Origin of the sequence: Selenomonas sp. KH1T6, from assembly GCF_900108415.1 — a bacterium.
GTDB classification, from domain to species: Bacteria; Bacillota; Negativicutes; order Selenomonadales; family Selenomonadaceae; genus Selenomonas_B; species Selenomonas_B ruminantium_A.
Genome location: NZ_FNWN01000005.1, coordinates 112163 through 169833 on the forward strand (window position 1 = coordinate 112163; position 57671 = coordinate 169833).

Consider the following 57671-nt stretch of genomic DNA (forward strand, 5'->3'; position numbering starts at 1 on the left):
GCAAGCAGCGCAGCAGATGCCCCAGCAAGCAGCGCAGCAAATGCCCCAGCAAGCAGCGCAGCAGACGCCCCAGCAAGCAACGCAGCAGATGCCCCAGCAAGCAGCGCAGCCGGTACCTCAGCAAGCAGCCCAGCCAGTACCCCCGCAAGTAATGCAGTCAGAGCTCCAGCAAGCAACGCAGCAGGTGTCTCAGCAGGAGATTCCACAGGTGCAGACGGCATCTTCTGCTGCTGAGAGTGTGGCGCCGAGACAGGAGGGGCAGCATGTGCTTCTGGGCAGTGAGGTGCATGCAGAACAGGCAGAGGCTGAACTTGAGCCTTTGCGGGTAATGCACAATCAGACTGCTCAGGGGGAGAGTTCCTTCCAGCAGAATCAGGATGACAGTGCCAGGTCTTTTGAAAGGGCACAGCAGCTGGCGGCACCGGTGGAAAACGAGGAAGGGGCAGTTCCTCTTCAGGCTGCGCAGCATAATGCAGGGGCTGTGCAGGGAAGCAGTTTCCAGCAACAGCTGCAGGAAGCAGCTGCTCCTGCAGATACACCTCAGGCAGCTTCGGAGTCCCAGACAGACTTTGAGGTGCCCAGGCAGATTGTGGAGCAGGCCCGGCTGATTCGCAGCGGCGACAGCACGGAAATGGTGATCCACTTAAAGCCGGAGCATCTGGGTGACCTCACCTTGAAGATCTCTGTGACTGAAGGCGGAGCTGTGACAGCATCATTTCACAGCGACAATGCCCAGGTGCGCACCATCATCGAAAACAGCCTTGTGCAGCTCCGGCAGGAGTTAAGCGACCAGGGCCTTAAGGTGGACAGCGTGGAGGTCTTTTCCGGACTGCCGGATGGGCAGCTGCCTCAGGGACAGGGACAGCAGGCCTGGCAGCAGGGCTCCCAGGGAAGATTCAGCGGGGAGAGAAAGCCTGAAGACTATGCAGAAGAAGCAGATGATTTGGCCGCAGCAGCGCTGGCCCAGGGACAGGAAAACGTGGCTGATGATGGCGTGGATTACCGCGTGTAGAGAAGAGGGATATTATGTCGGATTCAACAGCGCTCAATACCATTACCGTGGATGGCATAACTTATGACGCCGCCAAATATGCAGCTGAAAAGGCAGCCCAGACCGTTAAGGATAATTCTGCTTTGGGCAAGGATGCTTTCTTGCAGCTTCTGGTGACCCAGATGCAGTATCAGGATCCCCTGGATCCACAGGATAACGGTGAATACCTGGCCCAGCTGGCTCAGTTCTCTGCCCTTGAGCAGATGACCAACGTGTCAGACGGACTGTCTGAAGTTTCCAAGCTGGTGGGCAACATCGATACTTCTGTGCTGGTGGGACAGCTTAGCCACATGATTGGTCAGGACTTGCAGTGGAGCGAGTCCACCAGCTATACAGATGAGGAAGGCAATCTGAGGGTAGATTCCGTGAAGCATGAGGGGAAAGTCACGGGGGTCAGCATTTCCGATGGCAGTCCCACTATCATTGCCGAAGAAGGTGGCAAGACCTATCAGGTTAAGGTAGGCGATATCACCCGCATAGGGGCGGGGGCAGCAGCAAGCGACGGCTGACAATGTTTTTAGATGGTTGCAGGGCAGTTTTAGGCTCGCAAGAGCCGGCTGCCTTTTTTTCATGGGAAAAATGAGAAGAAAAAAAGGGAAATGGCCTGCTTATGACGAAAAGTACAGGACAAGAGCATTTCTGAGGAGCCTCAGGGGGCTTTTAGGAGAGCAGTGGGATTGCGTAAAGTCAGGGGGATGCAAAAAATGATAAAACTCACAAGATTTAATTCCCAGACAAATAAAAAAGGAGAATTTGTACTCAATGCCGAAATAATAGAAACTGTGGAAGAGACGCCGGACACAGTCATCACCCTTCTAAACGGCAAGAAGCTGATTGTGGAGGAGCCCATGGACGAAATCGTCCGCCGGGTGATGAAGTATCGCAAGGCGCTTAAATTCTAATGGATATTCAGGCTGTGCTCAAATGGAGGGATTTATAAATGGCTGACGAAGAAAAAGAACAAGAAGCTGCGCCAGAAGAAAAAAAGAAATCTCCCATCATATTGGTCGTAGTGCTTGTGCTGGTAGGCCTTGTGCTGGCAGGTGGCATTTCCTTCTTCGTGACTACGAAGATGATGTCCAATCCCCAGACTGAGTCAGTCAATGAGCACCATGACCCGGGAGTCTTCATCAAACTGGGAGATGCCAAGGAGGGAATTCTTGTAAATGTAGGCGGCCAGAAGGCTGGCAAGTTCCTCAAGGCCAGCATCGTGCTGGAAATGAATCCTGGCAAGAAGGATAATATCGTGGAGGGAGTCCTCCAGCCCATGGCTGAGACCAAGATTCTTGATACCACTATGCAGATGCTCAGAAGTGCCAAACTTGACGAGTTTGACGCTGCCAAGCAGGATGAACTGAAGAAGAAGCTGAAGGACGAGCTCAATGAGCGTTTAGGGCAAGGTTCTGTGTATGATGTCTATATAACTAGCTTCCTGCTCCAGTGACCTGACTTAAATAAAGCAGGAAGGAGGGCGAAGATTGGCAGAAGATGTACTTTCCCAATCCGAGATAGACAAACTGTTGTCCGCTTTGTCGGACGGTTCAGTATCTGCGGAAGAGGTCAAGGCAGACGAAGAACAGAAAAAAGTCAAGTCTTATGACTTCAAGCGTCCGGATAAATTTTCCAAGGATCAGATTCGCACTCTGTTCATGCTGCATGAGAGTTTCTCAAGGCTTCTTAATACCTATCTCTCCACCCATCTTCGCACCATTGTGAATGTGGAAGTGGCTTCGGTGGAGCAGCTGACTTACCAGGAATTTGTCCAGTCTCTGGCCAATCCTTCGGTGATCAGCATCCTGGCGGTGCCGCCCCTGAAGGGCAACATCATCATGGAGGTGAACACGGAAATAGCCTTTGCTTTCATAGACAGGGTCTTTGGCGGTGAGGGCAAGAGCGGCATCAAAACCCGTGTTCTCACTGAGATAGAGGAAGCTGTCATGAGGCGCTTCGTGGAGAAGGCCACAGCCCACCTGAAGGAAGCCTGGGCCAATGTGGTGGAGTTCTATCCCAGTCTTGAGGCCACTGAGTCCAATCCCCAGTTCACCCAGATTGTGCCCCCCAGCGACATGGTGGTCATCGTCACCATTCAGATGAAGGTGGGGGAGGTAGAGGGCATGATGAATATCTGCATACCATACCTGGTATTGGAACCTGTCATGTCCAAGCTCACAACTACTTTCTGGGTGGCATCCTCGGTTTCCAAGGATGATGACCCGGAGCAGGTGAAAATCCTCCAGCGGAAGATTGAGAGAACCAGGGTGCCCTTCCTGGTGGAAATGGGAGATATAAACATTACCATCAATGAATTCCTTACCCTGGGCTTTGGGGATGTACTCCAGCTTGATACCAAGGTGGATGATGAACTCAAATGCAGGATAGGCCGCAAGGCCAAGTTCTTCTGCCGCCCGGGAACTTCAGGCAAGAAGATGGCGGTACAAATTACCAGGATACTCAATGAAGATGAGATCCTGAACGAAGGAGATGAAGAAGCCAATGAGTGACGATATGATCTCGCAAGAGGAAATAGATGCTCTCTTGAACGGCGGCTTGCCACCGGCAGGGGGCGATGATGCACCAGCGGGAGAGTCGGCAGATGGAGGCGGCGGACCAGCAGAGGCAGGGTCTGATGATTCATCTCAGTTCGCAGATGTGCTGTCAGATATAGAGAAAGACGCTTTGGGGGAGATAGGCAATATCTCCATGGGCAGTGCAGCTACCACCCTTTCGGTGCTGCTGGGCCACAAGGTGAACATCACCACACCTACGGTGTCCGTGTCCACCATGAGCCTCATCAAGGAGCATTATCCCATGCCCTACCTCATTGTGGAGGTGGGCTACACCATAGGCATTGACGGCAACAATGTGCTGGCTATCCAGGCCCAGGACGCTGCCATCATAGCAGATCTCATGATGGGAGGCGATGGCACCAATCCTGACACCAATATCGGTGAGATACAGATGAGTGCCGTGGGCGAGTCCATGAACCAGATGATGGGTACTGTGGCCACGTCGCTGTCCTCCATGTTCAACAAGAAGATTGATATTTCGCCACCTAAGGTGAATCTTATCGATCTGGGGGCGGAGGACAAGGTCACGGAAATCATCGGCAACGATGACCCCATCGTGCGCATTTCCTTCCGCATGGAAGTGGATGGTCTCATAGATAGTGAAATCATGCAGATCCTGCCTGTTCATGTGGCAAAGGAAATGGTAGAGTCTCTGATGAATGGTGAGGCCAACGTGGATCCGGCACCTGCGCCGGCACCTGCTCCACCGCCGCCAGCTGCCCCGGCAGCAGCTCCGCCTCCGGCGGCAGCACCACCGCCTATGGCAGCAGCTCCGCCTGCTATGGCAGCGGCACCACCGCCTATGGCACCCGGTGGGATGCCTCCTGGCGGAGGTTATGGCTACGGTTATGGCGCTCCCATGATGTCCCAGCAGCAGATGGCGGCCAATGTGCCAGTGCAGCCAGCGGCCTTTGTTCCTCTCAATATGGAGCCTGTGCAGGTAAATGATGCCAATATCGGCCTTATCCTGGATGTGCCCCTGAAGGTGACGGTTGAGCTGGGCAGGACCCACAAGTCCATCAAAGAGGTGCTGGAACTTACCAACGGTTCCATTGTGGAGCTGGACAAGCTGGCTGGTGAGCCGGTGGACATCCAGGTCAACGGCAAGTTCCTGGCCAAAGGGGAAGTGGTGGTCATCGATGAGAATTTCGGTGTCCGCATCACAGAGATAGCAAGTCCTGCTGAGAGGGCGGCCAAGCTGCAGTAAGCCCCGTGAGGGCAGTGCGGCTTGGATAGACCCTTGTCTAAAGGCAGAATTTCCTATATAATTAAACTAGCTTTGAAGTACATCCAAGTTTCTTTTAAGGTGAGGAGAGATGAAACATGGCAGTAAGAGTATTGGTCGTTGATGACGCAGCATTCATGAGAATGATGGTCAAGGACATTTTGTCTAAGAATGGCTATGAGGTCGTCGGCGAGGCCGAGAACGGCATGAAGGCCTTGGAGAAATACCAGGAACTGAAGCCGGATCTTGTTACCATGGACATCACGATGCCTGAAATGGACGGCATCAGCGCTGTCAAGGAAATCAAAAAGGTTGACCCCAACGCGAAGATTGTCATGTGCAGTGCAATGGGCCAGCAGGCCATGGTTATCGAGGCTATTCAGGCTGGTGCGCGTGACTTCATCGTCAAGCCGTTCCAGGCTGACCGCGTTTTGGAGGCTGTCCGCAAAGCAGTGGGCTGATGGGCAAGAGATATTATGTGCTGGCGTGTTTGGCGGGGCTGCTGTTCGCAGCTGCGACGGAGCCTGCCCTGGCAGCCGAGGAGGCTGCTCAGGGGGGGTATCTGTCCGGTTACGACACCAGTATCCCGCAGCCGGCAGCGATGTCTTGGTGGTCTACCGCTGCTTATCTGGTCAGCCTCTTTGTTATTTTTGCCTTCGTGGTGGGTATGGCGTATCTGGCAGCCAGATTTCTGGGCGGTCATTTTGGGAAGCCTGTGAAGACTTCCGCAGGGCGCATCGTGACCCATCTGCCTCTGGGGCCGGGCAGGTCAGTCTGCATTGTGGAAGTGGCAGGATATTTCCTGCTCCTGGGGGTTACGGAGCATGAGATAACCCTTCTCAGGGAAATCACAGATTCGGAAGAGATAGAAAAACTTCGCCGGATGGATTCAGACATAAGCCTGTCCGGGGATATGTTCTCCCAGCAACTGGGTTCCCTGTCGGGACTGGCACAGAAGATACCGCCTTTCCTTCGCAAATGATGCACTTATATCTAGTAAAAGCTGGGGGTGGGAGATGTGAGAGGCCTGAAGGCCTTGGGATTGCTTGGGGGACTGGTCCTGATTCTGGGACAGCCCGTTGAAGCATTGGCGGCACCTCTGCCCAGCGTGAATATCGGCCTGGGTACCTCTGACAGTCCTCAGGATGTGGCTGTTACCCTGCAGGTCATGGCAGTGCTGACCATTGTTTCACTGGCACCTGCCATTCTCATGATGACCACTTCCTTTGTGAGGATTGTAGTGGTCATAGGTTTTCTCCGCAATGCCCTGTCCACCCAGAATGTTCCGCCTAATCAGGTGGTCATTGCTTTGTCTCTGTTTTTGACTTTTTATATCATGGCTCCCTATTGGGGAGAGGCTAATGAGCAGGGGCTGCAGCCATATCTGGCGGGGCAGATTACCCAGGAAGAGGCTTTGCAGAATGTAGTGGAGCCCATGCGGGTATTCATGTTCAAGCAGACCAGGGAGGCAGACCTGGCCCTGTTTGTGAACCTGGCTGATGCACCGCGTCCTGATTCACAGGATGATGTATCGACCTTCACCCTGATTCCCGCCTTTATCATCAGCGAGCTGAAAACGGCTTTCCAGATGGGCTTCATGATTTACATTCCCTTCATTGTCATTGACATGATAGTGGCCAGTACCCTCATGTCCATGGGCATGATGATGCTGCCGCCAGTGATGATTTCGCTGCCTTTCAAGATTTTGCTTTTTGTCATGGTGGATGGCTGGCATCTCCTGATCCAGTCCCTTATCATGAGCTTCAAGTAAGGGGGGAGCGATATGTCCGGGGATTTGGTTATCCAGCTTGCACAGCAGGCTTTGATGGTTGTTCTCATCGTGGCAGCTCCCATGCTGGGATTGGGACTTATTGTCGGCCTTATGGTCAGTGTCTTTCAAGCCACTACTTCCATTCAGGAGCAGACTCTGGCCTTTATCCCCAAGATTGTGGCAGTGTTTGTGGCTATTCTTATTTTTGGTCCCTGGATGCTGCGCATCATGGTGGAATTTGTCACCAATATCTTTGTCAACCTGCCTTTTTACATCGGCTGAGGCTGCGGAAGGGGTAAGGTGAGATGGATTTCTTTGAGATTTACCATGAGCATGCAGCAATATTCCTGCTGCTTCTCACGAGGATTACAGGGATTTTCATGATTTCTCCCTTTTTCGGCAGCATGAACGTGCCCATTTACTTCAGGGCCGGCACTTCTTTTGCCTTTGCCCTGGTGCTTTTTCCTGTAGTGGACAAGCTGGGCATTGTGGAACCGCCTGCCACTGTGGCCATGTATGTTTTGGCAGTGCTGGGAGAGATGTTCGTTGGCTGGCTGATAGGCTTTGTGGCCTATATAGGCTTTTCTGCCATTAACATGGGCGGCAAGATCATGGATATGCAGGTGGGGTTTGCTATAGTAAACGTTATGGATCCAACTTCCGGTCAGCAGATTCCGCTTATCGGAAGTTTTCTTTATAATCTGAGCGTAATCATCTTTCTGGTGACTAATGGCCATCACATGGTGATTGCCTCCCTGGTGGAAAGCTTTCATCGGGTGCCGCTCCTGACCATGGATGCCAGCATGTCGCTGCCAATCATAATCTTGGATTTTACCGCAGGAATTTTCCTGACGGGCATGAAGATTGCCATGCCCGTGACTTTTTCCATTCTGCTGACTAATACGGGACTGGGGATATTGGCCCGTACCATGCCCCAGCTCAATATCTTCGTGGTGGGCCTTCCTATGCATATCATGATTGGCCTTTCCATGCTGATGATGCTGATACCTTTCTATGTGCTTTTTTTGGATGTGGTGTTCAATGAAATGTATGGCAATATCGGCATTGCCCTGCGGGCCCTGCAATAGGGAATGGCTAATGTCTCTGGAAGAGAACAGGGAATGGCGCTTTGACCTGCAGCTTTTTGCTGATGGGGACAAGACAGAGGAGCCTACAGCCAAGAAGCGTGAGGATGCCCGCAAGAAAGGCCAGGTGGGCAAGAGCCAGGAGCTAAATACGGCTTTTGTGCTGCTTATGGGCTTCTTCATGCTGAAGATCCTCTGGGATACCATCTACCTGAACATTGCAGATTATACCAAATACATACTGTCCCATCCGGCCCAGACGGTGGATACTGAAACTGTCATACAGCTGTTTCTGGGCATGGTGGAGCTTCTGGCCAAGACGTCTTTTCCCATCATGCTGGCTATCATGTTCATAGGTCTTGGCATTAACTTCTTCCAGGTTGGGCTGCACTTCAATACGGAGGCTATGGAGCCGAAACTTGACAAGCTGAATCCTATCAATGGCTTTGGCAGGATTTTTTCCAAACGGGCTTTGGTGGAAATGGTAAAGTCCATTTTCAAGATCATCGTCATTGGTGCGGCCTTGTATGTGGTGCTCGTTGACCACGTGCTGTCCATGCCGCAATTCATCTTCTTCGGGCTGGAGAACAGCCTGGGACAGATTGCGGATATCATTTTCAACATGGCTTTCAAGGTCTGTGGACTTATCCTGGTGTTGGGCGTGCTTGACCTTGCTTATCAGAAATGGCAGACCACCCAGGACCTCAAGATGACCAAGCAGGAAGTCAAGGATGAGTTCAAGCAGTCCGAAGGTGATCCCCAGATCAAGGGCAAAATCAAGCAGAAACAGCGCCAGATGGCCATGGCCCGCATGATGCAGGAAGTGCCCAAGGCAGATGTGATTGTCACCAACCCTACTCATTTTGCAGTAGCTCTTGAGTATCATAAGGGTATGGTGGCCCCCAGAGTCATTGCCAAAGGCCAGGATCTGGTAGCCCAACGCATTAAGGAGATAGGCCGGGAGTCCGGCGTGCCTCTGGTGGAGAACAAGCCGCTGGCCAGGGCACTCTTTGCCAGCACGGAAATCGGGGACTCGGTGCCCCAGGAGCTTTACCAGGCTGTGGCAGAAGTGCTGGCTTATGTCTACAGGCTCAAGCACCGCAAAAGGGCATGATTTTTTTGAAATTTTACGTGAAAGGCATGGGGAGGTGAGAACATGGCTGCACCAAGTGCTGCGGCGGACCCCCTGAAAGGCGGTTCCCTCATACAGAAATACAGCGATGTCCTCATAGCAGTGGCCATCGTGACCATCGTCATCATGATGATCATTCCATTGCCCACCCTCCTTTTGGATCTCTTGCTGTGCCTTAATATTACCATTGCCCTCCTGGTGGTCATGTCCGCCATTTACAATGTGGAGGCGCTGGACTTATCTATTTTCCCGTCACTCTTGCTCATTACCACGTTGTTCCGCCTGGCACTGAATATATCTTCCACCCGTCTCATTCTGTTGGATGGTTATGCAGGAGAGGTCATCACAGCTTTCGGCAACTTCGTTGTCGGTGGTAATGCAGTAGTAGGTTTCATAGTATTCATCATTTTGGTGGTTATCAACTTCATCGTCATCACCAAGGGCTCCGAGCGCGTGGCAGAGGTTTCCGCCCGCTTCACTTTGGATGCTATGCCCGGCAAGCAGATGTCCATTGATGCAGACCTCAATCAGGGGGCCATCACCGACGCTGAGGCCAAGATCCGCCGCGAGAAGATTCAGCGGGAATCGGATTTCTTTGGCGCCATGGACGGTGCTTCCAAGTTTGTCAAGGGCGATGCCATTGCCGCTATCATCATCATGTTCATCAATATTTCCGGCGGTTTTGTCATCGGCATGCTGCAGCGGGGGCTGGAAGCTTCACAGGCGCTCCAGACTTACACCCTGTTGACAGTAGGTGAGGGGCTGGTGAGCCAGATACCGGCGCTCCTGATTTCCACGGCTACTGGTCTTATCGTCACCCGTTCTGCTGCGGAGGGGAACCTGGGCAGCGATCTGGTGAACCAGATGTTCCGCAATGAGCGTATTTTCTTCATCCTCTGCGGCGTGCTGGTGTTCCTGGCGCTGGTGCCAGGCCTGCCAGGCGTGCCCTTTATGGCTCTTTCTCTTCTCTGTGCGTTCATAGGTTACAATCTGAAGAAGAGCCATGAGGTGAAGGTGGAAACCAAGAAGGTGGAGAAAAAGGCCCAGGCCAAGAAGGAGGCCACCACGCCGGAGAACATCGTTTCTCTGCTGCAGGTGGATCCCATGGAGCTGGAAATCGGCTACAGCCTGATTCCGCTGGTGGATACGGGACAGGGCGGCGACCTGCTGGACCGCATTGTCATGATCCGCCGCCAGTGCGCTTTGGAACTTGGTTTGGTGGTGCCTACTATCCGCATCCGCGACAACATCCAGATCAAGCCCAATGCCTACATCATCAAATTGAAGGGCATTGAGATAGCCAAGGGCGAATTGATGCTTGACCATTACCTGGCTATGAATTCCGGCACTGTCTTTGAGGAAGTGCCGGGTATCGAGACCGTGGAGCCGGCCTTCGGCCTGCCTGCACTTTGGATTCCTGAGAGCGAGCGGGAGCAGGCAGAGCTCAACGGCTACACAGTGGTGGATGCCGTGTCAGTGCTGGCCACTCACCTCACAGAGGTCATCAAGCAGCATGCCGATGAGATCCTGGGTCGTCAGGAAACCCAGAACCTCATCGACAACCTCAAGAAATCCAACCAGTCTTTGGTGGACGAGGTGGTGCCGGACCTTCTCAGTGTGGGCGACGTTCAGAAGGTGCTGGCAAACCTCCTCAGGGAGCGTATCTCCATCAGGGATATGGCTACCATCATGGAGGTGTTGGCAGACTATGGACATGCCACCAAGGATACGGAGATTCTCACGGAGTATGTACGTCACGCCATGGCCCGTTCCCTTACCCAGGCCAATGTGCAGAATGGGATCCTGCCCTGCGTGACTTTGGATCCGGCGTTGGAGAACAGGATAGCCGGCGGCGTGCAGCGCACGGACCATGGCTCCTATGTGAGCCTGGATCCGGATTCCATGCAGAGGCTCCTGCAGTCACTGGATACAGAGCTCCAGAAGCTTACCAATATGGGCTATCAGCCCATCGTCCTCACCAGCCCTGCCGTAAGGCTTTACTTCCGCAAGCTGGTGGAGCGTTCCGTGCCGGGACTTATCGTCCTTTCCCATGCAGAAATAGAGCAAAGTGTTGAGATACAGATTTTAGGGGTGGTGAAGATCTAAGGTGCAGATCAAAGTTGTGAAGGCTCCTTCCATGAAGGAAGCCATGGAAGAAGTAAAAAATGAATTAGGCCGTGACGCAGTCATCCTGCACACCAAGAAATACCGAGAGGGTGGTTTCCTGGGTTATCACAGCAAGGATGTGGTGGAAGTGACGGCAGCCATAGAAGATGCACCTGCCAAGGGACAGGGAAAACGCGCTCCCAAGGCAGTGGAGACGGTGGAGGAAAATGCTCCCCAGACACGGGCTGGGGAGCGTCCCATGCCTGTATTCCCGGCCAATATACTCAATCAGTACAAGACAAATGGCACCCAGGCGGGGGTGGATATAGTGTCTCCTCCTTTGGAAATGCCAAGTTTCGAGCCTCGTCCTGCCAGCCAGGAAGTGGACGCCGGCACCGCTGCTGAGGCAGTGCTGCCCATGGAGCTGCTTCCGGGGGCAGAGGAAGAAGCGCGGGAAAAAGAGCCTGATGAGAAAGCGGCAGAAACACATATGCAACAGTCAAAGCAGGAAGATACAGAAAAGATACAGAAGCTGGAGGCAGAGCTTTCCCAGATGAAGACCCTGCTGGCCCAGGTCATGAGCAAGGATATGCCTCAGGATGAGATTTCCCTGCAGGAGGCCTTGAGGAATCAGGAGGTAGAGGAAGAAATCCTCCGGGATATGGCTGCCAAATCTGCCGCAGGCGATACCCTGGTGAACTGCCTTGACCCCAAGGCCAAGGATATCCTGGCAGATTATCTGGACAAGGTGGTCAATTTCTCAGAGGGAATCCAGCTGAATCGTCACGGGGTGCGCATCGTATCCCTCATCGGTGCCACAGGGGTGGGCAAGACCACTACCCTTGCCAAGATTGCGGCTCGCTTCGTGCTGGAAAAGGGAGTCAAGGCGGCCCTTATTACCGCCGATACTTACCGCATTTCTGCGGTGGAGCAGTTAAAGACCTATTCAGATATCATCGGCCTGCCTTTGGAGATCGTATATTCTCCTGATGAACTGAAGGTAGCCATACACAAGCACAAGGATAAGGACCTGGTGCTTATAGATACCGCAGGCCGTAGCCAGCACAATGATTATCAGATGAAGGAGCTTCAGGACTTCCTGGCTGTGGATGGCCGCATCGAAAAGCATCTGGTCATGAGTGCCACTACCAAGGAGAGGGATGCAGAAGACATTCTGGAAAAGTTTTCTGTGTGCAGGCCTGACCGGGTGATTTTCACCAAGACTGATGAGACCAGCAGCGTGGGGCTTATCTTGAACCTGCTTAGCAAGAGAGAGATTGCGATTTCCTTTTTGACCAATGGGCAGAGCGTGCCGGACGATATCATCCCCGCCACCCCTGCAGAATTGGCCCGGCTATTGTTGAGGGTTTGATATGGCAGATCAAGCGACTAGATTGAGGCAGCTGGTGGGAGGAAGCCCGCTGCCAGAAGACATCAGGGAGGAACAGATGCTTTCTCCCCAAAAAAGAAAAACTGCAAACTCCGACAACGTGCGGGTCATCGCCATCACCAGCGGCAAGGGCGGTGTGGGCAAGACCAACTTGTCTGTTAACCTGGCCATTGCCCTCAAGGAAGCAGGTCTCAGGGTGCTGCTCATTGATGCGGATCTGGGCATGGCCAATGTGGACGTAGTCCTGGGCAGCCTTTCCCGCACGCATCTGCTGAACCTCCTGGAAGAAGGGGTGGAGCTTGAGGATGTGCTGGTGCATGGCCCCTATGGCGTGGATTATATCTCCGGGGGCTCCGGCATTGAGAAGGCGGCTGATTTCACCTTTGAGGAACGCCAGCGGCTCATGCAGAAGCTTACGGGCTGCGGCCAGATAGCGGACATCATCCTGGTGGACACGGGGGCAGGTCTTGGGAAGAACGTCATGGAATTCATCCTGGCAGCAGATGAGGTGCTGCTGGTCACCACTCCAGAGCCCACGGCCCTCACTGATGCTTATGCAGTGATGAAGGCCTACAGCATGTACGCCTCTGCCCCCAGCCTGAAGCTGGTGGTGAACAGGGTCTATGATGAATCCGAAAGCCGTGAGGTGGTGGCCAAGCTGCAGCAGACCTCCGAGCGTTTCCTGCATCTTCCCTTGGAGTGCCTGGGTTATATCTTTGAGGACCCGGGGGTCATGAAGGCAGTGCGCAGTCAGAAACCCTTTTTGGTGACAAATCCCTCAGGTACTGCCTCCAGATGTATCAAGGGACTTGCCTCCAGTGTGCTTTACGGCAGCAAAATGACCGTAAAGAAGGGGTGGAGAGGATTTTTACAGCAAATTTTTAATTTTTCGCACTAACTATGGAGGAACTTTTTTATGGCGGGCGAATTATTAAGAACAGGGGAAGTTTTGAGAGCGGGCCAGAAGGTGGAATTCTATCTGGACGAGGAAGGGGACCGTTACCAGAGCTACCTTATCTCTGTGTCAGAGAAGGAGCTTCAGGTGGCTACCCCTGTGGACCCGTCCGGCATGCCCCTGGCCTTGGTGCCCCAGGTGACTTTCAAGGGACTGGTGCAGGTAAAAAACAGTGAGTATCAATTCGCTGTCACTTTCCTGAAACAGGAAACCAGAGGAAAGGTTTCCCTTTGGCACACTTCTTTGCCTGAAAAGGTGGAACATTCCCAGAATCGTGCTTTTGTACGGGTAAGTGTGGAGCTTCCGCTGGAGGTGCGCCTGATTGGCAGTGATGGCTCCATCGGAGCCAGGAAGCGCGTGCGCATGCTTGACCTCAGCGGCAGCGGCTTGAGCTTTGAGATTGGCGAGGCTGTGGAGCCCGGGCTTCAGGTGGCCCTGGAGATAAACAGCATCCCCGAGGTTGGCACTCTGGCGATTCTGGGCAGAGCCCGCAAGTGCAAGGTGGTCAACCCCAAGGCTGTCTATCCCAGGTACCATGTGGGGGTGAGCTTTGGGCATCTGCCCAGGGCTGACGTCAACAGAATAGTGCGTTATCTTTTCACAGTCCAGCGGGAGCGCATCAATCGGGCCAGCTGGCTGAGAAAATAAGAAATAATCCATGCTGCTATTTGCAGACCGAGAGGTTACTGTGAACTGATAGGTGAGGTGAGCCAGATGATCCGTGTGTTGATCGCCGATGATTCGGCGTTCATGCGAAAAGTCTTAGCGGACATGTTTGCATCACAGCCGGACTTTGAAGTGGCTGGCACAGCCCGCAATGGTCAGGAAACCGTGGAAAAGGTCAGGGAGCTTTCTCCCGACCTGGTGACTTTGGATGTGAATATGCCCGTCATGGACGGATTGGAGGCTCTGGATATAATCATGAAGGAGCATCCCATTCCCGTGGTCATGCTCTCAAGCCTCACCCAGAAGGGGACGGAGCAGACAGTGAAGGCTCTGGCCCTGGGAGCGGTGGATTTCATCAGCAAGGCTGGAGGTTCCATTTCGCGCATTGACGGCATAACCGGTGAAATCCTGGAAAAGTGCCGGGCAGCGGCCAAGGCTCATGCCAGGAAAAACCCCTCTGTACCTGCGAGGTCATCAGCACCTCCCGGGCCGCCGGTTATGAAGCGCATACAGCTCCCCTTGCGGCAGGGGCATAAGCCGCCGGACCGCGGGGCAGTGAAGCCTCCGGAGCCTGCGACTCCGGCAAATACTTATGCCAAGCGCAATAATCCCCTGCTGAAACGCAATGCCAATCCGCCTGTACCCCCCAGCAAGCCATCCGCTGTGCCCATGACCAGTATGGGCAGGGGAGCAGAGAAGCTGGTGGTCATAGGCACCTCTACAGGCGGTCCGCAGGCTCTCCAGAATGTGATTACCAGACTTCCGGGCAATCTGCCCTGCGGGGTGGTGGTAGTGCAGCACATGCCTGCAGGTTTTACAAAAGCCCTGGCTGACCGGCTCAATGCCATTTCCGACATTGCTGTGAAAGAAGCGGAGGATGGCGAGGGCATAAAACCTGGCATGGTTTACATAGCGCCAGGAAATTATCACTTGCGCATCAAGAACGGCACCCAGATAGTCCTGGGACAGGATCCGCCTGTGGGCAACCATCGCCCGGCTGTGAATGTGATGTTTTCTTCCGTAGCCAGCCTGGGGCGCAAGCTGGTGGCAGTCATAATGACTGGCATGGGCTGTGATGGCTGTGATGGCATGAGGGAGATAAAGAAGGCCGGCGGCTACAGCATAGCCCAGGATGAACCAACCTGCGTGGTTTACGGCATGCCCAAAGCCGTAGTGGATGCAGGGCTGGCAGATGAGATAAAGCCGGTGCAGAATATAGCCCAGGCCATTGTAGAGGCTGTGAAGCGATAAGATTAAATAGGGGGAATACAAATGGAAACGAATCAGTACATGGATATGTTCTTGGATGAATCCCATGAACATTTGCAGTCTCTTAATGACGGCCTGCTGGTACTGGAGGAGAACTCCGAAGACATTTCCGTTGTTAATGAGATATTCCGCAACGCTCATACCCTGAAGGGTATGTCTGCCACCATGGGCTTCAATAAGATTGCTGAGCTGACCCATGAGATGGAGGATGTACTGGACCTTATCCGCAAAGAGCAGATCAAGCTCACTGAGGACATCGTTGATACGCTGTTCAAATGCCTGGACTCCTTGGAGCAGATGGTTGACAATGTGGGCAATGGAGACCCGGAAGACCTGATTGACGTATCTGACCTGGTCAGCAAGCTTTCTTCCATTTCCAAAGGCGATGGCGCGCCGGCACCGGCAGCTGCTGAAACACCGGCAGCGGCGGCACCGGCAGCAGCAGCTCCTGCCCCTGCGCCTGCAGCAGCACCTTCTGCAGCTGAGGCAGCTTTGCAGCTCAGTGAGACTGACAAGAATATGATCCGCCAGGCCAAGGAAGGGGGCCTGCAGGGAATCCATATTCAGGTGACCCTCTCTGATACCTGCCTTTTGAAGTCAGCCCGTTCTTACATGGTCATGAATGCCCTGGATGAACTAGGAGATGTGATCAAGACAGTGCCTCCTGCTGAAGAACTGGAGCAGGAAAAATTCGAGCAGAGCTTTGACATTCTCATGGTCAGCGGCTCTGAGCCCAAGGTGGTGGAGGAAGCTCTGACCACCATTTCTGAAATCGATAAGATTGTGGTGGAGCTGGTTGATCCCGATAAGGCAGCTGCGCCTGCAGCAGCACCTGCTCCTGCCGCAGCAGCGGCACCTGCTCCTGCGCCTGCAGCGGCGGCAGCACCGCCTCCTGCAGCAGCTCCTCCTGCACCTGCCGCCAAGAAGGCACCGCCCAAGGCAGCAGCTCCTGCAGCCGCCTCCGCTCAGAAGAAGGCTCATCAGAGCCAGAGCGTCCGCGTGGATATCGAGAAACTCGATACTCTCATGAACCTCATGGGCGAGCTGGTAATCAACAAGGTTCGTCTGGAGCAGATTGGCCAGACTCACAGGCTCACAGAACTCACCGAGACGCTGGAGCAGATGGACCGCGTCACTACGGATCTGCAGAACATAGTCATGAAGGTGCGCATGGTGCCGGTAAGTGCCGTGTTCAACCGCTTCCCCCGCATGGTTCGCGACGTTTCCAAGGAACTCAACAAGGAAATCAACCTTACCATCGAGGGTGAGGAAACAGAACTGGATCGTACCGTTATCGATGAAATCGGCGATCCCATCATGCACCTCCTCAGAAACTCCCTGGATCATGGCGTGGAGCACCCGGATGACCGCGAGGCCAAGGGCAAGCCCCGCACAGGTGAGGTTGGCCTCATCGCCCGCCACGAAGGCAACAACGTGGTCATCATGGTCACCGATGATGGTGCCGGCATCAATGCGGACAAGATCCGCAAGAAGGCCGTGGAAAAGGGCATGATTTCTCAGGAGGAAGCAGACAAACTGGACGATGCAGATGCTGTACGCCTGATTTTCCTGCCTGGTTTCTCTACTGCCGAGCAGATTTCCGATATTTCCGGCCGCGGCGTGGGCATGGATGTGGTGCGCAGCAAGATTGAGTCACTGTCCGGCCATGTGGATGTTGAAACCCATGTGGATGAAGGCTCTGTCTTCAAGATCAAGCTGCCCCTGACCCTGGCTATCATCCAGGCCATGCTGGTGAAGGTACAGGAAGAGATGTACGCTATTCCCCTTGGCTCCATCGACAGCACCATCAACATCCAGGAAACGGATATCCAGACGGTGCAGAACAAGGAAGTCATTGTCCTGCGCGGGGAGATCATCCCCATCATCCGTATGGGCGAACTGCTGCAGGTACCTCATGTGAAGGACTACGACGAAATCTTCGTGGTGGTGGTGCATGCAGGCGAAGCCAAGGCCGGCATTGTGGTGGACAACCTCATTGGCCAACAGGAAATTGTTATCAAGACCCTGGGCAACCTCTTTGCCGGACTGAAGATGTTCTCCGGCGCTACCGTCCTGGGTGATGGCCGTGTGGCACTGATCCTCGATGTGGCTACCATGATGCAGTAAGGAGGGCAACTAAGATGGCAAACGAAGATACGACCAAGAACGAAGTCCAGGAAGGATTGCAGGTTGTGGCATTCAAGCTCCATGACGAGGAGTATGGTGTAAGCATCCTAAATGTACAGGAAATCCGTAATCTGACTGATATTACCAGAGTGCCCTTTGCTGCTGAATTCATCAAAGGGGTCATCAATCTCCGCGGTTCTGTGCTGCCGGTCATTGACCTTAAGCAGCGCCTGGGATTGGCTGAGACTCCTTACACCGACAGCACCCGTATCGTTACCGTGACGGTGGACGATTTGCATGTGGGCATGCTGGTGGACGCAGTGACAGAGGTCATGACCATCGAGGCCAAGCCCGTGGATACCAAGAAGGCTATCAACGCCAAGGATACCAGGTTCCTTTCTGGCATAGGCAATGTAGAAGGCCGGCTTATCATCATGCTGAACCTGGAGGAGATTGTAGGGCTGCCAAAGGATGGCAAGTAACCCGGAAAACTGGAATTTTGAAGCCGCGAAGCAGTTCACACAGCGAGGTGTCAGAATATGAATGATGAACTCGATCTGTCCCCGGCGCAACTTGATGCGCTAAAAGAAATAGGCAATATCGGGGCGGGCAATTCCGCCACCGCCCTGTCCCAGGTCATCAACCGCCGCATTGATATGAATGTGCCCAAGGTGGCTCTGGTGCCTCTGGAAGCTGTACCTGATCTGGTAGGAGGACCTGATGCCATTGTGGTGGGGGTTTTCCTCCGGGTTTATGGCAAGGCTCCGGGCAATATCCTCTTCCTTCTGCCCAAGAACAGTGCTTTTTATCTGGTTGACACTTTGATGGGGCGTCCTCAGGGCACTACCACCAAACTGGACTTCATGGATGAGTCTGCACTCATGGAAATCGGCAATATTCTGGCAGGTGCTTACCTCAATGCCTTCTTCACCTTCACCCAGCTGGCTATGCTTCCCTCCATCCCGGCTCTGGCTATGGACATGGCAGGTGCTATCCTGAATGTGGTGCTGGTGCAGTTGGGCCAGATGGGTGACCAGGCCCTGGTTATTGAGACAGAATTCCTTTCTGAGGATGACGGTATCAACGGGCACTTCTTCCTGGTGCCGGATCCTGGTTCATTGGAGACGATAATATCTGCAGTAGGAGTTGAGTGATATGCCAGAACTGATTCGAGTGGGCATGGCAGACTACAAGGTAGGCAAAGCTCCCGCCACCATTATCAGCTATGGCTTGGGGTCCTGCATAGGAATTTCTCTCTATGACCCCCAGCTCAAGGTGGGCGGCCTCCTGCACATCATGCTGCCTGACAGCACCCAGGCCAGGGGCACCGATAATCCTGCCAAGTTCGCAGATACTGGTCTGCCACTTTTGCTGAAGGATGTACTGGCTTTGGGGGCTTCCAAGTCCCGGCTGGTAGCCAAGATCGCCGGTGGTGCCCAGATGTTTGCCTTTGCCAATGCTACGGATGTCATGCGGGTGGGAGCCAGGAATGCTGAGGCTTCCAAGAAAATGCTGAAGGACCTGGGGATAAGGCTGATTGCCGAAGATACTGGCGGCACCTATGGCCGTACGGTTTCCATCAATCTTGAGGATGGCAGCTATATAGTCAAGACGGTCAACAAGGGTGAAGCAGTGATTTAAGAGGCGGGTGGTGAGGCTCATTGTTCAAGTTATGCTTGGCCCTGGCCTTTGGGCTGGTGGCAGCTTTTGCCATCGGCCTGGCGGGCCTCTTGGCAGATGTGACCCTCGCTACCGCCTTTTTGCGGAGCCTGTTGGGCTTTCTGCTGGCAGGGCTTTTGAGTTATTTGGTGGCATTTGTCCTTGAAGCCAAGGAATGGGCGGATTTTGACAAAAATCTCGTGCTGGCCTCCCTTGATGGGAAGCCGGAAGAAGGCTCTCCTGAAGATGAGGAGGGCGGTCAGGAGGAGGAGACAGGTGCACCTGCTGAGGAGGTCACGGAGGAAGGAGGCTTTACGCCTTTTTCCCCGGAGAACCTTAATCGTGTTGAGCCCCCTTGATAATATGCTGGTCAGCTTAGGGAGGCAGTGGGGAGGTGGCGCCTATGGCCTTGAATGAGACCTTGACTGAAGTGCAGCTGGAGTCTCTTTGGAGGCGTTATAAAAAAAGCAAGGACAGCGCCCTGCGCAATGAACTGGCAGAGTATTACCTGCCGCTGGTTAAGGTCGTTGCCGGGCGGCTTGCCATCAGCCTGCCCAGCCATGTGGATAGGGACGATCTCTTAAGCAGTGGCTTTTTTGGCCTGATAGATGCCATTGACAGGTTTGAGCCGGATCGCAAGAACAAGTTCGAGACTTATGCAGGTGTCAGGGTCCGTGGAGCCATGCTGGACTATCTGCGCTCCAAGGACTGGGTGCCCGTGACTATGCGGCAGAAAATCCGCCGCTATGAGCAGGCGGTGCTGGAAGTGGAAAGCCGTCTGGGCCGTTCTGCCACAGATGAGGATCTGGCGGGAGAGATGGGGCTGACCGTCAAGGAGCTCCAGAATCTGGAGAGCCAGATCAGTGCCGCTACGGTGATTCCACTGGACGATTACCTGCGGGCAGATATGCCTGGCGGGGCAGACCCTGAGCCCGTGGAGAAGCTGGAAAAGCAGGAACTCAGGGAAACTCTGGCTCAGGCCATACAGAGACTTCCGGAAAAGGAAAAGAAGGTAGTAGCTCTTTATTATTATGAAGAAATGACTTTGAAAGAAATAAGCCTGGTCATGGAGCTTTCCGAGGCGCGCATTTCGCAGTTGCACACCAAGGCAGTATTCAGGATGCGGGGGTATCTTTCCCGCATGAAGGCCAGCTTGGTATAGATAGGCACAGGGGTGCTTCAGATTGAGATTATGCCCTTTCATGTCAGCATGAAAGGGCGTCTTAGGATAGAGGGGGCTGGGAATCATGGCTGAGAAGGAGCTGCGCTCCCCCGTTGGCGGGGCAGGAGCCGGTTATTTGCTGGAATTCAGGGAAACAGGTGTTTACATCACTATTTTCCCGGATTCCAACGGAATCCTCTTTGAGCTGTCAGATATCCGGCAGATACTCCAGGAGTGCGGCGTAGTGGACTATGATGTGGTGAGCCTTGCCCGCATAGTCAGGGAGTCCTCAGGTGAAGCCCACAAGCTTTCAGATTCCTTTTTGTCCCCCGAGGAAATGAAGGCTTTGCTGGAAGGTGAGAAAAAGCCTGAAGGTGAGGCTGCAGAGGAGGCCCCGCTCTCTGAGGAGGAGGCGGCCCTAGCGGCTATACCGGCAGATATCATTGTGGAGATCAGCCGTGACCGCATGCAGGCAACTGTGCGCTTTGACACCCGCAAGGGCAAGGGGCTGCGTTCTGTCAGTGATATACAGGAGGCGCTGGAGGCCAAGAAGGTAGTTTTTGGCATCAACCTGAATGCCATCAAGAAGGGGGCGCAGGCCCTCAATCCATTTGTGGCAGCCCAAGGGGTGCCGCCCCAGCATGGAGAGAATGCTGTCATTGAGAGAAAATTTGACCTGGGTGTCAAGGGGCGTCCTGTCATAGACAAGTATGACCGGGTGGATTACAAGAACCTGAATCTTTTCGTGCTGGTGAAAAAGGGTGATGTGCTGGCAGTGCGCATTCCCCAGACCCAGGGTGTGCCGGGCAGGAATGTGCTGGGAGCTGAAGTCATGGCCAGGAATGGCCGTCCTCTGCCCCTGCCCTTAGGCAAGGGGACTGCCCAGCAGGGGGAGAATACGGTGATAGCTGCCATTGACGGGCAGATTGTGGACAGCAAGAACAAGATTGCCATAGACCCGCATTTGGTCATAAAGAGCAGTGTAGGTGTGGGGACTGGCAATATTGACTTTGACGGCAGTGTGGAAATCAAGGGCAATGTGGAAGCCGGCTTCATGGTCAAGGCAACCGGCGACATCGAGATTGGCGGCGTGGTCAGCGGCGGCGACGTGCATGGCCGCAACGTCTTTGTCAGCGGCGGGGTCAACGGCATGGGACGTGGACAGGTGACTGCTGATGCGGATGTGCGGGTGTCTTTTGCAGAAAACGCCAGGATTGAGGCGGGGCAGGACATATACATTTCTGATGTGTCCCTGCACTCAAACATCAGGGCAGGCAGGCATATCTATGTGGAGGACCGCCGGGGACAGATTACCGGTGGGCTGGCAGCTGCCGGAGAGGAGATCAGGGCCAATGTCATAGGCAATCAGGCCTGCGTGGTCACCAATATTTCCGTGGGCATAGACCCTACGCTGCAGAACAAGTATAATCATGCCTGCAATGAGTACAAGGAAACCAAGAAGCGTCTTACGGAAATAACCCAGATGCTCAACACCCTTTCCAAGATTGATGTGAGCAAGCTGCCGCCTCAGCGGGTGGAGCAGATAAATTCCCTGACCCGCTCCCAGTTCCCTTTGGTGGGCAAGCTCAAGCGGCAGGAGGCGGAGATTGCTGCCATGGCGGAGGAGCTTTCCCATATGAAGAACGGTAAGGTATCGGCTTCTTCTATCATTTACCCGGGGGTGCGGATCACCATAAATTCCTTGAAGAAGAACATACAGTCAGAGCTTCAGCGCTGTACCCTGACGGTGCAGGAAGATGAAGTTACGGTAGGGCTTTATGACGGCTGAGTTTCTTAAGAAAGAGAGGGGGGAGCAGCTATGAATGTGACACCCATCAGCATGCAGATGGTGGTGCCCCAATCTACCGAGGCGGGACAGGTACAGCACAATCTCAATCAGGCAGGTGCCTTGCAGCAGGCCTTCGAGGATGTGCGGCAGAAAGAGGATGCCCGGCTCAAGCAGCAGCAGGTGCGGAATAAGGATAACCCCGAGGATGGGAAAATCAAGGATGACCCGGAGCACAGGAACAAGGGCAGCTACGCAGGAAGCAGGCGTGGAAGACAGGCTGAGGCAGAGGAGGAAGAGCCTCAGTTGGAGCTTTTTGCCCGTGACCCGTCAAGGGGGCAGTTCCTGGACATAAGGTATTGAGGATAATCTATGGCAGCAGGAGGCTCTTTTTTTAGTTATGGTCACAGAAGTATTAGGTTTGATGATTGCAGTCGGAGCAGTCCTGGTTTTGGGAGTCAGATATTTAACCAGCAGGCAGGCGAAAGCCCAGGAAATGCAGGAAGATATGCAGCAGTCCACCAAGCGCCTGAAAGCAGAGCTTGAACGTTCCGGGGACGCTGTGGTGAAGCGCTTGGGCAGCCATGTGGCTCATTTGGAGAACCTGATCCGCGAGGCAGATGAGAAGAATGCCCAGTTGTCGGAACGGCTCTCTGAATCACGCCGCATGGAGGAGGATTTCAGGCGGCAGCTCAAGGATTTGGAGAGAAATCTTGAGGATGCCAGAGCAGAGAACCGGCGTCTCAGCGAGGCCCGGGAAAGCCAGCTGAGGCAGCAGGAGGAACTGAGCCGTCAACGGCGTGAGATTCAGCAGCGCCAGGAGGAAGAACGGCAGATGCCCCAGCGGGTGGATGCCCTGGATTTTGCCCAGGTGCTGCAGAATTCCATCCAGAGGGGGGCGGCAGAGGAGGAGAATGATCCTGCCCAGGAAGCATCAACTTCCAGGCACTCGCTGATAGGAGAGCCGCCTCAGGAGCCTCCGCAGGAAGGTCAGCCCCTGGTGAATGCCCAACAGGCCGCAGGCCTGGCTGAGGCCATGACCAATTGGGAACCTGCGCCTGAGGAGCTTTTCAAGGAGCCTGACAGGGGAGGCGGTAATGTGCCAGCAGGCAAGAGTCATCCTGGTCCTACACCGGACACGGCAGCGGCTAAGGCAAGAGCAATGCTCCTGAGCGGTTACTCGATAGAGGAGGTTTCCCGGGACACAGGTCTGGGGAAAAGAGCTGTGGAGCTGGTCAGGGAAATGAGCCGCCATGAGTTGGAAAAAGTTTAAAGTTAAAAGGACGCTGGAGTGAGCGTCTTTTTTCTTTGCTATATTTCGACTGTTCATTTTCTTTGGCGCAAAGAAAACGAACCAAAAGAAACAGCGGCCCCGGTTTGATCCTCAAACACGAAGGGCCGCTTTTGGCGTCCATCCATGGACGCCGTTACATCAGTCTTTTATAAGTTTGAAAGTCGTTTAAACTCATCGAGTTGTTTAAGTGCTGCCCCGCTGGCGATGAGCTGGCGGGCTTTTTCTATGCCCTCGGCAATAGAGTCTGCCTTGCCGCCGATGTAGATGGCGGCTCCGGCATTGAGCAGCACGATATCTGTCTTGGGACCCTGAGCCCCCTTGAGAATTGCCAGGGTATCGGCAGCATTTTCCTCAGGCGTGCCGCCCTGGATGTCTTTCTTCTCACAGCGGGTAAAGCCGAAGTCCTCTGGTTTTATGGTATAACGGCGGAACCAACCCTCCTTGAACTCGCAGACACTGGTGGGGGCACTCATGGAGAGCTCATCCAGGCAGTCCTGGCCATAGACCACCAGACCGCGCTCTACACCGAGAGAGAGCAGGACCTTGGCCAGCGGCTCCAGCAGATACTCATCGTAAACACCCAGCAGCATGCGCTTGGGGTGGGCGGGATTGGTGAGAGGACCAAGGATATTGAAAACCGTGCGGATGCCCAGTTCCTTGCGTACTGCTCCTACATACTTCATGGAGCTGTGGTATTTCTGGGCAAAGAGGAAGCAGAGCCCTATTTCCTTCAGTTCCTGCACGGCCTTCTCAGGCGGCTGGTCCAAATTCACTCCCAAAGATTCCAGGCAATCCGCTGCCCCGGATTTTGAGGAGGCTGCCCTGTTGCCGTGCTTGGCAACCTTGACACCTGCTGCAGAGATGATGAAAGCGGCGGTGGTAGAGATATTGATGCTGTGGGCGTGGTCACCGCCGGTGCCTACGATTTCCAGCACATCCATATCATGCTCCACTTTCAGGGCATGGTCCCGCATGGCAGCGGCAGAGCCGGAAATCTCCGCAATGGTCTCTGCCTTGGTGCTCTTGGTGGAGAGGGCGGCCAGATAAGCCGCGTTCTGCACCTGGCTGGTTTCTCCGTTCATGATTTCGTTCATGACAGTATAGGCTTCATCGTAGGTGAGGTCCTGCTTGCTGACAACTTTCTCTATGGCTTCTTTGATCATGTGCATCCGCTCCTTTGGGAGGCAATAAGTTCATCTAAAGTAATAAACAATAGAAAAAGAATAGCACCTATATGTAAAGTTGTCAACTTTGAACAAAATTCTTGACACGGGTGATTATGGTGTATATAATATTAAGGTACGTGACGGGATGTAGCGCAGTTTGGTAGCGCGCCTGCTTTGGGAGCAGGATGTCGCAGGTTCAAATCCTGTCATCCCGACCATTCGCACCTGTAGCTCAGCTGGATAGAGCAACGGCCTTCTAAGCCGTGGGTCGGGGGTTCGAATCCCTCCAGGCGCACCAGGAGATACAAGGCTCCGAGGATATCCTCGGGGCTTTTTTGACGTTGCTGGAGCAAAATAATAGGGCAACGCTGGCTGTTTTGAAAAAAATATGAAATTTTTCTGAAATCCTTTATTTTGTGCTTAAGAAAAGCATAGGTTTATCCGATATACCATATAGAGAGAAAGCAGCTGGCCTTTGGACGGCTGATGGCATAGGGGGCCGGGGATGGCTCCCGGCGGATTCACCTTGCAGACACCGTAGAGGAGGCGGCCCTGATGGCACTCATAGTCAAGAACAACATGGATAGTGTAAATGCCCTGAAGGAACTCAGCAAGAACGAAAAATCAAGGAACAAAGAGTTGCAGAAGGCGGCCACTGGCGAGAAAATCAATGGGGCAGGCGATGGGGCGTCGGAGTATGCGATTTCGGAAAAGATGCGGGTGCAGGTGAAGTCGCTGGATCAGGATGACAGGAATGCCCAGAATGGCATCAGCATCTTCAATGTGGCTGCTGGGGCTGTTGACAGTACCATAGATATCCTTCGTACCATGAAGGAAAAGGCCATCGATGCCGCCAATGATTCCAACTCCGATGCTGACAGGGCAATCATACAGAAGACAATCAATGAAGCTATAAGCCAGATAGATGAGAACGCTCTGGTGAGCTATAATGGCATAACCATGCTTGACGGTTCCTTCAATAGCGCTGTGGTAGAAGGCGGTACATATACGCACTTGACCAATGAGCGCCTTTCCAGTGAAACCACCAAGGATACACCTTTGATTGAATTGAAGGACAGAACAGGCAACTCTTTGGAAATACGTACCCAAGACAGGGTGGTTTTATCCTGGGTGAAGGATGGCGAAACCATCACCAAGGAAATACAGCCTTTAGACTTTGTCACGACAGAAAGAAATCCGGAGTATTGGAGTCACAATGCTGCTTGGAGGAGGGCGCATCCTGAAGTCAAACCGTATAATGAGGTAACAAAGCCATATACATTAGATTTGATAATTGCTGATTATGCAGGTGATGATCTGGAAGTTGTTGATGGCAGCGAGAAAGGGTATTCGTATGTTGGCACGGATCAATATGGAGAAGAAGTAAGGACTGCAGGTGGCGAGAACGCCATTACGGTCAAAGCTAAGAATCCGGGCATAGATGGTCAGATTGCTGGTTTCACAATAGCAGTTTATGACACAGACGGGAAAGTATTGAAGAGTGCAACCAATGCTTTGGATAGTTTCGTGGAAACTATAGCTGCTCAAAACTCGTCAGAAGATAATGCTTTGGTATTCCAGATTGGAACGAAAGCCAATCAGGCGCTTAAAGCCGGGTTCAGAGATATGAGATCTACGGCACTGGGGTTGCGTTCTTCTACTGATGCAAATCAGGTTTTGAGTGTGTCCACACAGGCAGATGCCAATGCTGCAATCAATGTCATAGACAGTGCATTGCAGAAGGCGCTGGATTTGCAGACCAAGATTGGCGCTCAGACCAGCCGCCTGGAATACACTTCCTCCAACTTGATAATGAGCAGTGAGAACACTCAGGCTGCTGAATCTGTTATCCGTGATGCAGATATGGCCAAGGTGCAGACAGCCTATGCCAGAGACAGCATCCTCACTCAGGCTGCTCAGGCCATGCTGGCGCAGTCCAATCAGAACAGCAGTTCGGTGCTGAGTTTGCTGCAATAAGTTGATTTTTATGAAAATGAGAGAGGGGCGCGCCATGCGCCTCTTTCGCCATTTTCTGATTCTTCGATTGTTTAGGGATGTTTCGAGAAATGGAGTGCGTTTTTATGAACACGTTGACGAATAAAGATAAGCTGGCACTGCAGGTCAGCCTTGCTTTGGTTGCCGGCATGTTCAGTTTGATGCCTGTGGCGCAGGGAGCGCCGGTGCTGAAAGAAGTTGTCACTGGCGGGGCAAAAGTCTATCAGACAGATGATGGTGCAATGACGGCAGTTGTGCCGGATGCCAATGCCACTGGCGTTAGCAATAATGTCATAAATTGGCAGGATTTTTCTGTGGGCAGCAGCGAAAAAGTAATTTTTGATGCTCATGACGCAGCGGGAAGTGGGTACGACAAGACCAACAACTATCTCAATGTGGTCACTGGGAATGGAACGTCCTATGTCAATGGTGCCATGAAGGGCGGAAACCATGTTTATCTGGTAAATCCCAACGGCATCATTATGGGAGAAAACGCTGATGTTGACGTGGGGAATCTCTATTTGTCCACCAAGGCGCTTGATCCTAATGATTTTATAGGTGCGGATTTAAGCCAAGGGGCTTCTGTGCTTGGAAATACTTCGCCCCAGGCCGAAGTGGTCAATATGGGCACGATACAGGCTAATTCTGTCTATGCAGAAGGAACTGAAGTAAGATTTTTTAATACAAAGGATGTACAATATAAGGCTGTCAGCGATACATCAGATACGTCAGGTGTTGAGTTGCCTCCACTTAGCAGCACTAGCAATACCAGTACAAATAGTGGTGTGAAATTAAAAGGGACTAATTATGTCCATGTAGGATATGAGGCGACAGCAAAAGCGACTGGCACTGCACAGACTGCTGATGCCAATGGCCAGTATTATAGTCCGGATGGGACATATGCAGCTTCTACATTAGGATATGTCATCAATGGATCGGCGTATGCCTTTAACGCTGGGGTCAATGATTATGACTATGCCTTGGTGCGCAATGATTATGAATTACAGAATATGAACAGCAATAAAAAGATAAATTATATGCTGTCATTGAAAGGTACAAATACAGATATAGATACTATTGATTTATCAGAGCACTTTGCTCTTAACGAAGATATGGAGGGGGGATTCACACCAGTTGGTGATGCGACCAATCCCTTTGAAGGAAAATTTGATGGTAATTTTTATAAAATTAGTGATTTGGCTGTAGTGGGATATGAGTATGCTGGTTTATTTGGCTATACTAAGAATGCTGACATAAGAAATGTTGGTATAGTCAATCCTAAGGTTTATGCAGGATCTGACGTAGCGACTGAAAAGAATGGCTATGGAGGTGCCATAGCAGGATTGGTAGACCACACCACCTTGGAAAATGTATACAGTGTTGCTGATAATCCTGCATATAACATTAGTGCATCGGGCTACTCGGTTACTGATACTGCTGGAAGCGAGACATTTATATATGAAGGACAGGCTATTGGTGGGTTGGTTGGCAAAGCTACTAATGGAACGACTATAAAAAACGCATATAATGCCACTGATGTTCTGAATGGAGGTGGTATAGTAGGGATACTTAATGGGGGATCTTCGATTGAAAATGCATATAATACAGGTAACTTGGTCAATTTGATTGATGATTCTGTTGAAGAGGGAAGCACAGCAGTTCACTACGGTATAGCTGATGATGCTACTGGTGCGTCCAGCATCAAGAATGTATATAACACCGGAAAATATATACCCTCACATGGGGCTTCCGAAACTACGTATGATTCTGATAGTGCGAGCGTAGGGGCTTTGGTGCCTACCACTAATAATGGTATCATAACCAATGGTTACACGGTTGAAACGACTATATCAGATGGAGTTATAACGGCAGCTACGATTACACCTGTAGGTACAAATAGCGCAGTAGATACCACTTCTACAGATGGACTTTTAGCGAAAAGCTATGGCTTTTTTTCAGCCGATGAAAGCGGAAATGCCAAACAATCCAGCGATGCATGGCGCATCTATGACAAACATAGTCTGCCCCTTCTTCGCAGTTTCCTCCGAGCCAATGGCAATGGCACTATTCCTGTAAGCTTTGACCTGAATCTTTATGCTGATGATTCTCCGGACGCAGAACCAGCAAACAACACTCCTATACCCTATAATTCCAATGAAGTGGTCTACAATGGTTATTATATTGGAGCCACTAATGTAAGGAGCGACACTTCTCGTGGCATTACTTCTGGTATAAAAACAGCAACATCAGGCAGGATAAAAAATGCCGATGAGTCGTTTGCGCCCTTCTATAGCGACAGTCAGAACGGCTATGATATTGCTGACTCTACTATCAGCATAACGAAGCGCAATATCGTTCCTCCCTATGATATGACCATCAACAAGGTTTATGATGGTACACCGTATGCCACTGATGAGATGCGGGCGGCTTTTGGTACCAGCGATAGTGCTGTTGATGTGGCAGATTATTATAATCGCACTGGGATTTTGGTGGAAACAGGCCTTGTGAAGACCAGCGTAGGCGGAGTAATGACTGCGGAGAATGTCTCTCTTAGCGGCAGTGCGGTTTCTTCTGCTACATACTATACGAAGGACACGGATATTTCCAATGCAGCTAACAGGATACCGGCGAATTATGCAGTGAATGTCAGCCAGGCTCCTGATGCTGAAAATGCTGTTCCTGTGCATGTGACCTGGAACAGCACAGCTGCAATAGATACGACTTCTACCGCTAATACCGACGGCGATAGTGTCCTGGATTATGCAAATTATGATTTTGATGTCAGTGCTTTTATTGACGGAACAAATACTGTCACGGGTTATATAACTCCGCGTCCTATTTATGTCCAACTGCAGACTGCTGAAGGCTTGGACAAGGTTTATGACAGTACCGACAATGTAGTGTACAAGGAAGAAGGCTGGGCAAGTGCGGCTTCCAATGTGAAGAATGTCAGCTCAGTTGCAGGGCAGGCTCTGGGGCTTAGCGACTATGGCGTTGTGTGTACTGACAATGCCGTTATGTCTGTTGCCGATCCCTACTACACGAACGGCACGGAAAGGGTGTTTAATGCAGGTACTGGCTATACGGCTAACTATGCGGTAACATTTACGTCCTCAAATGCAAACTTTGAGAAGGAGAATTATGAGATATACTCCTATACACCTGCCACTGAGACAACAGCGGCTGGCTCTGCCCTTTTGACTACTGATGATAGCGGCAGTTTCCTGATGACCGGCACCGGCAAGATTGACCAGCGCACTGTCTATACCACCAATGCCGAGTTGAACTACCAGGATCCTGACACGGAGGCAATATCTGCTGTTGACTACCGCAAGACCTATGACTACACCACTGCCTATAATGAAGCAAACCATGTAGATTTCAACACCACCGGTGGCACTGTGTCTGTTGAGGATGCGGTTGCGCAGACTTATACTACGGGGGTTATCTCCGGCGATACTATCACTTTTTCTCTGGTAACAGAAGATGACTCCAGTACGGAGACTATTGAGAATGGGCCTACTTTCTACAAGGACAACAAAACTGATACTGCTAACGAAGTGGCGGATGCTGCCTATGTGGGGTACTATGTAAAAGTTGGCGGCAACAGTGCAGGAAACTACAAGTTTGCCAGTGGTACTGCAGAAAACCCGGGCGAGGAAATCACTCTTGATGCCGGCAATAATATGCAGATCTTCCATGCAGGTGGCATTGACAGGCGCGACCTTTATCTGACGCTGAATCAGTCTGCCGGTATTGACAAAACCTACGACGGCAATGCAAATTTGGTGGATTCTGCCACCAGAGCCTATGCTTCCCATACGGATAACAGCAATATTGGCAATGTCACATATACGAACAGTTCTCTGGAAAAAATTGCTGCAGATGGAACTGCCTGGAATATCAGCGCAGCCTATCAGTTAACCGGTAATGAAGGCGCGGCCAAGAATGTCCGCAAAGTAGATGGTGAAGTGGTTGAAAACGGCAAGAATATCAATTATGCTGTGTCCCTAACCGGTGAATATGCGGATAACTATACACTTCATGTGGGGGACAGTGCTGATGGCAATGAGCAAGATGTTAATGGAACCAACCCTGTCCAGTTCACTGCCACCGGCAAGATTGCTCCTGTCACCATCAACAAGGTAACCTTCGCTGGCGTGTCCAAGAAATACGATGGCACCAGCGCAGTGGGAGAGGTGAACGGTGCTACTCAGACGGATAACTATATCACCATCAATGGCGTGACTGATGCAAATGGCCATTCTGTGTTGGTGGGTGAAGAAACCCTGCAGGATATATTCGGCGACAATATTGATGCCAATGGCAAGTATACGGGCTCGGTCATTACGGGCACCTATGGCAATACAGTAGCTTATAGGGCGGGAGATACATCTCAGTTCAGCACCACGAACGACCAGAATGAGGAAATAGCCCAGCATGTGAATCCCACCAAGGGTTCTAATACCGATTACACCCGCTATGTGAAATATGAGCATCTGGATACGGCCATGGTGAACGACAACTATGAACTGGCAGACAGCACTCAGTATGGCACGGGTGTCATCAACCCCCTGACGGTTACTTCTCTTGCTTATGGCAATATTGGTTCGGCAGAAAAAGTCTATGACGGTACCTCGAACCTGATTGGAGCGGGGACGGCTGCTAGCCCCACCACCTATAAGGTGACCTACAATGCGAACGGCACGGTGGAGTCTGCCACCGCACTTGATGCTACTGAGGGGGCCACCCTGGTAGGCACTCTGATGGGCAGCAATTCGGCTCTGGGCGTTTCGGACATTCCCCTTTCCTATACGGTGAATGGGGACAGCTATTTTGCCAAAAATGATGAGACAGCTACCGCCAATGCAACTGATGCGACCAAGGTGGTTTACAAACTGACTGTGGCGGATGCCAGCGGCTATGGGGACTATACCCTCGGTGCACATGCAGATACTACTTATAGCAATGTCGTTGCAGATGGCTCTGACGGTGTAGCTGTGATAAGCGGCAGCGGCTCCATCACGCCGCGTCACGTCTTCGTGGACGGTGAGACTCAGACCAAGACCTATGATGGGGGCACTGCCATCAGCGCCAATGGCTCTGATGTGGTGAGCATGAGCGCCCAGTCCGGCCAGACGGCTGTGACGGGTTTGCTGTCGGCTGATGAGGATAAGAACAATTCCACGGCTGTTTATCATGCGGATGCAGGTCAGGGGTACGGGGCAAAGGATGCCAACTGGGATACCAATACGAATGCCCTTTTCCGCAATGATGACAAGACTGTGAGGTTTACTCCGTCCCTTTCTGCCAATGGCACCAACTATGTTTTCTATCATGACGGTTCTGAAGTGACCGGCACCTTTGACACCACGGGACATATCATCGAGCAAAGGGATTTGCAGGTTACTTTTGATGATATTGCCAAGACCTTTGATGAAAATGATTATGTCAAGACCAATGGTGAGCATCAGGTCACCCTTACTACAGGTTCGGGATCTGCTGTTTTTGCCCCCTTGACTGGCGATACGGTGACCATCACCACGCAGAATACCAGCCAGTTCCTGCCTTTGGATAGCGGGAATGCAATTTCTTCCACTTATGCAGGCACACATGATGTGCGTTATGACTTGGTGGTTTCCGGGGCTGATTATCGCAACTACCGCCTGGTTGACGGCAACAATAATGTCTTGACTACAGGGACCAATGCTTCCGGGGATGCCACTGCCACAGGCAAAGGCAGCGGCACGATAAATGCTGCCTCGGCAAACACGGCTGCTGCTGATTTTGGGGCAATTAACAAGGTTTATGATGGCAATACAAATGTGACATATACCCATACGGCGACAGGTGGCTATGACCATGACCAGGTGGGGAGCGATGATAGTTACCATGTGAATGGCCTGACTATTGGCACCTATACACTGAATGCCGACCAGTACAGCATTTTGAGCGCTATCTATGATAGTGCTGATGTGGGCGATAACAGGTACGCAACCTATACGTTCCAGATTACGGACACGAATTTCACCAATAACGTAGATCTGTCAGGGCTTGGGAATACCGACTCTTATCACTATAATGCTACTGATCATACATTTACCTTGAATAACAATAACGGCAGCATTACGGCGAAGAACATCTATGCCACGCTGACAGATCAGTACGTCAATCCTACCAAGGCTTATGACAACAACACTACTGTCCTCAATGCAGCGACTAAAGGCGATAATGGCAGCACAATTAATCAGACGGTGGCTAATTCTTATGTCACTATTGATGGATTCCGCTCTGAGGATACAAACTTCACGGTCACTCCCACTTATTTGAATGAGAACGTGCAGGCAGATGGCAATGAGGTTAGATATGATATTGCAGTAAGCAACAACTACAAATTGTACACCGGCACTTATGATAATCGTTCTGAGGATCAGTATCTGACAGGTGCGGGCACCATCAATCCGAGGGAGATTTCCCTAGCTGCCACCAATGTTGCTACGAAGACCTATGATACAACCGCTGATGTCAAGATGACGGCGGCTGATGGCGTGACTGTGCCGACCTTTACCGTTGCCACTGGGGTTGACGGGGAAAGCTTCACTATTGCCACCAGCGGCAATAATGCTATCGTTGGTACTTATGGCAATTATGACAGCACTGATGGCTTCACGGCCAATGCCAATGTGGCGCTCAATGACGATGATACTGTGGGGTACAAGTCTGTCAAGTATACTAATGTGCTGGATGCATTGACACCGGGTGCGAATACCCTTATGTCCAATTATACCCTGGTCAGCGGCAACGGTGGTGTTTACAGCGCTGATGATGGTGGCACTGTGACCTTCGCCACCGGCAAGGGCCAGATCAACAAGCTGGGCGTGAACGGTATTACGGCTAATGTTGGTTCGGTTAGCAAGGTTTATGATGGGACTGATGCCTTTACCTACAACCATACTGAGGCGGACGGCTACGTGGGCGACCAGATAAAGCAGGTCACTGACGCAGAATCTACTGTCAACAATAATGTGGTGCTTCACCTCACTTCAGGCGGCACGCTGAACCTTGACTACGGTTATACCATCAATGAAGGAAACAATAAAACCCGCTTCAACTTCACTGATGCCGGCACTGGCACTGTTACCTATAACTTCACTGTCAGCAGGGATGTACTCAGGAGTTTTGACCTCACTGGCATCAGCGCAGACAGTGATGGTACTTACAGTTTCGACAAAACTGATGGGCTTGGCACCATCGAGGCCAAGGATATCAAGGTCACTATGAGTTCTGCAGGCACAGCCGCCAAACCCACCAAGGAATATGACGGCACCACCAATGTGCTGAATGTTTCCTTCGATGCAGCCGCCAATAACGCGACTGTAGATCAGACGCAGGCCAAGTCCTATGTGACTGCCAATGGCTTTGTCAATGGTGAGACCTATACTGTGGCTGCTGCCTACACTGACGAGAATGTCATCAGGGATGCGGCTAATGAAGTGCAGACCGGTGCCCATACGGTGACTTATACCGTGAGCACTGATAGCAACAACTATCGGCTAGTGGATGCTGACCTGAATGCTGATGCCAGCGGCAACGTGAGCCTGACGGGGATTGGCACCATCACTCCTCGCTTTGTCACCCTTGCTGCTGATGCGGCTGTGAAGACCTATGACCAGAATGCCGATGTGAAGCTGACAAATACGGGACTTGAAACCGGCGACCAGCTGCCCAATCTCAGGGTAGCTACCGGGGTGACCGGGGAGACTATCAATACTGCTGTCACAAGCGGTAAATATGGCAACTATGCCGACGGGACTTTCACCGAAGATGCAAATGTGGCCCTTGATGCCAACAGGGATGCAGACTGGAAGGCCGTCAAGTATAGTGGCGTGAGCATTTCTGCAGGCGCCAATACTGACCTGAATAACTACCAGCTGGTAGACGGCGACGCAGTCAAGAATGCAGACGGCGATTGGATCTTTGCGGCTGACAAAGAGAAGGGTAAGATCACCAAGCGCACGATAACTGGCGGTGATGCAGATATTACTTCCTTCAGCAAGGTTTATGATGGCAGCAAATCCCTTATTTATGACCATAAATCCTACGATGATGGTGGGGATTATGATGACGATCAGGTTGACAGCAACACTGCCATAACAAATGTCAGCAATGTCACCTTGGGTGGCTATGGCATTGGTCAGGATGATTATTCTGTAGATACGGAAAACACAAAATACACTGATGCCAATGCTTCTTCGGCAGCAAATAAGACTATTACCTATGCGCTGAAGGTGGACAGCGATGTCATCAGCAATTACAATCCTGTGGGATTTGGTACTTGGAACAGCGATAACAGTTTTACCTTTACCAAGGACACCAATGACAATTCCATTACGGCGAAGAATATTTATGCTTCCCTGACCGATCAGGCAACCAGTGCGGCTCCCACCAAGGTCTACAACGGCAATGAGTATGTGGTGAACAACACCCAGGCCAATCCCACCGGCACGACTAGGGATGTCAGCGGCTATGTGTCTGTGACGGGGCTGGTGAATGATGCTTCCCTTGGTGTGCAGGATACTGCGACTATCACGGCGGCATATGAAAATCCAGATGTGGCAGGGGAGAATGGCAGTGTAGTTGCCTATACAGCCACCATCACCAATCCTGGCAACTACAAGCTCTACACCAAGAATGCCCAGGGCGTAGTAGTGGATGCCGATGGCGATGCTACTGAGAATACAAACAATGTCCTGAAGGGCACCGGCACCATCACGCCGAAGGAAGTGACCTTCCGGGCAGGCTATACCCAGAAAACCTATGATAATGAGACTAGCACCACGCCAGTAGATGCGGCGCATGATAACGAGTATCAGGCACCTGCCTACACCTTTGCAGGCATGGTGAATGGTGAGACTCTGACAGTGGATGGCCGTTACATCAAGGGCACTTATGTAAAGGCAACTGGCGACAACTACACGCCGGATTCCCATGTGGAAGCAACCTTGAACAACGATGGCAGCGTGGCTAATGTGAATTTCAAGGCTGTGCAGTATGAGGGCCTGAATGAGGCCTTTGCTAATGCTGAAGGTACTGGAAATCTTTCCAACTATGTGTTGGCGGGAGCCGAGACTGCAGGTGGCGTGGCTGCTACTTCCTTTGATGCAGACAGCGGCAAGGCCATCTATGGCGCGGACCGCGAAATCGGCAAGATTCTCAGAAGGTCGCTCAATGCTAGTGATATTGAAGCGGAATGGAAAAATGGAGCAGAGAAGGTTTATGACAGAACAGCTGATGTCGATGATCATACAAAGTGGTTCTCCATCCACACCATTGCTGCCAATACCGGTGGGGTCGAGTATCAGCTGGCCTATGATCTAGGCAACGGCGGCGCCAAGCATATTAAGGCAGACGGCACTGAAGTTAAGGATGTCGGCAACCATTACCTGAAGTATGATGTGGCAGGCCTAAGCGGTTCTACCAATATTGACTTTGATATCAGTGGACTTACCGGTGGCGAGTTCACTCAGGTATATACTTCTATTGATGATGGCGTTAAAGGCAAGATTACACCTTACACTATTCGTGGCAATGTTACGAATGGCAACATCAAGACCTATGATGGCACGGATGCGGCAGATGCAAGCTATTTCTCCTTCAATGCTGATGATGTGCAGTTCATGCGGGATGATAATGTGCTGGGCAGCAATGCTTCACTGACCGACCTCGTAAATGTAGGGGCAAAGTATACTGACAGTGCGAACGCTTCCATCGACCCGTATCTGGCAGCAGCAAACGCGCCTGGGAACAGGACTGTGACCTATACCTTGACGGATACTACCAGCACTGGCACAGGCGTCCTTAGCAACTATCAGCTGGAGGCAGGTTCCTACACTGGCACAGGCGATATCCGTCAGCGTGAGGTCTATGTGGTGGACAAGGGTGGCGAGGTCGTTACCAAGACTTATGACGGCGGTACCGCTCTGCCAGACGGAGCTGATCCCGGCAGCAGGTTTAAGCTTGCAGAGAGGGACGATGCGGCCAAGACCGGCATTGTAGAGGGCGAGGAAGATATTGTCCTGAATAAGGAGGCCATCACTGGCACCTATACTTCCAAGGATGTGAACCGCGAAAATGGTGCGGTGGTCAATACCGAAGTGAAGTATCAGGACTTCGCTCTTCAGGACAGCGATGCCACCACCGGCGGCATTTTGTCGAACTATTATCTCACTACCAAAGATTCCAACGGCACGGCAACTGTGACTGGGGAATATGGCACCACTACGGATGTCAATTATGGGACAGAAAATAACAAGATTGTCATCACCGAGACCAAGGGCGGCAGGATCACTCCCAAGGAAATCGCAGTAAATGTCGTCGCAAGCCCGGAAAAGGTGTATGACCGTAATACAGATGTGACCGGGGATTATGCCAAGGTGGGTAACCTGGCGGCAAGAGTTGACGGGAATAATCTAACTGTTGAAAGCAGCAGCGACAATGTGGTGACCTTTGCAACGGGCATCAGTGATGATGAGGTGAAGATTACCCTCGATGAAGCAGCCTACAGAGACAAGAATGCCGGCATAGGAACAAAGATCAGTGACTACAGCCTCAACTGGGACAATGGCAACTATGACCTGACGGGGGAGGGCACTGACGGAGGAGATACCTTTACGAAAACAGGCAACCTCGCAGGCACTCTGACGGACAATACAGGCACTATCAATCCCAAACTCGTGAGGATTGATTCTGTGGACAATGCAGAGAAGATCTATGATGGCAACGACAAAGTTACCTCAGACCCTGGTTTCGGTATTGTCGCTGATGATCAAAATATGCTGGAGGCAGACGGTCTGGGTTCAAACCTGGCTATTTCCGGAACCTACGATAACAAGAATGCCAATATCAATCCTACGGAGTCTGTAAAGAAGGACAAGGTCGTGAACTACACCCTGTCCTGGCATGGCGGGGATACGCAGGCGCAGCAGAACTACACCTTTGCAACGGCCAACGGTGAAGCGTATGACTTCCAAGGCACCGGCGATATTCGTCAGCGCAAGGTCTATGTGGTGGACAAGGGTGGCGAGGTCGTTACCAAGACTTATGACGGCGGTACCGCTCTGCCAGACGGAGCTGATCCCGGCAGCAGGTTTAAGCTTGCAGAGAGGGACGATGCGGCCAAGACCGGCATTGTAGAGGGCGAGGAAGATATTGTCCTGAATAAGGAGGCCATCACTGGCACCTATACTTCCAAGGATGTGAACCGCGAAAATGGTGCGGTGGTCAATACCGAAGTGAAGTATCAGGAATTCGCTCTTCAGGACAGCGATGCCACCATCGGCGGCATTTTGTCGAACTATTACCTCACTACCAAAGATTCCACCGGCACGGCAACCGTGACCGGGGAATATGGCGGCACCACTGATGTTGCTTATGGAACAGAGAACAATAAGGTTGTCATTACTGAGGAAAAAGGAGGCAGGATTAACCCCAAGCAAATCACAGTAAATGTCATCAACAGCCCCGAAAAGGAGTATAATAGCGACATTGATGTGAATGGCTCCAAGGGGGACATCAAATACGCTTCGGTGAATAATCTGGAAGTGAAGATTGACGGTGCTGTCAAAGAGGGAGGCGCACTGAATGACGGTGCGCGGGTCATTGCGACAGGCATCAATGATGACCAGGTGATGATTGGCTTCAATGGGGCAAAGTATACGGATAAGAATGTCAGCTATGATGATAGTGGCCAGGTGAAGAGTGACAAGATAAGCAAGTATGATCTTAGCTGGAACAATGGCAACTATGACCTGGTAGGGGCGTCTGAGGATACCACCGGTGCCTCCGGCGATACACTGACCCAGGGTTATGATATAGACAAAAAAATCTATACTGGTATTTTGACAGACTACACAGGTACCATCAATCCCAGGCAGGTGAATGTTGCTTCGGTGGATAAAGCGGTAAAGACTTATGATGGCAATACAAATGTGACATCTAATCCTACCTTCACCATTGCTGAAGATGATCAGAAACTGCTGGATAAGGATGGGCTTGGTTCGTCCCTGTCTATTGACGGAACATATGCGGATAAGAATGCCAATATCTATCCTTCGGAGTATTCGGAAGAGGCAGAGGGAGGCAAGAGCGTAAATTACATCCTATCCTGGAACGGCGGAGACGAGCAGGAGCGTAAGAATTACAAATTCGCAGCCTCTGACGGTGAGGAATATGACTTCACAGGCAAGGGAGACATCCTGAGGCGCGCTGTCTATGTACAGGACGATGGCGGCAAGGTATTGACTAAGACTTATGATGGCGGTACGGATCTGCCGACCAATGCAAACCTGAAGAATAGGTTCAGCCTGGAGACGGCGGATGATGACACCGGCGTCATCGATAGCAGCGTGAAGCTGAAGAAGGGGACCATCACCGGCTCCTATGTGAATAAGTATGTGGCTCGCGATGATAGCGGCAAGGTTATCAACACGGCCGTTGAGTTCCAGGGGTTTGAACTGGAGGGTACGCTGGATAACAATGGGTTCAACAGCAAGGATAACTATTACCTCGCTACCAGGAATGACACCGGGACAGCACCGCTGACAAAAAGCTCGGATGGCAGTGAGACTGATGTTACTTACGGCACCAATGCGAGCGGCGGCATCCTCATCAAAGAGGAAAAGGGAGGCAGGATCAATCCCAAGAAGATTACGGTGAATGTCATCGAAAGCCCGGAAAAAGAGTATGACCGCACCAAGGATGTGGCTGATGCGTATAAGGCAGTTGACAACCTGGCAGTGAACGTTGATGGTAATATCCTTGATGGTACAGCTGATGACAATGCGTTGACCGTTAAAACGGGCATCAATGCTGATGAGGTGAAAATTACCCTTAACGATGCACAATATAAGGACAAGAATGCCAGCAAGGGCGACAAGGTCAGCAACTACAGCCTCAGCTGGGACAATGGCAACTATGTGCTGGCAGGGGAAAGCACGGACGCTGCCGGTGTTTCCGGCGATACTTTCAAGAATAAAGGCTATGATGCAGATACTGAAAACTTCACAGGCACTCTTACTGACTACACTGGCACCATCAATCCCAGGCTGGTGACTGTCACTTCTGTGGATAATGTGGAGAAGATTTATGACGGCACAGACGCAGTGACATCAGCACCTAGCTTCACCATTACCGATGATGACAAGGACATCCTAAAGAAGGATAAGCTGTATTCGTCGCTGGACATTTCCGGAACCTATGAGAATAAGAATGCCAATATCGATCCCGATCCTGATGCAGAAGCAACTGGTGGCAAGAATGTGAACTTTATCTTGTCATGGAATGACGGGGCGGAGCATAACAATTACATCTTCGCTGCCAATGGAGAGGCTGACTATGTAGGCAAGGGCGATATCCGCAGGCGGAAGGTTTATGTGGTGGACAATGGCGGCGATATATTTGCCAAGACTTATGACGGCGGGAAATCTTTGCCCGAGGGGGCGGATCTGTTCGACAGATTTACCCTGGCAGACAAGGACGAGGCTGCCGAGACCGGCATAATTGACAGCGATGTGGTACTGAAGAACGATGCCGTCAAAGGTGCTTATGTGGATAAGAATGTGGCTCGTGATGATAGTGGCAAGGTCATCAATAAGGGTGTGAAGTTCACAGGCTTCAAGCTGACGGATAGCAACACCGAAAATGGCAACGATGCCGGCAACTATTATCTCACCTACAAGGACAGCACAGGCACCATTCCATTGTCTGGCAGTTCTGATGAAACCGAAAGCATTGTCAACTATGAAACCGGCACGAAGGGAATAACCATCACCGAGGCAAAAGGAGGCAGGATAGAGCCGAAGAACGTCACCATCAGCGTAAAAAAGAGCCCCACCAAGGTCTACGATGCAAGCGAACTGGTGACGGGCAGCTACGACGACGATGGCACCGAAGTGACCTATGCCTCTGCTTCCAATCTGGAGGCGGCGGCAGATGGCGCAAATGTTAGCAGGTCCTTTGGCAATACCAATCAGGTTACCTTTGAGCTTGATTATGATAATGGCAATACGGATAAGTTCACTGTCAGTATCAAGGGCGATCCTGCCTATGAGGACAAGAATGTCAGCAGGGATAAGGATGGCAGCGTATTGAAGGACAAGATCACTACCTATAATCTTAGCTGGACTAACGGCAACTATAATCTGGTGGGTGAAACTACTGCCACTACGCCCGGTCAGGAGCAGGATACCTTCACTGCTGATGGCAATGAAGGCTACACTGAAGGCAACAAGAAGCGCACTGGCGTGTTGAAGGATTATGCAGGCGAAATCACCCCTTACAAGCTCAAAGTCAAGGGCATGGATTCTTCCAAGACCTACGACAGGACAGTCAATGCGGACAGCCCTGAAGTCACTGCCACCTTTGACAAGGCTTCTACGGAACTGATCAATATGGATATGGCTGGCAGCGGCAATGTGCAGGATTTTCTGGGCTTGACTGTGAAGCGGGGTACCTATGGTGCGCCCACGGATGCGGCCAAGTCCAAGGCGCTGAAAGGTGGTAAGGCTACTGAGGCAGAGATTGCAGCAGCCGAGAACCAGGATTCTGCCTTCAACAGGACGGCAGATCCCTTCCAGCATCAGGTGTCCTACAGTGGCATTGCTATTACCAATGGCAACTATGAGATTGACGAGGAATTTGACGGCACAGGCACCATTAACAGGGCGATTGTCACGGCCAAGGCCGGTAGTGCCACGATTACCGCCGGCGATGATATGCCGGTCTTTACGGGCACACTGGAGGGCTTTGTGGCAGGTGAGCCTGATGTGACGTATACTGTCACCGAGACGGTTACGGATGCGGATGGCAATACTACCACTGTTGAAAAAGAGGTCATGGTTCCCTATGACGAGTATTACAAGGAGCGTATCTACTGGGGGCCTGATGCCAATGTCAGGAACTACAGCGTAGGCGAGCATTCTGTTTACGGCTGGTACCGCAGGGAGGAGGTTGCGACAGACCAGGACGGCAATAAGGTATATAACTACTATCTGGAGAAGGACACCAACCTGGACAAGAATTATACTTTGGCCCAGGAACCCGGCATCTTCACGGTTAAGCCGTCCTCTGGCGGCGGTGGCGGCAGCAGCACACCTGCACCCGTGGCACCGGCTCCTGAGCCTGTGATTTCTAAGCCTGTTACTGTTACTGAGACAGTGAATCCTGAGCCGGTTGTAGAACCAGTGATTCTGGATATCGGCTATGTAGACCGGCCCATTGTGGCGGACGGCTCTGTTTACAAGAATGTTTCCAAGGATACCAGCAATGTGAATAATTATGAGGCAAATGCTTCTATCCAGTATGGAAGCAGCGGAACTGGGACGGACAGCAGTGAGAATGGCACTATTGCTATCGATCGGGCAGAAGTGGTTAATCTCCTGGGTGGCGATGTAGCCAGCGATGGCACCATGTCCATTGCCAATACGGGCAGCAGTCAGGAACTTTCCGTGGAAAGCACGGAGGAAGGTTATCTGAGCGTGGGGACTAATGGCAAAGATGGCAGCATCGGCATTGAGATCGAGGACGAGAAGACAGATTTTGAGGGAACTATCGGCATCGAGATGGAAGAGAAAGAAGGCACCATCGGCCTGGAGACGGAAGATGGCACACTGCTGGATACTTCCTTTGAAGAAGGCTTGGCATATGAGGAGGATGGAGGGACTTCTGCTGGCAACAGGAGTAGCCGCATCAGCCTCAAGAGTGGCAGCAAGGACGGCGAAGCCGAGATAGTCGCCGATGATGGAAGCAAAGTGCAGCTTGATAACCTCCATCAGGATGATGAGGAAAAGGAGGATGAGGAAGAGGAAGAAAGCGAAGAAAATGAAGATCGTGAAGGAAAAGCGGCCATTGCTTACAGTGATGTAGCTTAATAGGAACGCCCTGCCTGGCTTATGTTTTGGCAGGGCGTTTTCATGTGCTTTGATGGACTTAGATGTATGACTGTGATAAAATAAGAAAGTAACGAAAATTGGCGCTTGGAAGTCTATAGATGATAAGGGGTAATGGGGATGGATAATCTGACCAAGAAAAGACTGGCGCAGGCGGTGGGAGCCTGCTTTGTTTTGGGAGCCTTGCAGGGGACGAGCTTTGCTGCGCCCTCCCTTTCCCGGCCCGGGCAGGATATTGAGGCGCAGGAACCGCTGCCCTCGGCTGAGGTGCAGGACGAGACCCCCACAGGTGAGGGGCTGCAGGAAGAGGTGCATTTCAAGGTGGAGAATTTCCGCCTGGAGGCGCCGGACCTTTATATTGATAAGGCACCCCTGGTGAAAATCCTGCAGGAGGGCATGAAGGAAGATCAGACCCTTACGGGGCTAAATGAGGTTATCAGGAAGATCACGGGGTACTGCCGCCAGCATGGCTATCCTGCTGCGGCGGCGTATCTGCCGCCCCAGACCAGCACGGACGGCGTGGTAGTGCTGAAGGTCATCCCCGGGCGCTATGGGGAAGTGAAGATTGAGAACCAGAGCAAGCTGAAGGAAAGGGTCATTCAGGGCTTCCTCAATGGCCTGACTAAAGAAAAAGGCAAGATTATCCGCACGGAGGATTTGGAAACCACCTTGTTCTCCCTGTCTGATGCCAGCGGCAACAAGGCCGTGGGCGTGCTGTCCCCGGGAGCGGAGTTCGGCACCAGCGACCTGACAGTGCGGATTGAGAAGGGCAAGAGTACCAATACCATTCTCTATGTGGAGAACTACGGCAGCAAGAATACAGGCCGCTACCGCTATGGCCTGCAGCACAGCATGTATGATGTGGGAGGCACCGGGGCGCGCATCAACGTGGGTACCCTTATTTCCAATGACCACCTGCATAACTACTACGCCAACTATGAAGCTTTGATAGGTCATGGCGGCACCACCCTGGGCTTGGGATACAGCCGCATGGACTATCAGGTGGGCGGGGCTCTGGGCAGCATCGGGGCAGAAGGTACGGCAGATACCATCAGCCTCTTCGGGCATCGTCCCATTTACCATTTGCACGACAAGCAGCTCAATGTGAACTACGGTCTTGATTTCCGCAAGCTGAAGGATGAGATCAAGGCCTTTGGCTTCAATACCAAGAAACACTCCACCAATGTGCATGTGGGCGTGGACGGATTCCTCCGGGTGGAGGGCCTGTACTTCGGCTACGGTCTCACTGCCCGCACGGGCTGGCTGGGGGCTGACTCCGACTATGGGGAGCAGCAGATTGAACTGGCCGGCACCAAGGGCAACTACAGCAAGCTGGAGGCTAATGCTACTGCTGTTAAGCGGCTGGGCAATATGGCAGATCTAATGGTGAAGGCTTCCGGGCAGGTGGCCAGCAAGAATCTGGACGGCTCCGAGGAGATTTACCTGGGAGGTGCCAATGCCATCCGGGCTTATCCACAGGGTACGGGCTCTGGTGACGAAGGTATCCTCGCCACGGCTGAACTGCGTTTCTATACCCCGGTGAAGGGGCTTGTTTTCAGCACTTATTATGATACGGGCTTTGTGAAGTACAACCATGGCGGGGAGTTATATATGACCCGCGACGGGGCTGTGGGCAGTTCCATCCACCTGCAGGGCTGGGGCGTAGGTCTTAGCTACACTGCTCCCGGGGACTGGTTTGCCCGTCTGGACTATGCCCGCCGCATCGGTGGAAGCAAGATGCTGACTGAGGATGAAAAGGCCAAGGGACGCCTGTGGTTTATGGCAGGCAAGATTTGGTAAGATACGAAGACATGAAAAAAGCTGCCGGCTGGCAGCTTTTTTCATGTCCTTATTTAACTATATGCTTCCCTCCCAGGAATCTTGGAGACCAGTAATCATCTGAGAGTTTGTCTATGCGCACGCCTTTGCTGGAACTGGTGTGGATGAACTCGCCGCTGCCCAGGTACAGGCCGCAGTGGGAGGCGCCTTTCTCGTAGGTTTCAAAGAAGACCAGATCTCCGGGAACGAGTTCCTTGGAGCTTTTGGTGCGCAATCCCAGCTTGTACTGCTCGTCGGCAGTGCGGGGGATGTTGATGCCCTGTTTGCCGAAGATGTACTGGAGATAGCCGGAGCAGTCAAAGGCTTTGGGAGTGGTGCCGCCGAACTGGTAGGGCACTCCAATATAGGATTTGGCTGTGGCTATGAGAGGTTTGACCTTGTTCTGGGGCAGGATGGTCTGGCCGTTGGGAGCCAGGGGGCCTTTGGAGCTGATAGCTTCGCCTTTGTCCTTGGGTTTCTCGATGTCTACCCCCCAGGTGTGGGGCTTGGCTTTTTTCAGAGCCCGCCAGGTGGCGTTGTTGACGATGCCGGTGATGCGGATTTTCTGGTCCCGCTGGAACTCGGCCACGGCCCGCTCGGTCTCTGCTCCGTAGACGCCGTCCAGGCTCTTGATCTTGTAGCCTATGCTGTTTAATTTTTGCTGAAGCACCATGACTTCGTGTCCGTGGCTGCCCTGCTGGAGGGTGGGAGAGGCCGCTGCCGTCAGCTGGCTGGCGGTGAGGATTATCCCCGCGGCCAGAGGCATCAGGAGAGCTTTCAGGTGGGGATGCCGCCTGTGTTTTTTGCGTCGCTGATGGATTTTGTGCAGGGCATAGAGGATACGAAGGGTACGAAAGTGCATAGGTATCGTCCTTTCCTTCTTATGGTGCTGGTAGATTTCTTATTTTATCTTATTTCTCCTGTACATGCTCCAATCCCTGGCCCATCAGGGTCAGCACATGATGATCATCCAGGGAGTAGAGGGCTTCCTTACCTTCCTTGCGGAACTTCACCAGTCGGGCTGTGCGCAGGACGCGGAGCTGATGTGAGATGGCAGACTGGCCCATTTCCAGAGTCTCGGCTATATCGCAGACGCAGAGTTCTTCCTCGGCGGCCAGCAGCGACAGTATTTTGATGCGGGTCTGGTCACCCAGGACTTTGAAGACTTCGGCCAGCGCCAGCGCGGTCTCGCTGTCCACTTTGTGCAGGCAGGCTGCTTTAATTTTTTCCGGGTGGGTGCAATGGATTTCGCAGCAATCGCAGCTGTCATTTTTTTCTATATCGGGCATTCTTTCCTCCAGGTTTTTCTTTATAGTATATCACTTTCAGTCATGAAATCTAAAAGAAAATTTTCTGCCGGGAGTTATGTACTGCAGGAGGCCCAGTTCTTCTTCATCTATCATGGCTGCTACATTGGTGCGGTGGTCGGCATCCTGAGGTGTTTTGATGATTTGCAGTTCCCCCATATACCTGCCGTAGTCCACGTTGTCTAAAGTCACGGCTCCCACTGGGCGGGAGGTTGTGTTCTCAGGGGCTATGGTGATGCCCACTTCCTTCATGTGGGTGCGGCTTTCCTGGGCGCGGATGGCGTCTCTGGCTTCATCCAGCCTGGCGGTGAAGGTCTGGCTCAGGAAGCGGCGAAGGTCTTCATTTTTGCTCAGAAGTTTGGCAGAGAGGGTCACTCTGTCACCGGAAAGGCTGCCCAGCGCGCCAATTTCTTCATCTGTGGGCAGGGAATCGGACAGCAGCACATAGTCCGTACCCAGGGCTACCAGATGGCGGGCGGCGAGGTCGCTGGGCTCAGGCCGGTGGTCTTCCAGGGTGGGGAGACCGTCTTTCAGAGGGCTTCGCTTCCTGCCCTTCTGGCTGGGGACGAAGGCCCCTACTTTGATGCCCAGCTTGTGGAGCATGACATTTTTTCGCACCAGTGCTTCTTCTGAGAGCCCTGTGCCCACCCTGGGGTAGAAATTGTGCAGGGCATCTATGACGGAAAAATCCGTCTTCAGTTCCACCAGCGCGGAGAGGATATGTCCCGTGATGGTGGAGGCGTTGAGCTGGAGCCTTACCCCATGGGGATGCCGGGACATGTGAGCAATCTGCTCCAGACCGAAGCCATAGTCCAGCCGCAGGGTGGTGATGCCCAGCATGCGGAAGGCAGAGATCTTGAATTCCTTGATGCCCAGAAGCTTCATGGTCTCGGGGCTGATATCCGAGATTATTTCCATGCCTGCATCATGGGCGGCATGGAGGATAGTGCCCAAATCCCTCTTCAGGGTTTCCATGTCCGTTTCTGGTATATGCAGGGAGGTAAAGAGCCGTTTCAGTCCAAGAGTCTGAGCTCTTTGAATCAAATCCAGATTTTCTTCCAAGGTGTTGTCCAGTCCGGGATAGATTGAAATTCCGTTTTCCATGTCTGAGCCCCTTTCCTGGGTCTTCCTATGTGTCCTCGGATGTTTCCGGCAGGTCGTCAAAGCCTATAAGCCAGGCGGCGATGAAACCTGCCACGTAAGAGATGAGAAGTCCTGCGATATAGATATTGATCTTATTTGCGGCCAGGGCCAGCGGCAGGCCGGAAATGCCGCTGGCGGCAGCGCCTACCATGTAGTATGACTGCCAGGCACCTCCAAAGGCACCACCCAGGCAGGCCGCCAGGAAAGGCCGCCCCAGAGGCAGGGTGACGCCGTAGATCAGGGGCTCGCCTATGCCCAGCAGGCCCACGGGCAGGGCTGAAAGAATGGCTTTCTTCAGATGCCTGTTTCTTGTTTTCACAAAGACCGCCAGACTGGCTCCTACCTGTCCTGCACCTGCCATGGCCAGAATGGGCAGCAGCAGGGTGACCCCGTAGCGGGAGATAAGTTCCGAGTGGATGGGAGACAGAGTCTGATGGATGCCCAGCATGACCATGGGCAGGAAGGTGCCTGAGAGCAGGAAGCCCGATATGATACTGCCCTGATGGATGACTCCTACTGCTATATCTGCAATGGTAAAGGCAATAAGCCCGGCAAAGGGCTGCAGGAAAAAGATGGCAAAGGCTGCTGCTGTGAGGTAGGTAAGCAGGGGGGTAAGCAGCAGACTGAGCGCGCCCGGTATGATTTTCCGCAGCGTTTTCTCAATCAGGGCCCCAAGGGCTGCTACCAGCAGTACTGCCACAACCCCGCCCCTGCCCGGAGTCAGGGGATAGCCATTCAGGGTGATGGCAGCCAGGTTCGGGTGGCTGATAAGTGCTCCCAGTATGCCTCCTATAACAGGGGTGCCGCCAAATTCTTTGGCAGAGTTGAAGCCCACAAAGATATTTATACCCCAGAAGGCTGTGTTGCCTACTACTGCAAAGAGCTGAAAAAGGTTGTTGGCTTCCAGTACGGGATAGTTGTAGCGGGCGATGTTCAGAGCACTGGTGATAAGTCCGCAGGCAATGAGGGCGGGGACCAGAGGCAGGAAAATGGAGCTGAGCTTCAGCAGGAATCTCCTGAGAGGTGGGAGCGCAGACGTATCGGGAATTTTGTCCGGGAGGGCCTCGCCGGGGGCCAGAGGCTTGCGTGCGAGGTCGCGTAGTTTCATAGTCATGCTCCTTTCTTTTAATTAATTTGTGCGTTTCAGTGCATTGGCCAGATGTCCCTGGGTGAGTCCCAGCTGCAGCCTCCCTTCAGCGGGGGAGCAGCCGGTGAGAGCGATGAGGATGGCAAGTTTGGCCTGTCCCCCTGCTTTCATCAGGACATCCTCAGCTTCTTTGCGCTTGCAGCCTGCTGCCGCCATGACAATGCGCAGGGCCCGCTCAGATAGTTTTTCATTGGTGGCTTTCACATCCACCATTAGGTTGCCGTAGACCTTGCCAAGTTTTATCATGGTGCCTGTGGAAAGCATATTCAGTACCATTTTTTGGGCAGAGCCTGCCTTCAAACGGGTGGAACCGGTGATGACCTCCGGTCCGGTGACGGGGAGCAGGGCGATATCTGAGAGCTCTGCAATCTCTGCTTTTTCTGCGCAGGCCAGGGCGATAGTGGCAGCGCCCAACTCTCTGGCATAAATGAGCCCTCCTTTGACATAGGGAGTGCGGCCTGAGGCGGCAATACCCACCAGTACGTCTTTGGCAGTGAAGCCTGCTTCTTCCAGGTCGGCTTGTCCAAGTTGCGGGTCGTCCTCAGCCCCTTCCTTTGCGAGGAAGATGGCTGTGGCACCGCCGGCGATGAGTCCCTGCACCATTTCATAGTCGGTGCCGTAGGTGGGAGGGCACTCCACTGCATCGAGGATGCCCAGGCGGCCGGAGGTTCCTGCTCCCATGTAGAAGAGGCGGCCTCCCTTTTGCAGCTTTTCGGCAATGAGGTCGATGGCTTGGGCAATCTCAGGCAGGATTTTTCCTACAGCTTCGGCAACCTTCTTGTCTTCTGCATTTATCAGGGTCACCATGTCCAGAGTGGGCAATTCATCAATGTGCTCAGTGGCAGGATTCCTTTGCTCGGTGGTTAGTTTGTCAAGTGCTATCACGTGTGATTTCTCCCTTGTTTTTAATTATTCGCCTTTATTGGGCTAATTCCTATCTATAGTATAACATAATCTGTGATAACCTTTCCTTACTGGCTTAATTGTCTTATTTTTTCTAAGATAGAACCTTATTGATTTTGCATTGACAGCCTTAGTACCTACTTATATAATCTAAATATCATTCATCAATTTTTCATATCAGCAGAAAGGATGTATTGCTTTGTTTCTCATAGCACTCTCACCGATTCTCTGGCTGGTTATCGCCCTGTCTGTACTGCACATGCCGGCGCATAAGGCTTGCTCGGCAGCTCTCGTCATCGCGATTGCGGCAGCCATGACCATGTTTGGTCTCGATGGCAAATTGGCGGCGGAGGCCGCCCTGGATGGCGTGGCACTTGCGTGCTGGCCAATCCTTCTGGTCATTATCGCAGCGATTTTTACTTACAACCTGGTGGTACACACCAAGGGCATGGAGGTCATCAAGTCCATGCTGTCCTCGGTGAGCTCTGACCGCCGCGCCCTGATTCTCCTCATCGGCTGGGGCTTCGGCGGCTTTTTGGAGGGCATGGCAGGCTTCGGTACTGCTATCGCCATCCCTGCCGGCATGCTGGCAGGGATCGGCATTCCCCCTGTCATGGCTGTGGGCGTCTGCCTCATCGCCAACTCTGTGCCTACGGCCTATGGCTCCATCGGCATCCCTCTGGTGACTCTGGGCAGTGTCACGGGCATTGATGCCACTACTCTGGCCGGCTACACTTCCCTGCAGCTGGCTCCTCTTACCCTCCTTTGCCCCTTCCTCATGACTATTGTGTCCGGCGAGGGCCTGAAGGGCCTCAAGGGCATGGGCATCATGTGCCTGGCAGCGGGCCTGGCTTTCCTGATTCCTGAGTATCTCATTGCCAGCACCATGGGCCCTGAGCTGGCTGTGGTGGCCGGTTCCATCGGCGCCATGGCCGCCATTGTGGCCTGCGCCAAGATGTTCCCCGTGAATAATCCCGAGTACGAGATGCATCCTGACCACACGGGCACCGAGGAGGAAGTTACCGCCAGCAAGGGGCTGGTGGCCTGGCTGCCCTTCATCCTGATCTTCGTGTTCCTGCTGCTCACTTCCAAGCTGGTGCCTGGCATCCATGATCCCCTGTCTGCTATCAAGAGCTCTGTGCTCATCTACAGCGGCGAGGGCGGCACTCCCTATACCTTTACCTGGGTGAATACCCCCGGCATCCTGATCTTCCTGGCAGCCTTCATCGGCGGCACCGTGCAAGGGGCCGGCATGGGGGAGATGCTGGGCGTGCTCAAAAAGACCGTGGTGAACCTGCGCTTCACCATCGTCACCATCATCACCGTCATCGCCACTGCCAAGGTCATGGACCACAGCGGCATGACCCTGGAGCTGGCTCATACGGCGGTGGCCGTCACCGGCACCATGTATCCCATGGTGGCAGCCTTCATCGGCTCCATCGGTACCTTCATCACCGGTTCCGCTACTTCTTCCTGCGTGCTCTTCGGCAAGCTCCAGACTGGTTCTGCCCAGGCTATCGGCGCCAGCGAGACGGTGCAGGCCTGGATTGCGGCTTCCAATGCTACCGGTGCCTGCGCAGGCAAGATGATCTCCCCTCAGAGCATTGCCATCGGCGTGGCCGCTATCGGTGCCAAGGGCATTGATGGAGAGCTGCTGCAGTTCGCGGTGAAGGTGTATATTCCCTTCATCATCGTTATGGGGTGCATTGTGTATTTCGGCCAGACCCTCGTTGGATAAGTTTCGGCTGTTCATTTCTTTGACGCAAAGAAACGAACCAAAGAAACAGCGGCCTTGCCTTTCATCCTTGAAAGCCAACGGCCGCGGAACGCCCATCCATGGGCTGAAGTTTGAGTTCTCTTGGGGTTAGTTTGTGTCACTTGTGTCGATACACAGGGGCAGTTTGTTCTGAAAAAAATCTAAAAAACGCCTTCCGCCCGCTTGCTGTGCGGGTGGGGGGCGTTTTGTGATTTATACCACATATAGTATGGTTATTGACAGGCAAATCCTAGATGTTGTATAATTTGCTTACAACAAGAGATGAAAAATACATGAAATACAAGTGGAAGGAACAGGTGACAAAGCATGGTAGTCAACGGCATTGATGTGACTGTGGAAGGTCTGGAGGATGTCTCTGAGCAGGAAATCCTGGGTTACATTGACTATGTGAATGAGCATACCGAGAACCGTCTGGGCAAGCTCTGCATCTCCGCTGCAGGTGATGGCAATGTGACGCTTAACTACGCCTTGATGCCTCAGAAGTTCGAGCGCATCCGCCGCATCACAGGCTATCTGGTGGGCACTATTGACCGCTGGAATGATGCCAAGCAGGCTGAGGAGCATGACCGGGTAAAGCATGGTGTCAGGCACTGAGTCATCAGAATAGAGAGAGGAGGGGGCAGAGATGAGCGAGATTCGCATAGCGGGTACGGTAGATGATTCTATCGTGGATGGGGAAGGCCTCCGTTATACTATCTTCGTCCAGGGCTGTCCCCGTCGCTGTCCCGGCTGCCACAACCCAGAAACCCAGTGTTTCGAGGGGGGCAGGGTCGTGAGCACTGACGAGCTGCTGGCAGAGATTGAAGCTAATCCCTTGCTGACGGGGGTTACCTTCAGCGGCGGCGAGCCCTTCATGCAGCCGGTACCGCTGGTGGAGATAGCCCGTGCCTGCCACGGCAGAGGGCTTGACATCTGGAGCTACACTGGCTTCACCCTGCAGGAACTCCACGCCCGTCACGATACGGCGGTGGAAGCCCTGCTCTCAGAGGTTGATGTGCTGGTGGATGGGGAGTACAGAGAGGGAGAACGAGACCTCACCCTGATGTTCCGGGGGTCCCGCAACCAGCGCATCATAGACATGAAGGCCAGTCGCAAACAGAAGAGACTGGTGCTTCTCTATCAGGAAGAAGAAAGCGAACAGAGCGCATAAAGTGGTCAAGAACGTGGAATTGACGCATCTGACCAACCCAAAAGGGGCTGCGATAACGCAGCCCCTTCCTTTTATGTTATTTTGCCTGTGATGCCATTTCCTTCATCAGCCAGTCGTGGATTGCCTTGTTATCTGCCTGTCCATCTTCTGTATTCTCATCAAGATAGGTCGCTTTGAAATAGCTGGGCAGTTCTTCATTGATGAGCTGGATCACCCAGGCGCCTTTATTCTCACCAATGCCGTAAATGGCATCCTTGTTGACACCGTAGTTCTGCCGGACATCCTTCAATATATACCTGATGGTATTCATGCCCTCTGTACTGGACAGGCGGCCAACACGCGCTTCTGAGTCCTTCGTTCCCTGAATGGTCAGCACGATTGCATACTGTTGGTTGTTCTCCAGTTCATCTGCCCAGGCAGTGACACCGTCCGTCTGCTTCAGCAAGGCCTTTTCATCTGTTTCCCCGGCCACATCATTGACTACGACAATCAGGGGGTAAGTCTTGGCAGAATCATACCAGCGCGGCAGGCAAAGCTGATAGGGAATTTTTCCTTCTGTACTTACAAAACGCTGGGAAGCAGGCAGCTTATCCTCGGACGAATCCTGACCGGGAGCTACTTTCACCCCCGTATGGGTCTCAAGGGCTTCCTGAGTAGCAGGACGGAACTCCGCATGGGCCATGGACCCAAAGCCAAAGCCGAAGCTGAATGCAGCAATGGCAACAGCAGCCACGATTTTTTTCTTTTGCATGATAATGACCTCCTTAGTCTTTTCCTTTGATTTATTTGCTTACATAACTACGCATTTCTTCGGGCATCTCTTCCCACTTGATTTCGTTCACCGGAATCCCTTTGGAAAGCCCCCAGGCGGCAGCAATGCCTGCTGCCTCGCCCATGCTCATGCAGGTGGGCTGGATGCGGAAGGAAGCCTGGGCAGCGAAGCTGCCGCTGGCACAGCGCCCCACCACCAGCAGGTTGGAGATTTCGTTGGTCACCAAGGCACGGTAGGGGATTTCGTAATACTGTCCCTTTTCCAGCTTCTTGAAGAGATCCAACTTCACATCGTGAATGTCGATGGGGTACGCTGTGCGGCAGACAGCATCGGGAAAATGGTGCGCCTCAAGGATATTTACGCCGGCCTCTTCGCACATTTCATCTTAGACGTAAGCAAGATATTCTGGCACAGCTTCCACTCTTGCGGCATCATCTTTGAGGCCGAGCACTGTCCCAGCTGCGGCCAGGCCATCATCTTCATAAAACTGCGCCTGGATATAGGGATTGCAAATGATTTATCCATAAACAAACCTCCATCATATCGCACTCATACAGAGGTTCTATTCTATCCGCATGCCTGTTTTTCCTGCTTTTCCTCATGTATATCATGCAGCCGGGCCGAGAAAAGGCAAGAGGAAAGGGACTTCAGAAATGGAGCAGGGAATATTGACAAAAATTATAAATGATAATAATATTTAAATAGCAACTTAATATGGTTGGGAACAGGTGTACTTAGGTACTTAATAGGGAATCCGGTGTGGGGCGTGTTGATTAATTCGCTCAGCCCATCTTCACGGGTCTTGACTGTCCCTGCTTCGTTGACAAATCCTCGACATAGCGCCGCTATGCCTCCGGTTTGTCGCCTTGCAATGGACAGCCAATCCCCGCAAATCTGGGCAAAGCTCATTTAATCAACACGCCCTAAGCCGGAGCGGTCCCGCCACTGTAGGGTGGAGTCCTGCACATGAATGTCACTGGGGTAGATATGCTTACCTTGGGAAGGCGTGCAGGGCCATGAAGCCGAGCCAGGAGAACTGCCTGTTCTGTCATCACCGTATAAGAGAGCCGAAGCATCGTGCCTGGTTCCCTTATGTGCCTGCGAGCGATGGGTAGGGGATTGGGCTTAGGGCTTTTTTGCTGTGGCCATTTTTAGGCAATCCGTCTGCGCGCTTGCAGGTGGGTTGCCTTTTCTGTTGGGTTTCACAAATCACACAAGGAGGCTGCAGTATGAGCAACGAGCTGGAAAAAAGCGGCGAGCTCGACCTTCAGGCTATCCTGAAAAAGGCCGAGCAGCAGACGGACTTTCCCGATGTGCCACTGGATGAATTCACTCCTCCCACCTATGAGGAGTGGAAGGAGGCCTGCATCACTCTCTTGAAGGGTGCACCCTTTGAGAAGAAAATGTATACCAAGACCTATGAGGGCATTACCTTCGACCCCATGTACTTCCGCAAGGATACGGAAGATATCCTGCCCAAGGGGGAGTTCCCCGGCATGGGGGATTATCTCAGGGGGGCACAGCCCAGCGGCTATGTTGGGAGGCCCTGGGGCATTGCCCAGTCCTGCGATGAGACCAGCCCCAAGGAAAACAATGAGCTGCTGCGCCATGAGCAGGAGAAGGGTTCCACGGTCTACAATATCCGCCTGGACAAGGCCACCCTGGCTGCCAGGGATGTGAGAAAGGCGGAGACCCCCGGTGATGAGGGCGTGTCCCTGACCACCCTTGATGATGTGCATACCCTGCTGGAGGGGCTGAAGCTGGACAAGTACCCCCTCTATATCTATGCCGGGGCTACGGCTCTGCCTATGCTGGCTCTGGCAGTTGGGGCCTTGAAGTCCTCTGGTACAGACTTGAAGCAGCTCAAGGGCTTTGTGGGAGCAAATCCCCTGGGGGCTTTGGTTGAAGAAGGGGAACTGCCTGCTTCTTTGGACAAGCTCTATGATGAGATGGCGGAAGCCGCCAAGTGGGCTAAGGAAAACGCGCCGGGCCTTGCCACGGTCTTTGTCCGCAGTGATGTATTCAGCCGGGGCGGTGCCAATGATGTGCAGGAGGCTGCCTATGCCCTTGCCATGGCGGTGGCTTATCTGCGGGCGCTGATGGACAGAGGGCTGACTATCGACGAGGCGGCGAAGCAGATTGTCTTCGGCTTCTCCATGGGGGCCAATTTCTTCCTGCAGATTGCCAAGCTCAGGGCCCTGCGTCCCCTCTGGGCGCAGATTGTTGAAGCCTTTGGCGGCAGCCAGGAGGCAAGGCGCATGCACATTCATGCCAAGCCCGCCCTGTTCTTCAAGACTGTCTATGACCCCTACGTCAATATGCTTCGCAATACCACGGAAATCTTCTCAGGGGTAGTAGGAGGCATTGATTCCTTCGAGAGCAGCCCCTTTGACGAGCCTATCCGCAAGGGTGACGAGTTCTCCCGTCGCATTGCCCGCAATGTGCAGATCATCCTGCAGGAGGAATTCGGCCTCTTGCAGCCCATTGACCCTGCCGGCGGTTCCTGGGCGGTGGAGACACTTACCAAGCAGATGAAAGAAAAAATCTGGGAGGAATTCCAGAAGATAGAGGCCAAGGGCGGTATCCTGAAGGCTCTGCAGGAGGGCTATCCCCAGGAGGAGATTGCCAGCGTCCTGAGCGCCCGTTTCAAGGCAGCCGAGACCCGCAAGGACCGTATCGTAGGCAACAATATGTATCCCAACATGACGGAGACTTTGCTTGACCCGCGTCCCGAAGATGTGGAAGAAATCAAGCAACAGCGCAAGGCTGAGGTGGAAAGCTATCTGGCCGATATTGATGAGCAGTTCAAAGAAGAAAAGCTGGCTGAGCTTTCCTCTGCCAAGGCTGGAGTGACGGAAGCTGCCATAGCTGCTGCCTGCGCCGGCGCCACCATTGAGGAACTGGCAGAAGCCCTCCATGGCGGGGCCAAGGGTGAGGAACAGGTGAAAGCCATCGAGCCCCACCGCTGGAGCGAGCGCTTTGAGGCTTTGCGGAAGCTGACGGAGGGTTTCAAGGCTGAGCATGATGATAATGTGAAGATCTTCTTGGCCAATATGGGCCCCATCCCCCAGCACAAGGCCAGGGCTGACTTCACCACGGGGTTCCTGCAGGTGGGCGCCTTTGAGGTGCTGGGCAACAACGGCTTCCAGACTGTGGAGGAAGCGGCCCAGGCTGCCAAGGAGTCCGGGGCAGACGCCGTGGTCATCTGCTCTACCGATGCCACCTATCCCGAGATTGTGCCAGCCCTGGCGCCGAAGCTCCATGAGGTGCTGCCCAAGGCCACGGTATTCCTGGCCGGGGCTGCTCCCCAGGATATGCTGGAAACCTACAACCAGGCGGGCATTGATGAGTACATCCACGTTCGTGCCAACTGCTACCAGATCCTGCAGCTCCTGCAGAAGAAGAAAGGGATGATTGCATAATGGCTTACACAAATCCTGATTTCACCCAGATAAGCCTGAAAGATGCTCCCCAGGGGGCGGCAGGGGACTGGAAGAAGCTTTTCGAGGCCCAGGCCGGGGCGGAGTTTGAGGCTCTCACCCGCCGCACCATGGAGCATGTGCCCGTGAAGCCCCTCTATGGCCATGACGAATATAACCATATGAACCATCTGGACTTTGCCAGCGGCATTCCTCCCTGCCTGCGTGGGCCTTACTCCACCATGTACGTCTTCCGTCCCTGGACGGTGCGTCAGTATGCAGGCTTCTCCACGGCAGAGGAGTCCAATGCCTTCTATCGCAGGAATCTGGCCGCAGGCCAGAAGGGCCTTTCCATCGCCTTTGACCTGCCCACCCACCGCGGCTACGATGCGGATAACCCCAGAGTAGTGGGCGATGTGGGCAAAGCCGGCGTGTCGGTCTGCTCCATGCTTGATATGAATATCCTGTTCTCCGGCATTCCCCTGGACCAGATGTCTGTGTCCATGACCATGAACGGAGCAGTGCTGCCCATCCTGGCCTTCTTTATCCAGTCCGGCGTGGAGCAGGGCGTGGACAAGAAGATCATGGCAGGCACCATCCAGAACGATATACTCAAAGAGTTCATGGTGCGCAACACCTATATTTATCCGCCTGAGATGTCCATGCGCATCATCGGCGATATCTTCGAGTACACCACCAAATACATGCCCAAGTTCAACAGCATTTCCATTTCCGGCTACCATATGCAGGAAGCGGGGGCGCCGGCAGATATTGAGCTGGGCTATACGCTTGCAGATGGTTTGGAGTATATCCGCACGGGCATCAAGGCAGGCCTGCCGGTGGATGCCTTTGCCAAGCGCCTGTCCTTCTTCTGGGCCATCGGCAAGAACTACTTCATGGAAGTGGCCAAGATGCGGGCTGCCCGTGTGCTCTGGGCCAAGATTGTCAAGTCCTTCGGGGCAGAGGATCCCAAGTCCATGGCCCTCCGTACCCACAGCCAGACTTCCGGCTGGTCACTTACGGCCCAGGATCCTTTCAACAATATTTCCCGCACGGCCATGGAGGCCATGGGTGCGGCTTTGGGCCACACCCAGTCCCTGCATACTAATGCGCTGGATGAGGCTATCGCCCTGCCCACGGACTTCTCTGCCCGCATTGCCCGCAATACCCAGCTCTATATCCAGGACGAGACCAGCGTCTGCAAGATCATCGATCCCTGGGGTGGCTCCTATTACGTGGAAGCCCTTACCAACGAGATTATCCGCCGGGCCTGGGCTCATATCCAGGAAGTGGAGGCTTTGGGCGGCATGGCCAAGGCTATTTCCACGGGCCTGCCCAAGATGCGCATCGAGGAGGCGGCTGCCCGCCGTCAGGCCCAGATCGACTCCGGCAACGAGACCATCGTGGGCCTGAACAAGTACCGTCTGGAAAAGGAAGATCCGCTGGAAATTTTGGCCATCGACAATACCGCTGTGCGCAATGCCCAGGTGGAACGTCTGGAAAAACTGCGTCGTGAGCGCAATGATGATGATGTGCGCAGGGCCTTGGAAGCTATCACCAAGGCAGCAGATTCCCGCGATAACGGGAACCTTCTGGAATGCGCGGTGGAGGCAGCCCGTGTGCGGGCCTCTTTGGGCGAGATTTCCGATGCGGTGGAGAAGGTATCGGGCCGCTATCAGGCAGTGATTCACACCATTTCCGGTGTCTATTCCTCCGAGTTCACGGACAAGACGGAGCTGGACAAAGCCCGCAGCATGGCTGACGAGTTCGAGCGCCTCACGGGCCGCCGCCCCCGCATCTTCGTGGCCAAGATGGGCCAGGACGGCCACGACCGCGGCCAGAAGGTCATCGCTTCTTCCTTTGCGGACATGGGTTGGGATGTAGA

At 52.9% G+C, this 57671-nt stretch carries 42 protein-coding genes, 2 tRNA genes and 1 riboswitch (1 of these 45 cut by a window edge); of the genes, 36 read left to right on the top strand and 8 right to left on the bottom strand.

Annotated elements, in window-relative coordinates:
* Positions 1 to 208: 208 nt before the first annotated feature.
* From BLW59_RS05105 to BLW59_RS05230, 26 genes are all read left to right on the top strand, one after another.
* Complete coding sequence (locus BLW59_RS05105) at positions 209 to 1012, top strand: flagellar hook-length control protein FliK (protein WP_318258341.1); 804 nt, start codon at positions 209 to 211, stop codon at positions 1010 to 1012.
* A 14-nt stretch (positions 1013 to 1026) separates the two neighbouring features.
* Positions 1027 to 1560, top strand: a complete 534-nt coding sequence (locus BLW59_RS05110; protein WP_074696731.1) for a flagellar hook capping FlgD N-terminal domain-containing protein — start codon at positions 1027 to 1029, stop codon at positions 1558 to 1560.
* Between the two features lie 195 nt (positions 1561 to 1755).
* Positions 1756 to 1953: a flagellar FlbD family protein gene (locus BLW59_RS05115; RefSeq protein ID WP_029545653.1), complete on the top strand. Its 198-nt coding sequence runs from the start codon at positions 1756 to 1758 to the stop codon at positions 1951 to 1953.
* Positions 1954 to 1991: 38 nt separating this feature from the next.
* On the top strand, positions 1992 to 2495 hold the full coding sequence (locus BLW59_RS05120) for a flagellar basal body-associated FliL family protein (protein WP_029545651.1): 504 nt from the start codon (positions 1992 to 1994) through the stop codon (positions 2493 to 2495).
* 34 nt (positions 2496 to 2529) lie between these two features.
* Positions 2530 to 3552, top strand: coding sequence for a flagellar motor switch protein FliM (gene fliM / locus BLW59_RS05125; RefSeq protein WP_029545649.1), 1023 nt, complete (start codon positions 2530 to 2532; stop codon positions 3550 to 3552).
* Complete coding sequence (gene fliY / locus BLW59_RS05130) at positions 3545 to 4825, top strand: flagellar motor switch phosphatase FliY (protein WP_029545648.1); 1281 nt, start codon at positions 3545 to 3547, stop codon at positions 4823 to 4825. Before fliM ends, fliY begins: the two co-directional genes overlap by 8 nt.
* A 116-nt stretch (positions 4826 to 4941) precedes the next feature.
* Complete coding sequence (locus BLW59_RS05135; RefSeq protein ID WP_014423701.1) at positions 4942 to 5304, top strand: response regulator; 363 nt, start codon at positions 4942 to 4944, stop codon at positions 5302 to 5304.
* Positions 5304 to 5825, top strand: a complete 522-nt coding sequence (fliO, locus tag BLW59_RS05140) for a flagellar biosynthetic protein FliO (RefSeq protein ID WP_029545646.1) — start codon at positions 5304 to 5306, stop codon at positions 5823 to 5825. Before BLW59_RS05135 ends, fliO begins: the two co-directional genes overlap by 1 nt.
* A gap of 45 nt (positions 5826 to 5870) precedes the next feature.
* Positions 5871 to 6614 (top strand): flagellar type III secretion system pore protein FliP, encoded by a 744-nt coding sequence (gene fliP, locus BLW59_RS05145; RefSeq protein ID WP_037377218.1) that lies wholly within the window; start codon positions 5871 to 5873, stop codon positions 6612 to 6614.
* Between the two features lie 12 nt (positions 6615 to 6626).
* On the top strand, positions 6627 to 6896 hold the full coding sequence (gene fliQ, locus BLW59_RS05150) for a flagellar biosynthesis protein FliQ (protein WP_029545642.1): 270 nt from the start codon (positions 6627 to 6629) through the stop codon (positions 6894 to 6896).
* Between the two features lie 23 nt (positions 6897 to 6919).
* Positions 6920 to 7702: a flagellar biosynthetic protein FliR gene (fliR, locus tag BLW59_RS05155; RefSeq protein WP_029545640.1), complete on the top strand. Its 783-nt coding sequence runs from the start codon at positions 6920 to 6922 to the stop codon at positions 7700 to 7702.
* Positions 7665 to 8813 (top strand): flagellar biosynthesis protein FlhB, encoded by a 1149-nt coding sequence (gene flhB, locus BLW59_RS05160; protein WP_413778179.1) that lies wholly within the window; start codon positions 7665 to 7667, stop codon positions 8811 to 8813. The genes fliR and flhB overlap by 38 nt, the downstream gene beginning before the upstream one ends.
* A 42-nt stretch (positions 8814 to 8855) precedes the next feature.
* Positions 8856 to 10937: a flagellar biosynthesis protein FlhA gene (gene flhA / locus BLW59_RS05165; protein WP_074696735.1), complete on the top strand. Its 2082-nt coding sequence runs from the start codon at positions 8856 to 8858 to the stop codon at positions 10935 to 10937.
* Position 10938: 1 nt separating this feature from the next.
* Positions 10939 to 12309 carry a flagellar biosynthesis protein FlhF gene (gene flhF, locus BLW59_RS05170; protein WP_074696737.1) on the top strand — a complete coding sequence of 457 codons (1371 nt, stop codon included), beginning with the start codon at positions 10939 to 10941 and terminating at the stop codon, positions 12307 to 12309.
* Between the two features lies 1 nt (position 12310).
* A complete protein-coding gene (locus tag BLW59_RS05175) occupies positions 12311 to 13225 on the top strand; it encodes a MinD/ParA family protein (RefSeq protein WP_074696739.1) in 915 nt (304 codons plus the stop codon).
* 18 nt (positions 13226 to 13243) lie between these two features.
* A complete protein-coding gene (locus BLW59_RS05180) occupies positions 13244 to 13930 on the top strand; it encodes a flagellar brake protein (protein ID WP_074696741.1) in 687 nt (228 codons plus the stop codon).
* Positions 13931 to 13996: 66 nt separating this feature from the next.
* Positions 13997 to 15199, top strand: a complete 1203-nt coding sequence (locus tag BLW59_RS05185) for a protein-glutamate methylesterase/protein-glutamine glutaminase (RefSeq protein ID WP_074696743.1) — start codon at positions 13997 to 13999, stop codon at positions 15197 to 15199.
* Positions 15200 to 15220: 21 nt separating this feature from the next.
* Positions 15221 to 17344, top strand: a complete 2124-nt coding sequence (locus BLW59_RS05190; RefSeq protein ID WP_029545627.1) for a chemotaxis protein CheA — start codon at positions 15221 to 15223, stop codon at positions 17342 to 17344.
* Between the two features lie 14 nt (positions 17345 to 17358).
* Positions 17359 to 17826, top strand: coding sequence for a chemotaxis protein CheW (locus BLW59_RS05195; RefSeq protein ID WP_029545626.1), 468 nt, complete (start codon positions 17359 to 17361; stop codon positions 17824 to 17826).
* A gap of 57 nt (positions 17827 to 17883) precedes the next feature.
* A complete protein-coding gene (locus tag BLW59_RS05200) occupies positions 17884 to 18498 on the top strand; it encodes a chemotaxis protein CheC (RefSeq protein ID WP_029545624.1) in 615 nt (204 codons plus the stop codon).
* Position 18499: 1 nt separating this feature from the next.
* On the top strand, positions 18500 to 18985 hold the full coding sequence (locus BLW59_RS05205) for a chemotaxis protein CheD (RefSeq protein WP_029545623.1): 486 nt from the start codon (positions 18500 to 18502) through the stop codon (positions 18983 to 18985).
* 20 nt (positions 18986 to 19005) lie between these two features.
* Positions 19006 to 19362: a hypothetical protein gene (locus BLW59_RS05210; protein ID WP_139283550.1), complete on the top strand. Its 357-nt coding sequence runs from the start codon at positions 19006 to 19008 to the stop codon at positions 19360 to 19362.
* A gap of 44 nt (positions 19363 to 19406) precedes the next feature.
* Positions 19407 to 20165, top strand: a complete 759-nt coding sequence (locus tag BLW59_RS05215) for a FliA/WhiG family RNA polymerase sigma factor (RefSeq protein ID WP_029545619.1) — start codon at positions 19407 to 19409, stop codon at positions 20163 to 20165.
* 85 nt (positions 20166 to 20250) lie between these two features.
* On the top strand, positions 20251 to 21954 hold the full coding sequence (locus BLW59_RS05220; protein WP_074696745.1) for a DUF342 domain-containing protein: 1704 nt from the start codon (positions 20251 to 20253) through the stop codon (positions 21952 to 21954).
* Between the two features lie 30 nt (positions 21955 to 21984).
* Positions 21985 to 22314 (top strand): hypothetical protein, encoded by a 330-nt coding sequence (locus BLW59_RS05225; RefSeq protein WP_029545615.1) that lies wholly within the window; start codon positions 21985 to 21987, stop codon positions 22312 to 22314.
* 37 nt (positions 22315 to 22351) lie between these two features.
* A complete protein-coding gene (locus BLW59_RS05230) occupies positions 22352 to 23224 on the top strand; it encodes a hypothetical protein (RefSeq protein ID WP_074696747.1) in 873 nt (290 codons plus the stop codon).
* A gap of 167 nt (positions 23225 to 23391) precedes the next feature.
* Here BLW59_RS05230 and trpD read toward each other — a convergent pair whose 3' ends face one another.
* The gene (trpD, locus tag BLW59_RS05235) at positions 23392 to 24408 is read right to left on the bottom strand and encodes an anthranilate phosphoribosyltransferase (RefSeq protein WP_074696749.1); all 1017 of its coding nucleotides are present in this window, start codon (positions 24406 to 24408) and stop codon (positions 23392 to 23394) included.
* Positions 24409 to 24552: 144 nt separating this feature from the next.
* Here trpD and BLW59_RS05240 point away from each other — a divergent pair.
* The 5 genes from BLW59_RS05240 (at position 24553) to BLW59_RS05260 (ending at position 44150) form a co-directional block, all read left to right on the top strand.
* Positions 24553 to 24629, top strand: a tRNA-Pro gene (locus tag BLW59_RS05240).
* Positions 24630 to 24632: 3 nt separating this feature from the next.
* A tRNA-Arg gene (locus tag BLW59_RS05245) sits at positions 24633 to 24709 on the top strand.
* A gap of 257 nt (positions 24710 to 24966) precedes the next feature.
* A complete protein-coding gene (locus BLW59_RS05250) occupies positions 24967 to 26388 on the top strand; it encodes a flagellin (protein WP_074696751.1) in 1422 nt (473 codons plus the stop codon).
* Positions 26389 to 26492: 104 nt separating this feature from the next.
* Entirely contained in the window at positions 26493 to 42332 is a 15840-nt protein-coding gene (locus tag BLW59_RS05255; protein WP_074696753.1) for a filamentous hemagglutinin N-terminal domain-containing protein, read from the top strand.
* 138 nt (positions 42333 to 42470) lie between these two features.
* Positions 42471 to 44150: a ShlB/FhaC/HecB family hemolysin secretion/activation protein gene (locus BLW59_RS05260; RefSeq protein ID WP_074696755.1), complete on the top strand. Its 1680-nt coding sequence runs from the start codon at positions 42471 to 42473 to the stop codon at positions 44148 to 44150.
* A 49-nt stretch (positions 44151 to 44199) separates the two neighbouring features.
* Here the strand turns inward: BLW59_RS05260 and BLW59_RS05265 are convergent, their stop codons facing one another.
* The 5 genes from BLW59_RS05265 to murQ all read right to left on the bottom strand — a co-directional run bounded on the left by BLW59_RS05265 (position 44200) and on the right by murQ (position 48650).
* The gene (locus BLW59_RS05265; protein WP_074696818.1) at positions 44200 to 44934 is read right to left on the bottom strand and encodes an NlpC/P60 family protein; all 735 of its coding nucleotides are present in this window, start codon (positions 44932 to 44934) and stop codon (positions 44200 to 44202) included.
* Positions 44935 to 45079: 145 nt separating this feature from the next.
* Complete coding sequence (locus tag BLW59_RS05270; RefSeq protein ID WP_139283552.1) at positions 45080 to 45457, bottom strand: ArsR/SmtB family transcription factor; 378 nt, start codon at positions 45455 to 45457, stop codon at positions 45080 to 45082.
* A 36-nt stretch (positions 45458 to 45493) separates the two neighbouring features.
* On the bottom strand, positions 45494 to 46579 hold the full coding sequence (locus BLW59_RS05275; protein WP_074696757.1) for a DUF871 domain-containing protein: 1086 nt from the start codon (positions 46577 to 46579) through the stop codon (positions 45494 to 45496).
* Between the two features lie 25 nt (positions 46580 to 46604).
* Entirely contained in the window at positions 46605 to 47726 is a 1122-nt protein-coding gene (locus BLW59_RS05280; RefSeq protein WP_074696759.1) for a PTS transporter subunit EIIC, read from the bottom strand.
* A gap of 21 nt (positions 47727 to 47747) precedes the next feature.
* Positions 47748 to 48650, bottom strand: a complete 903-nt coding sequence (gene murQ / locus BLW59_RS05285; RefSeq protein WP_074696761.1) for an N-acetylmuramic acid 6-phosphate etherase — start codon at positions 48648 to 48650, stop codon at positions 47748 to 47750.
* A gap of 217 nt (positions 48651 to 48867) precedes the next feature.
* Between murQ and BLW59_RS05290 the strand changes: the two genes are divergently transcribed.
* The 3 genes from BLW59_RS05290 (at position 48868) to nrdG (ending at position 51595) form a co-directional block, all read left to right on the top strand.
* A complete protein-coding gene (locus BLW59_RS05290; RefSeq protein ID WP_074696763.1) occupies positions 48868 to 50406 on the top strand; it encodes an L-lactate permease in 1539 nt (512 codons plus the stop codon).
* A 345-nt stretch (positions 50407 to 50751) separates the two neighbouring features.
* The gene (gene nrdD, locus BLW59_RS05295) at positions 50752 to 51039 is read left to right on the top strand and encodes an anaerobic ribonucleoside-triphosphate reductase (protein WP_029540800.1); all 288 of its coding nucleotides are present in this window, start codon (positions 50752 to 50754) and stop codon (positions 51037 to 51039) included.
* Between the two features lie 31 nt (positions 51040 to 51070).
* The gene (gene nrdG / locus BLW59_RS05300; protein ID WP_074696765.1) at positions 51071 to 51595 is read left to right on the top strand and encodes an anaerobic ribonucleoside-triphosphate reductase activating protein; all 525 of its coding nucleotides are present in this window, start codon (positions 51071 to 51073) and stop codon (positions 51593 to 51595) included.
* Between the two features lie 76 nt (positions 51596 to 51671).
* On the opposite strand, the gene BLW59_RS05305 is transcribed toward nrdG, so the two are convergent.
* Complete coding sequence (locus tag BLW59_RS05305; protein ID WP_074696767.1) at positions 51672 to 52346, bottom strand: hypothetical protein; 675 nt, start codon at positions 52344 to 52346, stop codon at positions 51672 to 51674.
* A gap of 31 nt (positions 52347 to 52377) precedes the next feature.
* Entirely contained in the window at positions 52378 to 52746 is a 369-nt protein-coding gene (locus tag BLW59_RS05310; RefSeq protein ID WP_074696769.1) for an FAD-dependent oxidoreductase, read from the bottom strand.
* A gap of 330 nt (positions 52747 to 53076) precedes the next feature.
* A riboswitch (cobalamin riboswitch) is annotated at positions 53077 to 53426 on the top strand.
* A 170-nt stretch (positions 53427 to 53596) separates the two neighbouring features.
* Here BLW59_RS05310 and BLW59_RS05315 point away from each other — a divergent pair.
* Positions 53597 to 55789, top strand: a complete 2193-nt coding sequence (locus BLW59_RS05315; protein ID WP_074696771.1) for a methylmalonyl-CoA mutase family protein — start codon at positions 53597 to 53599, stop codon at positions 55787 to 55789.
* Positions 55786 to 57671, top strand: the 5' portion of a protein-coding gene (scpA, locus tag BLW59_RS05320; protein ID WP_139283553.1) for a methylmalonyl-CoA mutase. The gene runs 316 nt beyond the window's last position; only the first 1886 of its 2202 coding nucleotides appear in the window; the start codon lies at positions 55786 to 55788; its stop codon lies beyond the right edge, outside the window. Before BLW59_RS05315 ends, scpA begins: the two co-directional genes overlap by 4 nt.

Excerpts from the sequence above, each read along its gene's own strand:
- BLW59_RS05110 (WP_074696731.1), top strand. The coding sequence starts at position 1,027 with ATGTCGGATTCAACAGCGCTCAATACCATTACCGTGGATGGCATAACT.
- BLW59_RS05115 (WP_029545653.1), top strand. The coding sequence starts at position 1,756 with ATGATAAAACTCACAAGATTTAATTCCCAGACAAATAAAAAAGGAGAA.
- BLW59_RS05120 (WP_029545651.1), top strand. The coding sequence starts at position 1,992 with ATGGCTGACGAAGAAAAAGAACAAGAAGCTGCGCCAGAAGAAAAAAAG.
- fliY (WP_029545648.1), top strand. The coding sequence starts at position 3,545 with ATGAGTGACGATATGATCTCGCAAGAGGAAATAGATGCTCTCTTGAAC.
- BLW59_RS05135 (WP_014423701.1), top strand. The coding sequence starts at position 4,942 with ATGGCAGTAAGAGTATTGGTCGTTGATGACGCAGCATTCATGAGAATG.
- fliO (WP_029545646.1), top strand. The coding sequence starts at position 5,304 with ATGGGCAAGAGATATTATGTGCTGGCGTGTTTGGCGGGGCTGCTGTTC.
- fliQ (WP_029545642.1), top strand. The coding sequence starts at position 6,627 with ATGTCCGGGGATTTGGTTATCCAGCTTGCACAGCAGGCTTTGATGGTT.
- fliR (WP_029545640.1), top strand. The coding sequence starts at position 6,920 with ATGGATTTCTTTGAGATTTACCATGAGCATGCAGCAATATTCCTGCTG.
- flhB (WP_413778179.1), top strand. The coding sequence starts at position 7,665 with ATGGCAATATCGGCATTGCCCTGCGGGCCCTGCAATAGGGAATGGCTA.
- flhA (WP_074696735.1), top strand. The coding sequence starts at position 8,856 with ATGGCTGCACCAAGTGCTGCGGCGGACCCCCTGAAAGGCGGTTCCCTC.
- BLW59_RS05175 (WP_074696739.1), top strand. The coding sequence starts at position 12,311 with ATGGCAGATCAAGCGACTAGATTGAGGCAGCTGGTGGGAGGAAGCCCG.
- BLW59_RS05180 (WP_074696741.1), top strand. The coding sequence starts at position 13,244 with ATGGCGGGCGAATTATTAAGAACAGGGGAAGTTTTGAGAGCGGGCCAG.
- BLW59_RS05185 (WP_074696743.1), top strand. The coding sequence starts at position 13,997 with ATGATCCGTGTGTTGATCGCCGATGATTCGGCGTTCATGCGAAAAGTC.
- BLW59_RS05190 (WP_029545627.1), top strand. The coding sequence starts at position 15,221 with ATGGAAACGAATCAGTACATGGATATGTTCTTGGATGAATCCCATGAA.
- BLW59_RS05195 (WP_029545626.1), top strand. The coding sequence starts at position 17,359 with ATGGCAAACGAAGATACGACCAAGAACGAAGTCCAGGAAGGATTGCAG.
- BLW59_RS05200 (WP_029545624.1), top strand. The coding sequence starts at position 17,884 with ATGAATGATGAACTCGATCTGTCCCCGGCGCAACTTGATGCGCTAAAA.
- BLW59_RS05205 (WP_029545623.1), top strand. The coding sequence starts at position 18,500 with ATGCCAGAACTGATTCGAGTGGGCATGGCAGACTACAAGGTAGGCAAA.
- BLW59_RS05215 (WP_029545619.1), top strand. The coding sequence starts at position 19,407 with ATGGCCTTGAATGAGACCTTGACTGAAGTGCAGCTGGAGTCTCTTTGG.
- BLW59_RS05220 (WP_074696745.1), top strand. The coding sequence starts at position 20,251 with ATGGCTGAGAAGGAGCTGCGCTCCCCCGTTGGCGGGGCAGGAGCCGGT.
- BLW59_RS05225 (WP_029545615.1), top strand. The coding sequence starts at position 21,985 with ATGAATGTGACACCCATCAGCATGCAGATGGTGGTGCCCCAATCTACC.
- BLW59_RS05230 (WP_074696747.1), top strand. The coding sequence starts at position 22,352 with ATGGTCACAGAAGTATTAGGTTTGATGATTGCAGTCGGAGCAGTCCTG.
- trpD (WP_074696749.1), bottom strand. The coding sequence starts at position 24,408 with ATGATCAAAGAAGCCATAGAGAAAGTTGTCAGCAAGCAGGACCTCACC.
- BLW59_RS05250 (WP_074696751.1), top strand. The coding sequence starts at position 24,967 with ATGGCACTCATAGTCAAGAACAACATGGATAGTGTAAATGCCCTGAAG.
- BLW59_RS05255 (WP_074696753.1), top strand. The coding sequence starts at position 26,493 with ATGAACACGTTGACGAATAAAGATAAGCTGGCACTGCAGGTCAGCCTT.
- BLW59_RS05260 (WP_074696755.1), top strand. The coding sequence starts at position 42,471 with ATGGATAATCTGACCAAGAAAAGACTGGCGCAGGCGGTGGGAGCCTGC.
- BLW59_RS05265 (WP_074696818.1), bottom strand. The coding sequence starts at position 44,934 with ATGCCTCTGGCCGCGGGGATAATCCTCACCGCCAGCCAGCTGACGGCA.
- BLW59_RS05270 (WP_139283552.1), bottom strand. The coding sequence starts at position 45,457 with ATGCCCGATATAGAAAAAAATGACAGCTGCGATTGCTGCGAAATCCAT.
- BLW59_RS05275 (WP_074696757.1), bottom strand. The coding sequence starts at position 46,579 with ATGGAAAACGGAATTTCAATCTATCCCGGACTGGACAACACCTTGGAA.
- BLW59_RS05280 (WP_074696759.1), bottom strand. The coding sequence starts at position 47,726 with ATGAAACTACGCGACCTCGCACGCAAGCCTCTGGCCCCCGGCGAGGCC.
- nrdD (WP_029540800.1), top strand. The coding sequence starts at position 50,752 with ATGGTAGTCAACGGCATTGATGTGACTGTGGAAGGTCTGGAGGATGTC.
- nrdG (WP_074696765.1), top strand. The coding sequence starts at position 51,071 with ATGAGCGAGATTCGCATAGCGGGTACGGTAGATGATTCTATCGTGGAT.
- BLW59_RS05305 (WP_074696767.1), bottom strand. The coding sequence starts at position 52,346 with ATGCAAAAGAAAAAAATCGTGGCTGCTGTTGCCATTGCTGCATTCAGC.
- BLW59_RS05310 (WP_074696769.1), bottom strand. The coding sequence starts at position 52,746 with ATGTGCGAAGAGGCCGGCGTAAATATCCTTGAGGCGCACCATTTTCCC.
- BLW59_RS05315 (WP_074696771.1), top strand. The coding sequence starts at position 53,597 with ATGAGCAACGAGCTGGAAAAAAGCGGCGAGCTCGACCTTCAGGCTATC.